General features: G+C 46.1%; 63 protein-coding genes and 2 tRNA genes (2 of these 65 only partly in view). 8 read left to right on the top strand and 57 right to left on the bottom strand.

Annotation, left to right across the window (positions count from 1 at the left end; translation table 11 throughout):
- On the bottom strand, nucleotides 1-144 hold the 5' end (the start) of the coding sequence (locus ICN35_RS07570) for a 2-oxoglutarate dehydrogenase E1 component (RefSeq protein WP_215294724.1). Its footprint begins 2,712 nt before the window's first position; 144 of the gene's 2,856 nt are visible here — the first part of the coding sequence; its start codon is at nucleotides 142-144; its stop codon lies beyond the left edge, outside the window.
- A gap of 299 nt (nucleotides 145-443) precedes the next feature.
- Here ICN35_RS07570 and ICN35_RS07565 point away from each other — a divergent pair, with 299 nt between their 5' ends.
- Entirely contained in the window at nucleotides 444-1,142 is a 699-nt protein-coding gene (locus ICN35_RS07565; protein ID WP_216125954.1) for an excisionase family DNA-binding protein, read from the top strand.
- Between the two features lie 75 nt (nucleotides 1,143-1,217).
- Here the strand turns inward: ICN35_RS07565 and ICN35_RS07560 are convergent, their stop codons facing one another.
- From ICN35_RS07560 to ICN35_RS07485, 16 genes are all read right to left on the bottom strand, one after another.
- Nucleotides 1,218-1,502, bottom strand: coding sequence for an H-NS family nucleoid-associated regulatory protein (locus ICN35_RS07560; RefSeq protein ID WP_215294726.1), 285 nt, complete (start codon nucleotides 1,500-1,502; stop codon nucleotides 1,218-1,220).
- A 168-nt stretch (nucleotides 1,503-1,670) separates the two neighbouring features.
- Entirely contained in the window at nucleotides 1,671-2,090 is a 420-nt protein-coding gene (locus ICN35_RS07555; RefSeq protein ID WP_216125949.1) for a PaaI family thioesterase, read from the bottom strand.
- Nucleotides 2,091-2,121: 31 nt separating this feature from the next.
- A tRNA-Pro gene (locus ICN35_RS07550) sits at nucleotides 2,122-2,198 on the bottom strand.
- A gap of 25 nt (nucleotides 2,199-2,223) precedes the next feature.
- Nucleotides 2,224-2,574: a MerR family transcriptional regulator gene (locus tag ICN35_RS07545; RefSeq protein WP_216125946.1), complete on the bottom strand. Its 351-nt coding sequence runs from the start codon at nucleotides 2,572-2,574 to the stop codon at nucleotides 2,224-2,226.
- On the bottom strand, nucleotides 2,552-2,875 hold the full coding sequence (locus ICN35_RS07540) for an integration host factor subunit alpha (RefSeq protein ID WP_215294729.1): 324 nt from the start codon (nucleotides 2,873-2,875) through the stop codon (nucleotides 2,552-2,554). The genes ICN35_RS07545 and ICN35_RS07540 overlap by 23 nt, the downstream gene beginning before the upstream one ends.
- Before the next feature lie 60 nt (nucleotides 2,876-2,935).
- Nucleotides 2,936-5,392, bottom strand: coding sequence for a phenylalanine--tRNA ligase subunit beta (pheT, locus tag ICN35_RS07535; protein WP_216125944.1), 2,457 nt, complete (start codon nucleotides 5,390-5,392; stop codon nucleotides 2,936-2,938).
- A gap of 23 nt (nucleotides 5,393-5,415) precedes the next feature.
- A complete protein-coding gene (gene pheS, locus ICN35_RS07530; protein WP_216125941.1) occupies nucleotides 5,416-6,462 on the bottom strand; it encodes a phenylalanine--tRNA ligase subunit alpha in 1,047 nt (348 codons plus the stop codon).
- A gap of 27 nt (nucleotides 6,463-6,489) precedes the next feature.
- On the bottom strand, nucleotides 6,490-6,855 hold the full coding sequence (rplT, locus tag ICN35_RS07525) for a 50S ribosomal protein L20 (protein WP_215294733.1): 366 nt from the start codon (nucleotides 6,853-6,855) through the stop codon (nucleotides 6,490-6,492).
- Nucleotides 6,856-6,880: 25 nt separating this feature from the next.
- Entirely contained in the window at nucleotides 6,881-7,078 is a 198-nt protein-coding gene (gene rpmI / locus ICN35_RS07520; protein ID WP_011902674.1) for a 50S ribosomal protein L35, read from the bottom strand.
- Nucleotides 7,079-7,216: 138 nt separating this feature from the next.
- Nucleotides 7,217-7,741: a translation initiation factor IF-3 gene (gene infC / locus ICN35_RS07515; protein ID WP_191904683.1), complete on the bottom strand. Its 525-nt coding sequence runs from the start codon at nucleotides 7,739-7,741 to the stop codon at nucleotides 7,217-7,219.
- 43 nt (nucleotides 7,742-7,784) lie between these two features.
- Complete coding sequence (thrS, locus tag ICN35_RS07510; protein WP_216125939.1) at nucleotides 7,785-9,707, bottom strand: threonine--tRNA ligase; 1,923 nt, start codon at nucleotides 9,705-9,707, stop codon at nucleotides 7,785-7,787.
- Nucleotides 9,708-9,807: 100 nt separating this feature from the next.
- A tRNA-Val gene (locus ICN35_RS07505) sits at nucleotides 9,808-9,884 on the bottom strand.
- Between the two features lie 18 nt (nucleotides 9,885-9,902).
- The gene (locus ICN35_RS07500) at nucleotides 9,903-11,939 is read right to left on the bottom strand and encodes a bifunctional (p)ppGpp synthetase/guanosine-3',5'-bis(diphosphate) 3'-pyrophosphohydrolase (protein WP_216125937.1); all 2,037 of its coding nucleotides are present in this window, start codon (nucleotides 11,937-11,939) and stop codon (nucleotides 9,903-9,905) included.
- 24 nt (nucleotides 11,940-11,963) lie between these two features.
- Nucleotides 11,964-13,826, bottom strand: coding sequence for an alpha/beta fold hydrolase (locus ICN35_RS11480; protein ID WP_216125935.1), 1,863 nt, complete (start codon nucleotides 13,824-13,826; stop codon nucleotides 11,964-11,966).
- 35 nt (nucleotides 13,827-13,861) lie between these two features.
- On the bottom strand, nucleotides 13,862-14,512 hold the full coding sequence (locus tag ICN35_RS07490; protein WP_215294741.1) for a CoA transferase subunit B: 651 nt from the start codon (nucleotides 14,510-14,512) through the stop codon (nucleotides 13,862-13,864).
- Between the two features lie 40 nt (nucleotides 14,513-14,552).
- Complete coding sequence (locus ICN35_RS07485) at nucleotides 14,553-15,254, bottom strand: CoA transferase subunit A (protein ID WP_216125933.1); 702 nt, start codon at nucleotides 15,252-15,254, stop codon at nucleotides 14,553-14,555.
- A gap of 157 nt (nucleotides 15,255-15,411) precedes the next feature.
- Between ICN35_RS07485 and ICN35_RS07480 the strand changes: the two genes are divergently transcribed.
- The 4 genes from ICN35_RS07480 to ICN35_RS07465 are packed head-to-tail and all read left to right on the top strand — an operon-like array spanning nucleotide 15,412 to nucleotide 18,916.
- Nucleotides 15,412-17,082, top strand: coding sequence for an electron transfer flavoprotein-ubiquinone oxidoreductase (locus ICN35_RS07480; protein ID WP_216125931.1), 1,671 nt, complete (start codon nucleotides 15,412-15,414; stop codon nucleotides 17,080-17,082).
- Nucleotides 17,083-17,085: 3 nt separating this feature from the next.
- Nucleotides 17,086-17,472 carry a lactoylglutathione lyase gene (gene gloA / locus ICN35_RS07475; protein WP_216125928.1) on the top strand — a complete coding sequence of 129 codons (387 nt, stop codon included), beginning with the start codon at nucleotides 17,086-17,088 and terminating at the stop codon, nucleotides 17,470-17,472.
- A gap of 2 nt (nucleotides 17,473-17,474) precedes the next feature.
- Complete coding sequence (locus ICN35_RS07470; RefSeq protein ID WP_216125926.1) at nucleotides 17,475-18,647, top strand: GNAT family N-acetyltransferase; 1,173 nt, start codon at nucleotides 17,475-17,477, stop codon at nucleotides 18,645-18,647.
- Entirely contained in the window at nucleotides 18,644-18,916 is a 273-nt protein-coding gene (locus tag ICN35_RS07465; protein WP_216125924.1) for a DUF1289 domain-containing protein, read from the top strand. Before ICN35_RS07470 ends, ICN35_RS07465 begins: the two co-directional genes overlap by 4 nt.
- A gap of 48 nt (nucleotides 18,917-18,964) precedes the next feature.
- Here ICN35_RS07465 and ICN35_RS07460 read toward each other — a convergent pair whose 3' ends face one another.
- Nucleotides 18,965-20,572 (bottom strand): ABC-F family ATPase, encoded by a 1,608-nt coding sequence (locus tag ICN35_RS07460; RefSeq protein ID WP_216125922.1) that lies wholly within the window; start codon nucleotides 20,570-20,572, stop codon nucleotides 18,965-18,967.
- Between the two features lie 110 nt (nucleotides 20,573-20,682).
- Entirely contained in the window at nucleotides 20,683-21,393 is a 711-nt protein-coding gene (locus tag ICN35_RS07455) for a queuosine precursor transporter (RefSeq protein ID WP_216125914.1), read from the bottom strand.
- Nucleotides 21,394-21,488: 95 nt separating this feature from the next.
- Here ICN35_RS07455 and ICN35_RS07450 point away from each other — a divergent pair, with 95 nt between their 5' ends.
- A complete protein-coding gene (locus ICN35_RS07450) occupies nucleotides 21,489-22,667 on the top strand; it encodes an acyl-CoA dehydrogenase (protein ID WP_216125911.1) in 1,179 nt (392 codons plus the stop codon).
- On the opposite strand, the gene mnmH is transcribed toward ICN35_RS07450, so the two are convergent.
- The 17 genes from mnmH to ICN35_RS07365 form a co-directional block, all read right to left on the bottom strand.
- Nucleotides 22,664-23,740, bottom strand: a complete 1,077-nt coding sequence (mnmH, locus tag ICN35_RS07445) for a tRNA 2-selenouridine(34) synthase MnmH (RefSeq protein WP_216125909.1) — start codon at nucleotides 23,738-23,740, stop codon at nucleotides 22,664-22,666. The two genes, ICN35_RS07450 and mnmH, sit on opposite strands and share 4 nt — an antisense overlap.
- Before the next feature lie 9 nt (nucleotides 23,741-23,749).
- A complete protein-coding gene (locus ICN35_RS07440; protein ID WP_216125907.1) occupies nucleotides 23,750-24,169 on the bottom strand; it encodes a thioesterase family protein in 420 nt (139 codons plus the stop codon).
- A 20-nt stretch (nucleotides 24,170-24,189) separates the two neighbouring features.
- The gene (locus ICN35_RS07435; RefSeq protein WP_215294762.1) at nucleotides 24,190-24,534 is read right to left on the bottom strand and encodes a TIGR01244 family sulfur transferase; all 345 of its coding nucleotides are present in this window, start codon (nucleotides 24,532-24,534) and stop codon (nucleotides 24,190-24,192) included.
- A gap of 60 nt (nucleotides 24,535-24,594) precedes the next feature.
- Complete coding sequence (locus tag ICN35_RS07430) at nucleotides 24,595-25,032, bottom strand: DUF6691 family protein (RefSeq protein WP_216125905.1); 438 nt, start codon at nucleotides 25,030-25,032, stop codon at nucleotides 24,595-24,597.
- A gap of 1 nt (nucleotide 25,033) precedes the next feature.
- Nucleotides 25,034-25,471: a YeeE/YedE family protein gene (locus ICN35_RS07425; RefSeq protein ID WP_216125902.1), complete on the bottom strand. Its 438-nt coding sequence runs from the start codon at nucleotides 25,469-25,471 to the stop codon at nucleotides 25,034-25,036.
- Between the two features lie 18 nt (nucleotides 25,472-25,489).
- Nucleotides 25,490-26,611, bottom strand: a complete 1,122-nt coding sequence (locus tag ICN35_RS07420) for a YeeE/YedE family protein (RefSeq protein ID WP_216125900.1) — start codon at nucleotides 26,609-26,611, stop codon at nucleotides 25,490-25,492.
- A gap of 17 nt (nucleotides 26,612-26,628) precedes the next feature.
- A complete protein-coding gene (locus ICN35_RS07415; RefSeq protein ID WP_216125898.1) occupies nucleotides 26,629-26,946 on the bottom strand; it encodes a hypothetical protein in 318 nt (105 codons plus the stop codon).
- Nucleotides 26,947-27,004: 58 nt separating this feature from the next.
- Nucleotides 27,005-27,982, bottom strand: coding sequence for an MBL fold metallo-hydrolase (locus ICN35_RS07410; protein WP_216125896.1), 978 nt, complete (start codon nucleotides 27,980-27,982; stop codon nucleotides 27,005-27,007).
- A gap of 5 nt (nucleotides 27,983-27,987) precedes the next feature.
- Nucleotides 27,988-28,425, bottom strand: coding sequence for a DsrE family protein (locus ICN35_RS07405; RefSeq protein WP_215318048.1), 438 nt, complete (start codon nucleotides 28,423-28,425; stop codon nucleotides 27,988-27,990).
- 23 nt (nucleotides 28,426-28,448) lie between these two features.
- The gene (soxB, locus tag ICN35_RS07400; RefSeq protein WP_216125893.1) at nucleotides 28,449-30,179 is read right to left on the bottom strand and encodes a thiosulfohydrolase SoxB; all 1,731 of its coding nucleotides are present in this window, start codon (nucleotides 30,177-30,179) and stop codon (nucleotides 28,449-28,451) included.
- A 56-nt stretch (nucleotides 30,180-30,235) separates the two neighbouring features.
- Complete coding sequence (gene soxX, locus ICN35_RS07395; RefSeq protein WP_216125891.1) at nucleotides 30,236-30,874, bottom strand: sulfur oxidation c-type cytochrome SoxX; 639 nt, start codon at nucleotides 30,872-30,874, stop codon at nucleotides 30,236-30,238.
- Nucleotides 30,875-30,893: 19 nt separating this feature from the next.
- Entirely contained in the window at nucleotides 30,894-31,706 is an 813-nt protein-coding gene (gene soxA / locus ICN35_RS07390; RefSeq protein ID WP_216125888.1) for a sulfur oxidation c-type cytochrome SoxA, read from the bottom strand.
- Nucleotides 31,707-31,750: 44 nt separating this feature from the next.
- On the bottom strand, nucleotides 31,751-32,059 hold the full coding sequence (gene soxZ / locus ICN35_RS07385; RefSeq protein WP_087909856.1) for a thiosulfate oxidation carrier complex protein SoxZ: 309 nt from the start codon (nucleotides 32,057-32,059) through the stop codon (nucleotides 31,751-31,753).
- Nucleotides 32,060-32,127: 68 nt separating this feature from the next.
- Entirely contained in the window at nucleotides 32,128-32,580 is a 453-nt protein-coding gene (gene soxY, locus ICN35_RS07380) for a thiosulfate oxidation carrier protein SoxY (protein ID WP_215294781.1), read from the bottom strand.
- Nucleotides 32,581-32,647: 67 nt separating this feature from the next.
- Nucleotides 32,648-33,736: a c-type cytochrome gene (locus tag ICN35_RS07375; protein ID WP_216125886.1), complete on the bottom strand. Its 1,089-nt coding sequence runs from the start codon at nucleotides 33,734-33,736 to the stop codon at nucleotides 32,648-32,650.
- Nucleotides 33,720-35,075, bottom strand: a complete 1,356-nt coding sequence (gene soxC, locus ICN35_RS07370; RefSeq protein ID WP_370625667.1) for a sulfite dehydrogenase — start codon at nucleotides 35,073-35,075, stop codon at nucleotides 33,720-33,722. The genes ICN35_RS07375 and soxC overlap by 17 nt, the downstream gene beginning before the upstream one ends.
- A gap of 62 nt (nucleotides 35,076-35,137) precedes the next feature.
- Complete coding sequence (locus ICN35_RS07365; RefSeq protein WP_215318057.1) at nucleotides 35,138-35,473, bottom strand: metalloregulator ArsR/SmtB family transcription factor; 336 nt, start codon at nucleotides 35,471-35,473, stop codon at nucleotides 35,138-35,140.
- Between the two features lie 113 nt (nucleotides 35,474-35,586).
- Between ICN35_RS07365 and modB the strand changes: the two genes are divergently transcribed.
- Nucleotides 35,587-36,234 (top strand): molybdate ABC transporter permease subunit, encoded by a 648-nt coding sequence (gene modB / locus ICN35_RS07360; RefSeq protein ID WP_255535749.1) that lies wholly within the window; start codon nucleotides 35,587-35,589, stop codon nucleotides 36,232-36,234.
- A complete protein-coding gene (locus ICN35_RS07355) occupies nucleotides 36,234-37,340 on the top strand; it encodes an ABC transporter ATP-binding protein (RefSeq protein ID WP_216125877.1) in 1,107 nt (368 codons plus the stop codon). The genes modB and ICN35_RS07355 overlap by 1 nt, the downstream gene beginning before the upstream one ends.
- A gap of 6 nt (nucleotides 37,341-37,346) precedes the next feature.
- On the opposite strand, the gene ICN35_RS07350 is transcribed toward ICN35_RS07355, so the two are convergent.
- The 21 genes from ICN35_RS07350 to sdhA all read right to left on the bottom strand — a co-directional run.
- A complete protein-coding gene (locus ICN35_RS07350; protein ID WP_215294793.1) occupies nucleotides 37,347-37,970 on the bottom strand; it encodes a bifunctional 2-polyprenyl-6-hydroxyphenol methylase/3-demethylubiquinol 3-O-methyltransferase UbiG in 624 nt (207 codons plus the stop codon).
- A 14-nt stretch (nucleotides 37,971-37,984) separates the two neighbouring features.
- Entirely contained in the window at nucleotides 37,985-39,193 is a 1,209-nt protein-coding gene (locus tag ICN35_RS07345) for an O-succinylhomoserine sulfhydrylase (protein ID WP_216125871.1), read from the bottom strand.
- 59 nt (nucleotides 39,194-39,252) lie between these two features.
- Nucleotides 39,253-40,791 (bottom strand): amidophosphoribosyltransferase, encoded by a 1,539-nt coding sequence (gene purF, locus ICN35_RS07340; protein ID WP_216125868.1) that lies wholly within the window; start codon nucleotides 40,789-40,791, stop codon nucleotides 39,253-39,255.
- Nucleotides 40,792-40,795: 4 nt separating this feature from the next.
- Complete coding sequence (locus tag ICN35_RS07335) at nucleotides 40,796-41,362, bottom strand: CvpA family protein (RefSeq protein ID WP_215318074.1); 567 nt, start codon at nucleotides 41,360-41,362, stop codon at nucleotides 40,796-40,798.
- A complete protein-coding gene (locus tag ICN35_RS07330; protein WP_216125866.1) occupies nucleotides 41,362-42,186 on the bottom strand; it encodes an SPOR domain-containing protein in 825 nt (274 codons plus the stop codon). The genes ICN35_RS07335 and ICN35_RS07330 overlap by 1 nt, the downstream gene beginning before the upstream one ends.
- 3 nt (nucleotides 42,187-42,189) lie before the next feature.
- Nucleotides 42,190-43,515 carry a bifunctional tetrahydrofolate synthase/dihydrofolate synthase gene (gene folC / locus ICN35_RS07325; RefSeq protein ID WP_216125863.1) on the bottom strand — a complete coding sequence of 442 codons (1,326 nt, stop codon included), beginning with the start codon at nucleotides 43,513-43,515 and terminating at the stop codon, nucleotides 42,190-42,192.
- A gap of 4 nt (nucleotides 43,516-43,519) precedes the next feature.
- Entirely contained in the window at nucleotides 43,520-44,407 is an 888-nt protein-coding gene (accD, locus tag ICN35_RS07320) for an acetyl-CoA carboxylase, carboxyltransferase subunit beta (RefSeq protein ID WP_216125853.1), read from the bottom strand.
- Nucleotides 44,407-45,210: a tryptophan synthase subunit alpha gene (trpA, locus tag ICN35_RS07315; RefSeq protein WP_215294805.1), complete on the bottom strand. Its 804-nt coding sequence runs from the start codon at nucleotides 45,208-45,210 to the stop codon at nucleotides 44,407-44,409. The genes accD and trpA overlap by 1 nt, the downstream gene beginning before the upstream one ends.
- Before the next feature lie 12 nt (nucleotides 45,211-45,222).
- Nucleotides 45,223-46,416, bottom strand: a complete 1,194-nt coding sequence (gene trpB / locus ICN35_RS07310; protein WP_071465577.1) for a tryptophan synthase subunit beta — start codon at nucleotides 46,414-46,416, stop codon at nucleotides 45,223-45,225.
- Nucleotides 46,417-46,446: 30 nt separating this feature from the next.
- Entirely contained in the window at nucleotides 46,447-47,124 is a 678-nt protein-coding gene (locus tag ICN35_RS07305; RefSeq protein ID WP_216125851.1) for a phosphoribosylanthranilate isomerase, read from the bottom strand.
- A 26-nt stretch (nucleotides 47,125-47,150) separates the two neighbouring features.
- Nucleotides 47,151-47,978, bottom strand: a complete 828-nt coding sequence (gene truA, locus ICN35_RS07300; RefSeq protein WP_216125848.1) for a tRNA pseudouridine(38-40) synthase TruA — start codon at nucleotides 47,976-47,978, stop codon at nucleotides 47,151-47,153.
- Between the two features lie 9 nt (nucleotides 47,979-47,987).
- Nucleotides 47,988-49,319, bottom strand: coding sequence for a FimV/HubP family polar landmark protein (locus ICN35_RS07295; protein ID WP_255535748.1), 1,332 nt, complete (start codon nucleotides 49,317-49,319; stop codon nucleotides 47,988-47,990).
- Between the two features lie 56 nt (nucleotides 49,320-49,375).
- Complete coding sequence (gene asd, locus ICN35_RS07290; protein WP_216125842.1) at nucleotides 49,376-50,533, bottom strand: aspartate-semialdehyde dehydrogenase; 1,158 nt, start codon at nucleotides 50,531-50,533, stop codon at nucleotides 49,376-49,378.
- Between the two features lie 32 nt (nucleotides 50,534-50,565).
- Nucleotides 50,566-51,639: a 3-isopropylmalate dehydrogenase gene (leuB, locus tag ICN35_RS07285; protein WP_216125839.1), complete on the bottom strand. Its 1,074-nt coding sequence runs from the start codon at nucleotides 51,637-51,639 to the stop codon at nucleotides 50,566-50,568.
- A gap of 22 nt (nucleotides 51,640-51,661) precedes the next feature.
- Nucleotides 51,662-52,309 carry a 3-isopropylmalate dehydratase small subunit gene (gene leuD, locus ICN35_RS07280; RefSeq protein ID WP_215294819.1) on the bottom strand — a complete coding sequence of 216 codons (648 nt, stop codon included), beginning with the start codon at nucleotides 52,307-52,309 and terminating at the stop codon, nucleotides 51,662-51,664.
- Between the two features lie 27 nt (nucleotides 52,310-52,336).
- Nucleotides 52,337-52,546: a hypothetical protein gene (locus tag ICN35_RS07275; RefSeq protein WP_215318096.1), complete on the bottom strand. Its 210-nt coding sequence runs from the start codon at nucleotides 52,544-52,546 to the stop codon at nucleotides 52,337-52,339.
- 11 nt (nucleotides 52,547-52,557) lie between these two features.
- On the bottom strand, nucleotides 52,558-53,967 hold the full coding sequence (gene leuC, locus ICN35_RS07270) for a 3-isopropylmalate dehydratase large subunit (protein WP_216125836.1): 1,410 nt from the start codon (nucleotides 53,965-53,967) through the stop codon (nucleotides 52,558-52,560).
- Nucleotides 53,968-53,984: 17 nt separating this feature from the next.
- Entirely contained in the window at nucleotides 53,985-55,298 is a 1,314-nt protein-coding gene (gene gltA, locus ICN35_RS07265) for a citrate synthase (RefSeq protein WP_216125833.1), read from the bottom strand.
- Between the two features lie 86 nt (nucleotides 55,299-55,384).
- Nucleotides 55,385-55,654, bottom strand: coding sequence for a succinate dehydrogenase assembly factor 2 (locus ICN35_RS07260; RefSeq protein ID WP_216125829.1), 270 nt, complete (start codon nucleotides 55,652-55,654; stop codon nucleotides 55,385-55,387).
- Nucleotides 55,651-56,355, bottom strand: a complete 705-nt coding sequence (locus ICN35_RS07255) for a succinate dehydrogenase iron-sulfur subunit (RefSeq protein ID WP_215294049.1) — start codon at nucleotides 56,353-56,355, stop codon at nucleotides 55,651-55,653. Before ICN35_RS07255 ends, ICN35_RS07260 begins: the two co-directional genes overlap by 4 nt.
- Before the next feature lie 16 nt (nucleotides 56,356-56,371).
- Nucleotides 56,372-56,939 carry the 3' portion of a succinate dehydrogenase flavoprotein subunit gene (gene sdhA / locus ICN35_RS07250; protein WP_216125827.1) on the bottom strand. The gene runs 1,211 nt beyond the window's last position, so only the last 568 of its 1,779 coding nucleotides appear in the window; the start codon falls outside the window, past its right edge — the gene reads right to left on this strand; it ends in the stop codon at nucleotides 56,372-56,374.

Genomic DNA, 56,939 nt, shown 5'->3' with positions numbered 1-56,939 from the left:
CGGGACTTGTTTCACGTTATCAAAATAATCTCGCCAATGATCAGCAACAGAAGCTGGATCGTGCAAGTAGGATTCGTAGAGTTCTTCTACATAGGGGGCGTTTCCGCCGAAGAGATAGGAATTATCCCTTTGGTCCTGCATCATGATGCTCACCTTTCATCGGGTTTCCCGATTAAAAACTGTGGTTATAACCTTCCGTTACGCGGCTCTACCGTTTCACGAATTGCTCTGTGCAAATACAGACACTACAGCAGTAATTTAACACGATTGACCATTGCTAGATAAAGGACTTTCCCTGATGAGGAGGATTTCGGGATTCCCCCCCATAAATCAGAAATGAATAAGAACTTTCCTACTCAGCTTTCAATAACTACGGACAGATAGAATTCGAATTGATTTTTATTCTCTAAATCTTCAAGTGAATTAATGAAATTAAGGGGAATATGAAAGCAATTACGCCAGAAATGGAATATCTCAGTACTAGGCAAAGCGCCAAAGTCCTACAGGTCTCTTTAGGAACTGTTCAAAAAATGGTGGAATTAGGCGAATTAATCGCCTGGAAGACCCGTGGCGGCCATCGCCGCATTCTCGCTAGCTCACTTGAGCAGCAACTTCAGAGAAGAAAACGGGCTATGCGGCAGAAAACTACCCAAAACTGCATCGCTATGGGTATTTTTAGGAGGACTGAAAATAGTGAGGAGTTATTGCAATCCATTCAAGATTGGCACCTCAAAGTCCATATGGAGGTGGCGGTAGATAGTTTAGAAGGCTTAATGAAGGCGGTTTCCATAGCACCGGATTTAATCTTCCTGGATGCGCTAATCCCGCCAGTTGAGCAAGTTCATTTAATCCATTATCTTAGTAAAAACAGGGACACACAGCGCATTCCTATACTAGTAGATGAAGGTTTTATTAAGCTTCACCCTGGCGTAGTTGCCTTAGCGGACGAAAACCATGGAAACAGGTCACCACTCTCAGAATCCATTAAAGAAGAGCTTGAAAATGGCTTGATAGACCTAAACCCCCTGATTATTGGCTACCCAGCCACGAATCCTGACCTAGAAGCCTCATTAGCCCAGAGCAGTCGCCATGAGCTGTTGGAACCGCTCTTTCTGGAGGCTTTAGCTAGGAAATGTGCCTAGTAATACAAAAATATAAAAGGCCGCTGAAGCGGCCTTTTTTAATCATTTCAGTAGCTTACTGACTTACCAAGCCACTTAAATGAGGTAATTACTGCGATCTCTACCCTCAATCCACTTGGGAGCCTTACCGCGTCCTGTCCAAGTTTCACCGGTAGATGGGTTGCGATACTTAGGTGCTACCTTGCCGCCAGCACTTTTACCACCTGATTTGCGACTAAATAAATCTGAGGCAGTTAGGTGATATTGCTCAATAATGAGCTTCGCTTTTGCAATTCCGTCGGCTTTTTCACGGTTAATTGCTTCTTTAATTTGCTTATCTAATTGCTCGCGTTGAGCTAAAAGTTCTTTATAAGAAGACATCTATTGATTACTCCAATAACAGGTTATTAGAAATATCTTATTGATAATGTATTTCGTGTCCTAATTATATAGATAAACTTCTTAATGTAGAAATATAAATGGATTATGAATATAGACCCATATTTATCAAGGGTTTATAGTAATAATAGTTATTAATTATGGTGAATATTACCTTCTCAACATGAAAGTCCCACTAGCCTTCGCGGTGATCTCTCCAGCCTCATTCAGAGCAACAGCCTCACAGTAGTTAATGGACTTGCCGGCTTTCAAAAGGCTGCCTTCAACGATGATTTTTCCTAAGCTAGGCCTTAAGAAACTGGTAGTCATGTCAATGGTAATTGCACCTAACTCATGATTTGAAGCGGTTCGAGCGGCAGCCCCCATCGCAAAATCCAAAAGAGTCATGATGAGACCGCCTTGAGCAACATGAAAGCTATTGGTATGTTCTGGCTTCACGGTATAGCTAATTCGGACTTTGCCTGCTTCTGCATATTCAGGCACTACACCCAAATGATCCAAAAAGGGTATGTCCAAGCCAAAGTAAATTGTTCTATTTTGATTTTGCGAGCTGGGGTTTGATGGATTCATATTGGAATGCATTAAAAGACTAAAAAATAAATGGTCGGGGCGAGAGGATTTGAACCTCCGACCACATGCACCCCATGCATGTACGCTACCAGGCTGCGCTACGCCCCGACGAAAGACAAAATTGTATCAGTATCTATTTAGACAGAATTTGCAGAACGGCTTGCAATTCATCACGCAAACGGAGTTCTCCGCGCGCTTCTTCAAGGCGATTTCGAGCGCCGCTGATAGTAAAGCCCTCTTCGTACAACAAGGCACGAATTTTACGAATTAAGACCACTTCATGGTGCTGATAGTAGCGACGATTACCACGACGCTTCTGCGGGCTCAGCTGAGAGAATTCTTGTTCCCAGTAACGGAGAACGTGTGAACGCACGCCGCAGAGGTCAGCTACCTCACCAATAGTAAAGTAGCGCTTGGCTGGAATGGGGGGAAGTTGAGAGCTCGGGAGTGCCGAGCTAGTATCAAACTCGGTTTTCTCGAGCATGCGACTCCACTACATCTTTAAGCTTTTGACTTGCGTGAAAGGTAACTACACGTCTAGCAGCAATTGGAATCATTTGACCTGTCTTTGGATTTCGGCCAGGACGAGCCGATTTATTACGCAACTGAAAATTACCGAAGCCAGAAATCTTTACTTCAGTACCAGCCTCAAGTGATTTACCAATACGATCAAAGAACGCGTCGATCATATCTTTTGCTTCACGTTTGTTTAAGCCCACTTGATCGAAGAGCGCTTCTGAAAGTTCGTTTTTGGTAACGGTATCGCTGGCAAGTAATTCGTTCATTGATAGTCTCTTATGTAGCTTTGTATCTTGATATTTCTCTTGATAACTGTAATAGTAAACCTAGCGCAGACGAGCTGTGCATTTTTTTTCTACTGCACCCAATAATGCAGCCATAACAGCATCAATTTGAGGGTCTTGTAATGTTTCCTGAGGGTTGAGTAAAGTCACTCGAAATGCCAAACTCTTTTCATCATCCGCCATACTGCTTGAGCCTGCCTTTGGCTTAAATTCATCAAAGAGTTCAATAGAGCGCACAAAATTCTGTTTTGTTGAAGTCATTGCATCCAATAAGGACTGAGCAGAAACACTTTGCTTCACTACTAGCGCTAAATCTCGTTGCACTGCGGGAAATTTACTCAACTCCTCTGGTGCAGGCAAACCAAGTTCACGTATAGACTCTAAATCTAGTTCAAATAGCACAGGTGCTTGAGGAAGTTCATATGCCTGCTGTAAACCTGGATGTAACTCACCAATCCAGCCAACCTCAATCGTGTTTTTGCCGATATTAATCAGTACTTTTGCACTGCGCCCCGGATGTAAAGCAGGATGTTGGGCTGATTCAGTTACAAAATGTAATGGGTCTAAAACACGCTCTAGGTCGCCCTTGACATCAAAAAAATCAACTGCTCTCGTCATGCTCGCCCACTGCTCTGGAACGGATGACCCATAAGCTAAACCACCAATCTTTTGGGGCTGATGAAAGCCTGCTACTTTGCCAGAGGCTTCTTGAACCTTGGAATCTCGCTTAAATACGCGACCCGTCTCGAACAGGCGCACTCGCCCTGCTCCCCGATTTAAATTAGATTTGAGGTTAGCCAGTAAACCACCCCAAAGATTGCTCCGCATCACGCCATACTGATTGGCAATAGGATTGAGAACCTGAATCACATCTTGCTCTTGCGCGCCAGCTAGGCGCTGCTCGCTTTCGAGATCAGTAAAACCAAAATTGACTGCTTCTTGATAACCTTGCAACGCTAAGCGCTGACGTAATAAATGAATGCCACGCTTTGCTTCAGCTTTAGCGCTCATCTTGAGTGAAGCTATCGGTGGCTGATCAGGAATATTTTCAAAGCCGTACATCCGAGCAACTTCTTCAATCAAATCTTCTTCAATTTCAATATCAAAGCGATAGCTTGGAGGTGTAACTACAAATACATCCCCTTCTTGCTTAAATTCAAAACCAAGCCGCTGGAATACATCTGCAACTACTTCTTTAGTGAGGGGGATGCCAATCACTTTTTCTGCTCGTGCCAAACGCATTTTGACTGACTTACGCTCGGGCACATTCAGCACTTGATCATCTACAGGGCCAACTTGGCCGCCACAGACTTCCAGAATTAAGGAAGAGAGGTATTCAAGACAATTGACGGTATTTTGCGGGTCTACGCCACGTTCAAAACGATGGGCAGCATCAGTGCTGAAATTGAAGCGACGGGCACGCCCTTGAATGGCTGAAGGCAACCAATATGCTGCCTCTACATAAATGTTTTTGGTGTCATCGCTCACAGCGCAATGATTACCACCCATGATTCCAGCTAAGGCTACTGGACCTTTTTGATCGGCAACCACACCTGCTTCTTGCAGCTTACCTGCAGAGTCGGGGCCAACGAGGGCTACTGTTTGACCGTTGAGTAGTTCAAGTGTTTCGCCAGCTTTAGCCCAGCGCACAGTAATATCACCTTCTAACTTATCGATATCAAACACGTGTGTAGGTTGACCCATCTCTAACATCACGTAGTTAGAGAGATCAACCAATGCAGAAATACTTCTTTGGCCGGCACGTGATAAACGCTGCACAATCCAATCAGGTGTTTTAGCGTGAGGATTGACGCCAGGAATCACGCGACCAGCAAAACGTCCGCAGAGCTCTTTACTCTCTACAGTAACCTTACGCTTGTCATCAGTTGATACTGCTGGCGCATTCCATTTAGGCGCACACAGTGCTGCGCCAGTGATGGCAGATACTTCTCTTGCCATACCCATTAGGGAGAGGCAATCCGCTTTGTTCGGGGTTAACTTAATGACAAAGACTTGATCGTCTAAATCAAGATACTTGCGAATATCTTCACCAATTGGTGCATCTGCTGGCAACTCCAAAATACCTTCGTGATCATCGCCAAGACCAAGCTCACGACCTGAGCACAGCATGCCTTGACTCTCTACGCCACGCAGCTTGCCGACTTTAATCATAAAAGGCTTACCACCTGCTTCTGCTGGAGGTAATTCAGCGCCAACTAAAGCGCATGGAATTTTGATGCCAGCACGAGCGTTTGGTGCGCCACAGACGATTTGTAATTCTTGACCAGTGCCCGCATCTACTTTGCAGACACGCAAACGATCTGCATCAGGATGCTGCTCGGCAGACAAAATCTGGGCAACCACAATCTTCGTAAATGCAGGCGCTACTGAATGCTGTTCTTCAACCTCTAAACCTGCCATGGTCATAGCATGACCCAAGGCATCGCTATCAAGCACTGGATTCACATACTGTCGGAGCCAAGATTCAGAAAATTGCATATGTCTTTATAGGGATTATTTTTTTATGCAGGAAATTGCGCTAAAAAACGTAAATCGTTTTCAAAGAAGAGGCGTAAGTCATCTATACCGTAACGCAACATAGTTAAACGCTCTAAACCAGAACCAAAGGCAAAGCCGGTGTAACGCTCTGGATCAATGCCCATATTGCGCAAAACATTCGGATGAACCTGCCCTGCACCAGAAATCTCTAACCAACGGCCGGCAAGCTTGCCATTACCAAAGGCCATATCAATTTCTGCAGAAGGCTCCGTGAATGGGAAATACGAAGGGCGAAAGCGCACTTGTAATTCGTTTGTTTCAAAGAAGGTTCTCAAGAAATCGGTATAGACGCCCTTAAGATCTGCAAATGAAACACTTTCAGCAATCCATAAACCTTCAACCTGATGAAACATGGGTGAGTGGGTTGCATCACTATCCACTCGATAGGTTCTACCAGGGGCAATCACTTTAATTGGTGGCATCACATCAGCGTTGGCATATTTCTTGACATGCTCACTTGCATAGCGCACTTGAATTGGACTGGTATGGGTACGCAATAGCAAAGGCTTCTCATGAGCATCTTTGCCATCGATATAAAAGGTATCCTGCATTGAACGCGCAGGATGATTTTCTGGGCTGTTGAGTGCTGTGAAGTTAAACCAATCAGTTTCAATTTCAGGACCATCAGCCACATCAAAACCAATGGAGCGAAAGATCTCCTCAACACGCTCCCAAGTCCGCATGACGGGATGTAAGCTACCCACCGCCTGACCGCGTCCTGGTAAGGAGACGTCAATCGATTCAGCAGCTAAACGTTGGAGCAATACGGCATCCGCTAAAGCTTGACGGCGCTCATGTAATGCAGCCTCTACTTGAGTTTTGATTTGATTAATTTGGGCGCCAGCACTCTTACGCTCTTCAGGCGACATTCCACCAAGCGCTTTGAGACGCTCTGTGAGAACACCTGATTTACCGAGATACTTGGCTTTCGCGTCCTCAAGAGCCGCCGAATCGGCAGCTCCAGAGAAATCACGTTTAGCATCCTCGACAATTTGGTCGAGAGAAACCATTGCAGCTTAGTTTTTAGAAACTAAGAATTAAGCTGCAGCGCTTACTACGGATTTGATCCGAGTAACCAAAGCAGCGAAAGCCGCTTTGTCAGCAATGGCCATATCAGAAAGCACCTTGCGGTCGAGTTCGATCGCAGCCTTCTTCATACCATTCATGAATACGCTATAGGTCATGTCATGCTCACGAACTGCCGCGTTGATACGAGCAATCCACAAAGCGCGGAATACACGTTTCTTGTTACGACGGTCACGATAGGCATATTGACCAGCACGCATGACCGCTTGCTTAGCAATCCGGAATACGTTTTTACGACGACCGCGGTAACCTGTTGCGGCATCGGTAATTTTCTTATGACGGGCTCTTGCTGTAACCCCACGTTTGACTCTTGGCATTGAATTCTCCTAATCTAGTCTGAGGTTAAGCGTAAGGAAGCATGGAGCGAATTGACTTAACGTCAGCTTTCGCAACTTCTGTGGAACCACGCAAATGACGCTTGTTCTTTGTGGTCTTCTTGGTGAGGATGTGGCGTTTGAAAGCCTGACCTCGTTTGATCGTTCCGCCTGCGCGAACCGTGAAGCGCTTCTTAGCGCTACTCTTGCTCTTCATCTTGGGCATAAAGCACACCTTCTTCTACTTGTGCAACATAGGTGGTAACCGACGGTTACTCTTCCTGTACCCAGAAGCACTTCTCACTACCAGCACCTTCAGTAATTACAAAAGTGCCTCGCTACATCAGAACCAGGTAGAACCTAGTTACTTAGCCTTACGAATGGGGGCTAATACCATCACCATCTGGCGACCCTCCATTTTTGGAAACTGTTCAACTTGACCAAACTCTTGTAAGTCCAACTTCAAACGTTCCAACATTCTTGCTCCGATTTCTTGGTGGGCCATTTCACGACCCCGAAAGCGCAGCGTAATCTTTGTTTTATCGCCATCTTCCAAAAAGCGGATTAAATTGCGTAGCTTCACACCGTAGTCACCATCATCAGTGCCGGGACGGAATTTAACTTCCTTCACCTGAATCACTTTTTGCTTCAGCTTAGCTTCGTGCATCCGCTTCGCTTCTTGGTACTTGAATTTGCCAAAGTCCATAATCCGGACTACAGGTGGTACAGCTGTTGGAGCAATTTCAACCAAATCGGTCTCTTTCTCTTCTGCTGCTGCCAAGGCTTCACTCAACTTAACTACACCGATGGGCTCTCCATCAATTCCAATCAAACGCACTTCAGGAGCAGTAATTTCCCGATTAATGCGCTGCAATTTTTCAGTAGCGATCTTCTTAATTCCTTTAAAAAAACAATAAAAAACCGCTCTACCCCTAGCTAGGCTCGGGTCCGACTTTTTGGGATATATCCTGCTGGAGTCGGGCAACGAAGGCATCAATAGGCATTACACCCAAATCCACTCCGCCACGGGCACGAACGGCCACCATATTACTTTCAGACTCTTTATCACCAACAACCAGCAAAAATGGGATCTTCTGTAATGCGTACTCACGTATTTTATACGTAATCTTCTCGTTCCGCAAATCCGATTCCACTCTAAACCCTTGTTTTTTCAGCAATTGCTGCACTTGTTGTGCATATGCAGCAGAATTTCCGGAGATATTGAGGACTACAGCCTGGATCGGAGCAAGCCAAACCGGCATATTTCCAGCGTGGTTTTCGATCAAAATACCGATAAAACGCTCTAAAGAACCCACAATTGCCCTATGGAGCATCACTGGGGTCTTACGGCTATTATCTTCGGCCACATATTCAGCCCCAAGACGGGCTGGCATTGAAAAATCCACCTGAATCGTGCCGCATTGCCAAGTTCGGCCAATCGAGTCTTTGAGGTGATATTCGATCTTTGGACCATAAAAAGCACCCTCGCCAGGCAATTCTTCCCATTCTTGACCGGAAGCCTTCAAGGCGCCACGCAAAGCTTCTTCTGCTTTATCCCAGACCGTATCTTCACCAACTCGCTTGGCAGGACGCAAAGCCAACTTCACCGCTACTTCGGTAAAGCCGAAATCTTGGTACACAGCACGCACTGCCTTATCAAAATTAGCCACTTCAGACTGAATCTGATCTTCGGTACAGAAAATATGACCGTCATCTTGCGTAAAACCCCGCACCCGCATCAAACCATGCAAGGCACCAGATGGTTCATTACGATGACATTGCCCAAACTCACCAAAACGTAATGGCAACTCACGATAGCTATGTAAGCCAGAGTTATAAATTTGAACGTGACCAGGACAGTTCATCGGCTTTAAGGCATAAGCGCGATTCTCTGACTCCGTCGTGAACATATTCTCTTTGTAGTTTTCCCAGTGACCGGATTTTTCCCAAAGGGTGCGGTCTAGGATTTGCGGGGCTTTGACTTCTTGATAGCCCTCGTTCTGATAAACGCGACGCATGTATTGCTCAACCTCTTGCCAAATAGACCAGCCTTTTGGGTGCCAGAAAATTAAACCGGGCGCTTCTTCTTGGAAATGGAATAAATCCAGTTGTTTACCGAGGCGACGATGATCACGTTTCTCAGACTCTTCCAGCATATGTAAATAGGCATCTTGATCTTCTTTACGCAACCAAGCGGTACCGTAAATACGCTGTAGCATCTCATTCTTACTATCGCCACGCCAATAAGCACCAGCAAGCTTCATCAGCTTAAATACCTTCAACTTACCAGTGGATGGTACGTGTGGTCCACGACATAAATCAGTGAACTTGCCTTCAGCATAGAGAGATACATCTTCATTTTGCGGAATGCTGGCAATAATTTCAGCTTTGTAATGTTCGCCTTGATCTTTGAAGAATTTCACCGCTTCGTCGCGCGGCAGAACACTGCGCACTACTGGCTCATCTTTTTTAGCGAGCTCAGTCATTTTCTTTTCAAGTGCCGCTAAGTCATCTGGAGTAAACGGGCGGTGATAAGAGAAATCGTAATAGAAGCCGTTATCAACTACTGGGCCTATCGTCACTTGCGCTTCAGGAAAGAGTTCTTTAACAGCATAGGCCAACAAATGAGCCGTAGAGTGACGAACGATTTCTAATGCCTCTGGACTTTTATCCGTGATGATGGCGAGCTGACTATCTTGATTGATCACAAAGCTGGTATCAACCATCTTGCCATCGACGATGCCACCGAGAGCAGCTTTGGCAAGGCCGCTGCCGATGCTTTGGGCAACGTCCGCTACACGAACGGGAGCATCAAACTCACGTTTTGATCCATCGGGCAGAGTAACTACTGGCATGACAACTCCATCTTATTAACTGAACTTCAGCTTCACTACATCATCTTAAAAAGAAAGCGCGGTAGCTTATGGGCAACCGCGCCTCTGGGTCATTATTCGTTGGTAGGCTCGATTGGACTCGAACCAACGACCCCCACCATGTCAAGGTGGTGCTCTAACCAGCTGAGCTACGAGCCTATACAGCCTGAGAGTTTATCACCGGCGACGCACTTGGGTGACCCCTTTAACCTCTTCTAAGCTATTTTGAACTCCCCTCAAGACTTCAGAATCCTTGACTTCAACGGTTAAAAGGATCTGTGCCAAGCCCTTTTTGGCTGATTTGCGTAAATCAATCACATGAACACCATGGCGAGTCAGGATCTCAAACAACTCTCTCATGAGCTCAGGTCGATCCAAGCCGCTCACTACTAAATCTGCTAGGAAGACGCGCTTTTGCTCAGAATTCAACACAGGGTCGGCAGCTGATGCAGTCCAAGCCGTCTGAATAACTCTCTCAGGCGCTCGCTCTAAAAGCCCTCGAAACGTTTTGCAGGAACGTCGATGAATCGACACCCCTCTTCCTTGGGTCACAAATCCTGCAATCAAGTCTGGTGGTACGGGCCTACAGCAACGCGCTAATTGCGTTAATAAAGAATCAACCCCCACCACTAAAACATCACCACTCTGCCCTGTTTTACGACTACTGCTCCGCAGAATAATTTCTGGAGCAGCAGATTTCGGATCAATGGCGATATCAGACTTACTATCGGGAGCTTTTACAATCTGACCGGCCTCTTCATCATCGAGTGCATTAAACCAAGCGCGTACGCGTTGACGCGCTCTTTGAGACCGTATGTAGTGTTTATCTGGACTAATCCAATCGCGCGATGGGCCACCATGCTTGACTGCAATGATTTCAACAGTCTGTCCGTTTTGTAATGCAGTTTCCAGGGGGGGCATGGCACCATCAACACGTGCCCCGCGACAACGATGACCTAAATTGGTATGAACCGCGTAAGCAAAATCAATAGGGGTTGAGCCCTTCTCTAAAGAAATAACTTTACCTAAGGGCGTGAGTACATAAATATGATCATCAATCTCGTGATGCTTGAGCTGATCCCAAGCGTCTTCTTTCCAAGAGATCAGCTGCCTAGCCCAGGCAATCTGTCTTTCATAGGCTACCTCTGCACTATGGGTACCCAGCTGATGATGGATGCTCGGTTTGTTAGGCTTCGGAAGATTGGGTGGTGTAGCCATACCAACATAAGCGCCCTCTTTGTAACGCCAGTGAGCAGCTAGGCCATACTCTGCCTGCTGATGCATCTCATGGGTGCGCACCTGAATTTCAAATGCAGTGCCGTCTTCATTCATCACTACGGTATGCAGCGATTGATAGCCGTTAGGCTTAGGTCTTGCAATGTAGTCATCAAACTCGCGTGGCACAGGTTGCCAGACGTTATGCACAATGCCTAAAACGGCATAACAGGTTTTGACATCATCCACCAATACTCGAAATGCTCTGACGTCATACAGATTAGCAAAGTCAAGAGACTTGCCTTGCATCTTTTTCCAGATACTGTAGATATGTTTTGGCCTACCTAAGACTTCGCCCTGTATATGGGCAGCCTTTAACTCTTCCCTAATTTCACGCACAATGCGTTCAATAAAAGCCTGTCGTTCTATGCGTTTTGCATCCAGCATCTTGGCAATATCGCGGTAGACCAACGGCGATAGAACGCGGAAGGCCAGATCTTCCATCTCCCACTTCATTTGCCAAATACCCAAACGATTTGCCAAAGATGCATCAATACTGAGAATCTCTTGGGCCCAAGCGCCTGGCATTTCCAGTTGTTCTTGTGTAACCCAACGGAGAGTTTGCAAACGCGAGGCGAGATAAATCAGCACTACACGTAAGTCATCACCAAATGCTAAGAGCATCTTGCGTAACATTTCTTCTTGACCAGAGACACTCAGACCGCCATCTTCGCGAACCAGTTTTGCTTGTGCATGTCGCAAACCGCGATAGCCAATCAGGAGTTTGGCCGACTCCTCACCAATCAGTTTGATGAGGGCCTCTTTACCATGAGTGCGAGCAATATTATTTGCTGCAATTAAAGTGGCTTCGTCTAAATTCAGGGACTGCAGAATTTGTGAAACACCATCTGCATGCGACTCTGCAGGTTCACCAAACCAGGCATCCTGAAATAGAGCCACTTTTTCGGTTTTAGCTAGAGAGGCAGGAGGATTTGCCATAGGCAAAAAATGAACTAAAAAAGATTAACTGAAAAATTCTTTTGCTAAAGCAATCTGCTCTGGCTTCACAAATGCGGGGGCATGACCAACATTGGGAATTTCAATACTACGCGCATGTGGATTCACTTTACACATTTCAGCAACCGTTGCTGCAGATAGCAAATCAGAATCGCCACCCCGCACAATCAGCATCGGAATATGAATCTGCTTAAAGGCATGCCACATCGCCATCTCGCCAGCCTTCGCCATGATGGGGTTTACAGCAGCAAATGGCACCGAGATATTCGGGTCATAGTGCATAATCCATACGCCATCACGCTGAATCAACATGGGTCCGTTATAAATCTCCCACTCTTTAGGGCTATGATCGCCAAAAGAAGCGCAGATCTGATTCAAACGAGTTAGAGCATCAGCTCGATTAGCAAAAGCAAATGGCTGACCGACATAAGAGCCTAAACGCTTGATGGCTTCAGGCTCAATTTTGGGTCCGACATCATTAATCAACATTCTCTGAATAGGAGACTGCGGCATCGCGGCATAGACCATACCGATCAAGCCGCCCATTGAAGTACCAAACCAATCGACCTGCGATACACCTAATGTTTTAACAAGCTCAGTAATATCTGCAACATATTGTGGAATGGCGTACAGCATCGGATTACTTAATCGATCTGAATCGCCGCGACCAACGACGTCAGGACAAACTACGTAATAGTCTTTGCACATCGCTTGCGCAAGGGTTTTAAAGTCGCTCCCGCGCCGAGTTAAGCCATGAACACAAAGCAATACCTTAGAGTTATTGGGGTCGCCCCATGCGTGATATGCCATACGATGCTGTGCATCACCACTGGAGCACTGCACAAAGAAAGTATCACCATCATGTAAGACGTTTGTACTCTGAGGTGATTGATGGGATTCAGAAGCGTCGTCATGATCATGTAAGTCACCCACCTCTTCGGGTTGCAAGGTGACATGATCGATCCCATGCTTATCTAAGAGCATGGTGTTAATTCTGACCATAATCTCTGGCCACTCGCGAATATTTGCTATCTCAATGTGGCCTATCAGCGCAGGAAAGCTAGGTGTCATTTCCCATACGTGCAAATCATGTACGGCCAATACACCAGGAATATTCTTTAAATCTTTACCCACTTCTAAATAATCAATATGCAGTGGCACACCTTCCATTAAGAAGTGATAGGACTCATGCAGAATCGAGATCGTTGACTTGAGGATGAGTAATGAGACCAAGATAGAGAGAATCGCATCAATGGGCATCCAACCGGTGAGCTGAATCACAACACCAGCAATCAGTGCTGCGACGGAACCCAATAAGTCACCCATGACATGGACTAATGCTGCACGCGTGTTCACACTCTTCTTATCGCGTGAGAGGACCCAAGCCACTACGATATTCATGACAAGGCCAATGCCAGCCACAACGGTAACCGTTAGTCCATCCACCTTATGGGGATCATAGAAGCGACTAATGGCTTCAAACACAATCCAAGCCACTAAGGCCAGCATCACAATGCTGTTCACAAATGCTGCTAAAGCTTCTGCTCTACCGAAACCAAAGGAATGTTTTGGGGAGGGCGGCCTGCGAGAAATAATTTGCGCCAAGAGTGCCAAGCCTAAGGCAGCTGCATCGGTCACCATATGACCCGCATCTGAGATCAATGCTAAGGAATTTGCAAAGTAAGCCGCTGCACCTTCAACCCCAGAAAAACCTAAGGTCAGAATTAAGGCAATGAAGAGGAGATTTTGATTGGAGACTTCTTTGCTATGAGAATGCTTAGCATCCCCTTTTTTATGCGCATGCAGAGAAGTGTCTGCCCCAGATAAATTCTGCGGTTTTGAGTGGCTGGAATGATGGGAACCCGACATGGTGAACCCATTATTCCATTAAATGATGACGGTAGTTAGAAACCCGTTGTATCAACAGGGGCACCTGTTTTGGCGATCACTTCCTCTTTTGTAACGCCAGGAGCCAATTCGATTAACTTCAAACCCTGAGGGGTGATGTCAAGAACACAAAGATCTGTGATGATCTGACTAATGACGCCTACACCTGTCAAAGGCAAGGTGCACTTTGGCAAAATTTTAAGCTCTTCAGTGCCATCTTTTTTCTTGGCTACATGCTCCATGAGTACTACGACATGTTTCACGCCAGCAACCAAATCCATGGCACCGCCCATACCCTTCACCATTTTTCCTGGAATCATCCAATTCGCAATATCGCCATGCTCACTCACTTGCATGGCACCTAAAAAAGCGATATTGATTTTGCCGCCACGAATCATGCCAAAGGCATCAGCTGATGAAAAAATCGATGAGCCCGGTAAGGTCGTAATAGTCTGCTTACCCGCATTAATTAAATCAGCATCAATCTGATCTTCTGTTGGAAACGGTCCAATACCTAACAAACCATTTTCAGACTGTAGCCAAACTTCCATACCCTCTGGCACATGGTTAGCCACTAGAGTGGGAATACCAATTCCCAAGTTCACGTAAAAACCATCTTTTAATTGTTTAGCGGCTCTTGCCGCCATCTCATCTCTATTCCAAGGCATATTGATCTTCCTAAATTCTTTTGATTGTTCTTTTAGATAACTAGTGAGTCGCTGAAAGTGTGCGCTGTTCTATACGCTTTTCAGGGGTGCTATTGATAACCAAGCGATGCACATAGATGCTTGGAGTATGAATCTCAGCAGGATCCAAGACACCGTTCTCAACAATCTCTTCTACCTCTGCAACCGTGATCTTTCCTGCCATCGCAACTACTGGATTGAAATTACGAGCGGTATGGCGATAGACCAAATTTCCTGAACGGTCCGCTTTCCAAGCTTTCACCAAGGAAATATCAGAAACGATAGAGCGCTCCATAATGTATTTTTCGCCATCAAATTCTTTTACCTCTTTGCCTTCAGCAACTAAGGTGCCAACACCCGTCTTGGTATAGAAGGCAGGAATGCCGCATCCACCAGCGCGCAATTTTTCGGCCAAAGTTCCTTGTGGCGTGAACTCCAGCTCCAACTCACCAGCTAGAAATTGACGTTCAAATTCTTTATTTTCACCAACGTAGGATGCAACCATCTTTTTTACTTGACGTGAATTCAGCAGTATTCCAAGACCAAAACCATCCACCCCTGCATTATTCGATACGGCAGTCAAATTTTGGGCTCCGAGATCTTTCACCGCCTGGATCAGAGCCTCCGGGATTCCGCAAAGACCAAAACCACCAACCGCTAGCTTTTGTCCATCCTTCAAGATATCCCGCAGGGCATCTACTGCCGATGGGTAAGTTTTATTCATAACTTTTGTCCTAATATTGCCAAAAAGGGTAAAAAAGTAATCATAACGCCTCAGGCTTTAAGCATTGATAGTCCTGGCACTAAATTGGTTTTTAGCACTTAGAACTAAACTATCTGGGCTGAAATACCCTATTTTTAAGAAATCTCGGAGAAATTGCATGAACCAGGTGGAGCTACTAGAACAATTCGGGCCCAGAGAATCCATGGATTACGACCTGGTTATTGTTGGAGGTGGTCCAGCCGGTCTTTCAGCGGCAATTAAAGCCAAGCAGCTTGCGAATGCTTCTGGCAATGACATCAGCGTTTGTGTTTTAGAAAAAGGCTCTGAAATCGGTGCTCATATTTTGTCTGGGGCTGTCATGGACCCCAAAGCGTTAAACGAACTTTTTCCCAATTGGAAAGAATTAGGGGCGCCACTCACTACGGAAGTCACGCAAGATCAATTTCTATTTTTAAGTGCAGATCACTCATATCAAGTTCCCAACTGGATCTTGCCCGAATGCTTTAAAAATGAGGGTAACTATATTGTGAGCTTGGCTAACGTAACCCGTTGGCTAGGTGAACAAGCTGAGGCACTTGGTGTAGAAATTTTCCCAGGCTTTCCAGCAGCAGATATCTTGTACAACGAAGAAGGTGCAGTCAGCGGCGTGATCACTGGCTCGATGGGTTTAGATAAAGAAGGTAAGCCTACCGATCAATTTCAGCTAGGTATGGAATTGCGTGGCAAATACACCCTATTCGCTGAAGGTTCTCGGGGCCACCTTGGCAAACAGTTAATTGCTAAGTTCGCCTTAGATAAAGATTCTGATCCTCAAAGTTATGGCATCGGCATTAAAGAACTCTGGGAGGTTGAGTCTTCCAAGAGCAAGCCTGGATTGGTAGTGCATACCGCTGGTTGGCCATTAGAAAGTGACACCTATGGTGGCTCCTTTCTCTATCACTTAGGGGATAACAAGGTTGCAGTTGGTTTGGTAGTTGGCCTCTCCTATAAGAACCCTTACCTCTCACCCTTTGAAGAATTCCAACGCTATAAATTACATCCGAAGATTCGAGACACATTTGAAGGTGGTAAACGAATTGCTTATGGTGCACGGGCGCTTACTGCCGGCGGCTTGAATAGTCTTCCTAAAACCGTATTTCCGGGTGGCGCACTGATTGGTTGCGATGCTGGCTTCTTAAATGCCTCACGCATTAAAGGTAGCCACGCTGCAATTAAGACAGGCATGCTGGCTGCAGAAGCTGCAGTTGCAGCACTTCATGACAATCGTTCTGCCGATATTTTGGCAGGCTATCCAGCTGCTTTCCAAAATAGCTGGTTACATACTGAGCTCAATCAAGCGCGCAACTTCAAAGCTTGGATGTCGAAAGGACTCTACCTAGGAACGCTGATGGTTGGTCTTGAGCAAAAAGTGCTGGGTGGCAATATGCCTTGGACTGTGCATCTCAAACATGCTGATCATGAGTGCTTAGAGCCAGCAGCGCAGCACAAGCCTATAGATTATCCAAAACCTGATGGCAAAATCAGCTTTGATCGTCTCTCCTCAGTATTTATTTCTAATACGAACCATGCTGAGAATCAACCGATACACCTCACCTTAAAAGATGCGGCGATTCCAGTCAGCCTCAATCTCAAAACCTATGCGGGTCCAGAGCAACGCTACTGCCCTGCTGGCGTTTATGAATACATTGAAGCAGATGGTCAACCTCGCTTACAGATTAATTCACAAAACTGCGTCCACTGCAAAACCTGCGATATTAAAGACCCAAGTCAGAACATTGTTTGGATTACCCCCGAAGGTGGTGGCGGCCCTAACTACGGAGCGATGTAAATCATGATGATGCTACACACGATGTTACGCGTTGGCGACCTCCAGCGCTCAATTGATTTTTACACTAAAGTACTCGGCATGAATTTATTGCGCACTACCGAGCGTCCAGAGCAAAAGTACTCCTTGGCATTTGTGGGCTTTGGTAAAGGCAATGCCGATGGGCAGGCTGAGATTGAGTTGACCTTCAACTATGGGGTTCATTCTTATGACTTGGGTACAGCCTATGGTCATATTGCCATCGGTGTTCCTAACGCCTACGCTACTTGCGACAAGATTAAAGCGGCAGGTGCTAACGTCACCCGTGAAGCTGGACCCGTTGCGGGCGGAGATACCATCATTGCTTTTGTGACAGATCCTGATGGTTACAAAATTGAATTCATTCAACGCTAACAGTGTCAGGCTCTGAACAATACTCTTTAGAAATACTAGATCATCTATCTGATGTATCTGTCGCAGATTGGAATTCCCTCCTCGGTGTCGATGCTGGCCCTTTTCTGAGATATGAATTCTTAAGCGCCCTCGAAGAGACCGGTTGCGTTGGCGGCATTACGGGATGGCAAGTAGCCCATCTTGTTTTAAAACAAGCAAGTAAATTAGTTGGTGCAATGCCGCTCTACTTAAAGCGGCATTCCTATGGTGAGTTTGTCTTCGATTGGTCATGGGCGCAGGCTTACGAGCAACAGGGCCTGAACTATTATCCAAAGGTACTTTGCGCCATTCCCTTCACCCCTGTACAGGGCTCACGTATCTTATGTAGAGCTGACTCAAGCGCTACCGAAATTCAGAAGGCGTTGATTGCTGGTCTCAAGTCTTTGTTGACAGACAATGATCTTTCATCGGCGCATATTCTATTTCCAATGCCTAATGAGGCAGCTCATCTAAAAGAGCAAGGCTTCTTATTACGAGATTCAGTACAGTTTCACTGGCATAACCAAGATTTTCAGAACTTTGATCAATTTCTATCAGTGCTCACTATGAAACGCCGTAAAAATATTCGTCGTGAACGTGAGCAAGTCGCAAAAGAGGCTATTACGTTTAGGCATGTGCCCGGAAAAGATTCAAGCGATCTAGATTGGGAATTCTTTTTTGAGTGCTATCAAAATACCTATTTAGAACACCACTCGAGCCCCTACTTAAGCGAATCATTCTTCAAGCTCTGGGTAAAGCAGATGCCAGAGAACTTGCACCTCATACTGGCTGAGCGCAATAGAATTGCGATAGCTGCGTCATTGCTGGTGGTTGATCAACAATCTTCCAAAGCTTATGGCAGATATTGGGGTGCACTAGAACGCATCCCTTGTTTGCACTTTGAGACTGCTTATTACCAGGCGATTGAATACTGCATTAAAGAAGGGATTCAGACATTTGAGGGGGGTGCACAAGGGGAGCATAAAATGGCACGCGGATTTTTACCCACCACCCTGCAATCTGCCCACTTTATTAAAGACCCAAGATTTGCAAAGGCTATTGGACATTTCCTAGATCGTGAGCACCAAGGCATTGGTGCCTATGTCGATGAGCTTGCCGAGCATAGTCCGCTGAAATCGACTAAAGTACTTCAATGAATTCTGGAAGCAACGAACCTAAATCTCCCCAAGCGCAAGATGGATCACACTCCCTATCAACTGGAGATGATGAATCAGATTCACCTTGTATTGGGGTCTGTACGACTCTCTACGATGAGATTTGCCAAGGCTGCGGCCGAACCTTGCATGAGGTGAGTAATTGGGTCTTTTTCTCTGATGCAGAAAAAGCCTCTGTGTGGAAGCGCATCCGTGAGGATGGTACTGCTACCCGCTTTCAGCGACAGGCCAAAGAAAATAAGCCTGCATAATCTTCGCAGGCTTATTATTTTTTAAATCTACATTACTAAGGCGATCACTTAGCCAGTTAACTCCTGGCTACGTAAATATTCTTCGTAAGTGCCCGAGTAATCGACGACCGTACCGTCCATCTTCACTTCCAAAATACGGTTAGCCAAAGCAGAAACAAATTCACGGTCATGAGAAACAAAGATTAAAGTGCCATCGAATTTTTCAAGCGCAATCTGCAAACTTTCAATCGATTCCATATCCATGTGATTGGTTGGCTCATCCATTGCTAGCACGTTATATTTTTGGAGCATGAGTTTGCCCCAAATCATCCTGCCCTTTTCACCACCAGAAAGGACTTTTACTGACTTACCAATATCGTCACCGGAAAATAAGAGGCGCCCCAAAGTGCCACGAATGACTTGATCATCGTCACCAGTGTTGCGCCACTCATTCATCCAATCCATGAGCAGCTCATCTTTAGCAAACATATCCGTATTGTCTTGCGGCATTACGCCGACGCTCGCATTCTCTGCCCACTTCACATCTCCACTATCTGCGCTGATACCATCGAAGCGCTTGCTGAGAATAGTTTTTAGAAGTGTTGTCTTACCTGCTCCGTTTTGACCAATGATGGCAATTTTTTCGCCAGTACGCACACCTAACTTAAAGTTCTTGAAGATCACGCGGTCATAGGCCTTAGTGAGTGCATTGCACTCGACGGCCATGTTATGCAGCTTTTTCTCAGTATCAAAACGAATGAACGGGTTTTGACGCGAGGATGGCTTTACTTCAACAACCTCAATCTTCTCTAACTGACGCTGGCGTGAAGTTGCCTGACGTGCTTTAGAAGCATTTGCTGAGAAGCGGGCTACGAAAGCCGCTAATTCAGCAATTTTTTCTTTGGCTTTCACGTTATTGCTTAACTGTTGTGTTCGTGCCTGAACCGATGCCAGCATGTAGGAGTCGTAGTTTCCTGGATAGACCTTCAAGGTTCCATAGTCCATATCGGCCATATGCGTACAAACTTCATTAAGGAAGTGGCGATCATGGGAAATGATGATGATCGTGCTTTTGATCTCATTCAAAATATCTTCTAACCAATGAATGGAGTGAATATCCAAGTTATTGGTTGGCTCATCTAAGAGCAAGACATCTGGATCTGAGAACAAAGCTTGAGCAAGCAAGACACGCAATTTCCAACCCGGAGCAACGTTGCTCATGGGGCCATCATGTTGCTCAATCGGAATACCAATACCCAATAACAACTCACCCGCTTTTGCTTCCGCGGTATAGCCACCATACTCAGCGTACTTCCCCTCGAGCTCAGCAGCCTTCATGTAGTCTTCGTCAGTAGCCTCTGGGTTGGCGTAGATGGCATCACGCTCAGCGGCAGCTTTCCACATCTCCTCATGACCCATCATCACTACATCGAGTACCCGCACGTCTTCATAAGCAAACTGATCTTGACGCAATTTACCTAAACGAATGCCGGGGTCTAAGCTCACATTACCGCTAGTTGGCTCTAACTCGCCACCCAGAATTTTCATGAAGGTAGACTTACCGCAACCGTTGGCACCAATGAGGCCATAACGATTACCACCGCCAAACTTCACGGAAATATTTTCAAACAAGGGCTTCGCCCCGAACTGCATGGTGATATTAGATGCGGACAACACGGATGTTTTCTAGCTTTCTGAAATTCAATTCAATAGATACCCCCAGTATTGGGAGCAAAGACCGATATTTTAACGGTTTAGAGCGAGGAAAGCCTTAAATCAAGTGCTGATTAGACTTTGACCCTAAATGGGGTGAAATTCGTGTGGATATCGTAATAATCCTCATTCTCTTTGCGCTTAAGGAAATTGACGATCCAATAGGTGAAAGGTGTCGCCAAAACCTCCCAAGCCGTTTTCAGAGCATATTGAGCTAAGGCTACCTGGATAATTTCGTGGGTTGGCCAGATGCCATAAAAAGCCAACATATAAAAGAATGAAGAATCAACCATCTCCCCTACTGCAGTCGAACCAATCGTGCGCATCCATAAAAAACGCCCTTGAGTCCAAATTTTCATCTTGGCTAATACAAAGCTATTGGCAAAACTGCCGCACCAAAATGAGAACATGGAAGCCAGGGCAATGCGCCAAGAGTTGCCAAAGACGGTTTCTAAACCATGCTGATAGTTGACCATGTAAGTCCCTGGTGCCACTGGTAACGCAATCACGATCTGCGCCATGATGGCTGCAAACGCTAAGGCAGCAAATCCCGCCCAAACAGCTCGACGGTCATAAGCGTAACCATAAACTTCCGTGAGGATGTCGCCAAAGAAATAGGCGATCGGGAAAAACAAAATACCGCCGCCAAAGGTCAATTCACCAAAATACGGCAAGTTCACAACAGCCACTTTACCAGCACCAATAAAGTTCGAGCACAGTAGCACGACCACAAAGGCAGCCAAAATCAGGTCGTAATAGCGATGGTGTCGTCTCGGCGAGTCCATAAGTCAAGAAAAATGGATAATAGAAAGAAGAATATCCGCATTCCTGAACTTACGCAGGAAGCGGTCAGAAAACAATCTATAGGACAACTAGAAACATGAGCAAAGCCAGCTTTAATTGGGAAGACCCCCTCTTACTTGATACCCAGTTAACTGAAGAAGAGCGCATGATCCGTGATGCTGCCGCTGAATACGCTCAAGGGCGTCTCATGCCCCGCATTTTGGAGGCTTATCGCAATGAGACTACTGACCCTTCTATCTTTCGTGAGATGGGTGAGCTCGGTCTCTTAGGTATCACCATTCCGGAACAATACGGCGGCGCCAATTTAAATTACGTCTCTTATGGATTGATTGCTCGTGAAATTGAGCGGGTCGATTCTGGTTACCGCTCCATGATGAGCGTGCAATCTTCTTTAGTGATGGTGCCTATCAATGAGTTTGGTAGTGAAGCACAAAAGCAAAAGTACTTACCTAAATTAGCCACGGGCGAATGGATTGGCTGCTTTGGCTTAACTGAACCAAACTATGGGTCAGATGCTGGCGGCATGATTACTCGCGCTAAGAAAGTACCCGGTGGATTTTCTTTGACGGGTTCCAAGATGTGGATCTCCAACTCCCCAATCGCTGATGTATTTGTAGTGTGGGCTAAAAATGATGAAGGCGTTATTCGCGGCTACATCTTAGAAAAAGGGATGAAGGGCTTAAGCGCTCCAAAGATCAGTGGCAAGATGGGTCTTCGCGCTTCTGTTACCGGTGAAATTGTGATGGATGAAGTGTTTGTGCCCGCTGAAAATGAATTCCCAGAAGTTACTGGCCTGAAAGGACCCTTCACCTGCTTAAACTCTGCACGTTACGGTATTTCTTGGGGCTCATTAGGTGCAGCTGAATGGTGCTGGCATGCAGCGCGTCAATACACCTTAGATCGCAAGCAGTTTGGCAAACCCTTAGCTGCCAATCAACTGATTCAAAAGAAATTAGCGGATATGCAAACCGAGATTGCACTCGGATTGCAAGGTTGCTTGCGTTTAGGTCGCATGAAAGACGAAGGTATCGCTGCTCCTGAAATTACCTCCATTATGAAACGCAACTCTTGCGGCAAGTCTCTAGAGATTGCCCGTATGGCACGTGATATGCATGGTGGTAACGGCATCTCGGATGAGTATGGCGTGGTGCGTCACATGATGAACTTGGAGGTCGTGAATACCTACGAAGGTACACATGACATTCACGCTCTCATTTTGGGTCGTGCTCAAACCGGCATTCAAGCTTTTAGCTAATTTAGGTTTAGCTTCGCCACGATGGCCTTTGCTGCTTTAGCAAAGGCCTCATCACTGTCATTCTCAAGTTGTAAAAAATTCTCAATCTTATATTGAGGAAAGTTGCGCACGATCGAGGATTGATAGGAAGGGTCATAGTGCATGACCAACAACTCTTCAACTAAAGATGGAAACTGCTTTGCGTCAATTGCTTCATTCCATTGGGCAATTTGCACTTTTCCATAATGTGCTGTGAGTAGTGCTAATTTACGCTTGAAATTATCGGTATCACTTAAAAAATGATGGTATTCACGAATTAACCATGACACCCGTGTTTGGGTGCTTGATCTCAATTCAATGCAGGCGCCATTACGAATCTTTTCCATCAAGGCATCGGGGATGTGAACACCGCCTACCTTTTTACTTTCTGATTCTACGAGCACGGGCTTAGTTGGGTCTAGTGAGCGTAGTGCATTCCAAAGCGCAGTTTCAAAACCTTTTTGTGAAGGCTGCTCGATATTGGGCTCATTGCCTAAAACCGAGCCACGATGAATCGCGAGGTCTTCTAAATCTAGGATCTGAGCACCATACTGCTGCGCTTCTTGAAGCACTCTTGTTTTACCGCTACCCGTCATGCCACAAATCACTTGAAAAGAGAAATGCTTTGCTGCAGCCTCTAATCTATCGATCACAGTTCTTCTGAATCCTTGATAACCACCTTCTAACTGCATCGCTTTCCAGCCAATCCGATTGAGGATATGAGTAAACGCCCCGCTACGCTCACCACCGCGCCAGCAATAAATCAATGGTCGCCATTCACGGGGCATTTCCAATAAATGGTCTTCTAGATGATGAGCAATATTGCGAGAAACTAAAGCAGCACCCAGCTTCTTTGCTGCAAAAGGAGAAACTTGCTTATACAAAGTACCAATCTTGGCGCGTTCTTCATTATCTAAAACGGGGTAGTTGACAGCGCCTGGAATGTGATCGAGAGCAAACTCAGCGGGTGATCTGACATCAACAATGAGATCAAAACGATCTAACTCTGTCAGAAATTGATCTAACTTTAAAATATGCGGATTGCTAGGTTGCATATCGCAGTGTTAGCTAATCTTCTGCAAAATGTGTTCAGGCCAAGGCGCTGATTTATTGGTAGTGAGATCTACCCAAACCATCGTAGCACCACCAATCGCAGCCTCTTCTTCAGGCGAAGTGGTTAAAGACATGCTGGTATAGACATCGATACTGGTTCTACCGATAGCACCAATCGATGTTTTGAGGATCAATTCACCTGGGTAAGAGAGTTGTTTATAGAAGTTACAAAAACCGTTCATCATCAACATCGACTCACGCCCAGGGGCTACCTGATAACCCATTGAAGTAATCCATTCAACACGCGCTTGCTCCATATACCGAAAGTACACAGTGTTGTTAACATGTCCATAAGTATCCATGTCACCCCAACGAATGGGCATAATCATTTCATGAACAAGCTTTCGCTCCTCTGGGATGGCGATGCGCATTGTGATGCAGTACTGTGGATTTATTTCACTTGCAATGCAAGTTGATATAAATTGGTTGATCGAGCACCTGATCGGCAAAATGCAAGAACTGGACTAGGCATCGTGTTTAACAAACGTGCCATCTCTCTCACTTGCTCAACAGTCATCGCGCTAGGCACCACTGGCAAGTAGGCATAGTGCAAGCCTAATTTTTCTGCTTCAGCTTGAATATCAGCATTCTTTGGCTGATCAGGACCGCCTTCACCGTCAGGGCGATTATTGATGACGCTTTTATAGCCTTGCTGAGCAATTTCAGCAAGATGGCTTGGATCAATTTGACCAAGTGTGCCGAATTGATCGTTATGACAAGTAATAGGAAGACTCATGACACCCTCTTCAATTAAGAATTAACACTATGAATAGGAGTGATTCTAAATCAGGCCGAACTAGACCGCCTGTTTATGGGCGCCAAAGAACCGGTCGCAAAGCGCCATTCCAGCCAACATCGCAAGCACAAATACCAGCGCCTTAAAGTGGCCAGCACCAAGAGCAACGATGGCTGGGCCTGGGCAAAATCCAGCAATCCCCCAGCCTGCCCCAAATATCAGGCTGCCAATGATGAGAGGTTTGCTGATGTCTCGTCTTTGGGGGATATGCAAGGCACCGCCAAAGAAGGCTTCCGTTCTTTTGCTGACGACATAAAAGCCGCCGAGACCCACAATTACTGCACCCGCCATGACAAATATTAAGGATGGATCCCACGTTCCTGCTAAATCCAGAAATCCTAAGATTTTCTGTGGATTGCTCATGCCAGAAATAATCAAGCCCACCCCAAAAAGGACGCCAATGAGATATTGACTCAACAAACCGAAGTGCCTTTTCACATCAGCCTCCGATCACATGACGCAGAACAAAAACAATCAAAAAGCCAGCAGTCATAAACGAGACCGTAGCCACTAAAGAACGGGGTGATAAACGCGAGAGTCCACAAATACCATGGCCACTGGTGCAACCAGAGCCATATTGAGTGCCAAAGCCCACCAAAAGACCGGCAATAACTACCGCAAGCCAATCAGCCTCTACCTCAACAATGGGACGTATTTCAAAAAATAATGCTGCCAATAATGGAGCAGTGAGTAATCCTAAAATCAAAGCCATGCGCCATGCGCGATCGCCTGACTTGGGACGCAAGAGACCAGAAATAATTCCGCTGATACCTAAAATTCGACCATGAAACAATACATAAAGGGCTGCTGCAACACCCAGAATTATTCCCCCTAACAAAGAAGGAATGGGTGTGAATGCGAGCCAATCAATTTGCATGTATTTTGTCTAGTCTGATTAAGCGCAAGGGTTAGGAGCATGGCGCATTTTGAGATAGCAGAGTGCTAAGTAGGCGCCAAAGATAAAACCGGGTAGAGCTAACAAAGAACCGACTGCAAGGGTAGAGATGCCACTTAAGCCCTGACCTACAGTGCAGCCTAAGGCAGTAACACCACCAAACCCCATCAATGCAGCACCCACTAAATGATTGCCAGTATCTTCGGCATCCCGAAAGGATTCAAAGCGAAAAGATTTTGTGGCTAATGAGACAAATGCTGAGCCCAAGATCATCCCCACCACTGCAACAATGCCAACCGTCAATACTTTAGAGGTATCGCTATACATCATGAGCCAGTCTAGAGAATATGCGTATGGCGCTACAAAAGATAAGCTCTCCATGCGACCAGAGTTGGTGACTAAGAACACTTCCTCAAGCGTATTGGGATCCTCAGCAACATATCCTAGATTGCCAGATACCCACCAGACCACACAGATAGCAAGACCTACCGCTACCCCAGCAAATAAATTATTAGCAGTCCAAAAAGCTTTGCTAGCAAGCGCATAAGCAATGAATGCAAAGCCGATCATGAAACCCAAAGCCAGATGAAGATGTGAGCGTGCCATTCCCAATGGAGCGCTCAGAAGACTCGGCAAATCTTGTGGCGTATTAAATGCAATGAAGATGGTATCCAAAGTATTGATCCGAATGACACCCAAAAAGCCACGCATCGTCATATAGGCAGTTAAACCTAAGACCATAAAAACGACTACAGACTTCAAATTACCGCCACCAATCCGCACTAGGGTCTTACTGCCGCAACCAGACGCTAAGACCATTCCAAAGCCAAACAAAATACTGCCTACTATCGTAGAGATCCATAAAAACTTATTGCCGGTATAAAAACTCTTCAGAGGATCAACTAGGCCCAGATAAGACATTAAGGCAAAACCAATCATCGCTACACCAATGGCTAAAAACCACTGCCTTAAGCGTTCCCAGCTAGACATGATGAATACATCAGATACTGCACCCATGCTGCAAAAGCCAGTCTTTTGCATCACTGCACCAAGCAAAAAAGTAATAGCAAAAGTCGCCCAAAGGACTGACTTGCTTAATGAATTGATATCGACAACATCCATAGCGACTATATAAAAAGTTAAGGTTTGAATTTATAAAACTGTTGATTGAGATAGGCAACAACATCAGCCTCATCTTCAGGAAAAAGATCTAGGCGAAGCTCGGTATTACAAAGGCTCACCATCTTCTTCAAATTGGCCATCGACTTCACCTTGCCATCGCTGCGCGTATAAATCATGTCGCCATTACTAAAACCGGATTTCTTGGCATGACAGGCATAGCATTTTTGCTGATCAATGGTTTTACCGTTTGCCAAATCGGGTGCAGCAAATACTGGTGCACTCACTAGTACACTCAGAGCTACTACTGAGAGGGTTTGGATAAAAATCAATTTCATTACAAATCAAGGATTTAGAATTAATCCTCTATTTTAAGGCCCAATAGCCAAAATTGCCCTACTCCGCCTGGATCGACAGATAAACGTTATAGGCATTCATGCGGTTGGCAGCTCTATATAAGGGCATTCCTTCATATTCTGACCAATCCGTCTGTTGATACGCCTCCTCAAAAGGATCCATATTGATAGCGGCCTTAGCCATTGAGTCGCGCAGATACTTCAAATAGTTTTTTGTAAAAGCAATGTCTTCCTTGGGCTTAACTGAAAAGCCGCCATGGCCTGGAATCACAACATTGGGATTGAGTTTAGCAATCTCATCTAAGGCAATTAACCAACCTTTGCTATCAGCATTGCCCACAAATGGAATACGGCCCCGAAAGACGAGATCGCCAGCAAAGAGGACTTTTTCTGAGGGAACATACACCATCAAATCCTCTGGTGCATGCGCCGGACCGACTCGACTAATCAAAAATTCCACCCCACCAATGTTCAATTTAGATTGTTTATCAATCCAAACATCTGCCGATATCAACTGAGTATTTGCATTCACCCAAGGCGCAAAGTCAATCCTGGAGACAATCAAACGCTGCTTCGCTGTCTCAGAAGAGAGATAGTTTCTGCCCTCACCTTGGGCATAGATCTTGGCGCCAATCTTTTTAAATTCTTGCAAGCCATAAATATGGTCGGCATGGTAGTGACTCACAATCACTACCACCACTTTTTGCTTGGTCACTTTCCTAATCTCAGCAATGAGCTTTTGCGCCAAGATCGGCGAGCCCAATGCATCCATCACTACTACACCGCCTGGCGTGACCACAAAGCCCGCATTAGAAATAAAGTTCTGATTGGCACTACTGCCCATTTCCGCAAAACCCTGCACAAAATAAGTATGGGGAGCCACTTGCACCGGCTTCAGTTGGATTGCATCAACAGGATTAGTTGCTTGTGCATAAGCGACACTACTAAAGACGAGAGATCCTATTAGGATCCCTATCAAATGACTTACAAACCGAATATAGCTATTGAAGCTATTCATGATGCTTAAGGCTTGATGTAGGCAAAGCCGTCTTTGTATTGCAGATCAGCTACACGTACCACTCCTGATGGCGTGAAATCCGCGTCAAGGGTGAATTGATCTTTCTTCAGGTTACGATTTTTCAGAGTAATTTCACAAACTTCAAATTTCACACCGCGGGATTTCAATGCACCAACCAATGGGGCATATTCTGTGCCATTCTTTTTATCTTTAGCACCTTCCATCAACAAGTCAACGCCATTAGCATGTGTCACCACAATAATGCTTGTCTGTGGCGATACATCTAAATGGTTGCGAATATTGCGCAAGCCTTTTAAACCTTGAGCTTCAGCATCATCAATGTGATACACCACTTTAGTTGAGCCGGTTGATTGGGCTTGGGCCATTGATGTAAAGCCAATGGAGATCAATGATGCAAAAATCAGGGTAAGAATTTTTTTCATTGCAAAAGCTTTCAAGATTAAATTTAGATCGATGCCATACCGGGGTTATTCGAAACACCCTTAATGACAGGTTCATTGAGCTTCACTGCTTTGATAACTTTCACGTCACGTAAATGACGTTCCATGACATCCCAAATTGGTTCGCCACCAGTATTTTTTGCTTCTTCGCTTACCGGTGCCCAACCAGCAACTTTATAGGTCTTATTGGCTTCGATAGGTTTGCCATGAAGTCGCATATCGGTAATACGCTTACCTGCACTTTGAGCAGGATCAATCGTGTATTGCATGCCGCCAACCCGCACCATATCGCCACCTTGTTGGTAATACGGGTCAGGATTAAATAAATTATCCGCAACATCTTCGAGAATGGTTTTTATAGTCTCACCAGTCATATTAGTGACAGTAGTGTATGGATAAGTAATGGCTGTTTGATCAAGCAAGTTCTCGCGGGTGATCGGCTGGCCTGGCAACAGACTGGTACCCCAACGGAAGCCTGGTGAGAAAGCAATCTCTGCATTCTTCTGCGCCATGAGGCCATCCAAAATCAGCTGGTCAAAGCTACCGTTGAAATTACCGCGACGATATAAAAGACCTTCAGTGGTGGCTAACTTTTCACCTAACTTCGCTTCGAATGGAGCTCTCACTTTAGCGATTAACTTATTCATGGCTGGATCAGCTGAAATCATATTGGAGAAGATAGGCAGCAGCTTGTAACGGAAATCAACTGGCTTGCCACCCTTCACATCAAAATCTAAGACACCCAAGAATTTGCTATTTGAGCCAGCGTTAGTCACTAGAGTGATGCCGCCAGCATTCTTCACCTTGACTGGAATAGGAACGCCATCATGGGTATGGCCACCTAAAATGGCATCCAAGCCCCGCACTCGGGATGCCATCTTCAGGTCCACATCCATACCATTATGGGATAGAAGAACCACAACCTTGGCGCCTTTTGATCTCACTTCATCAATCGTCTTTTGCATATTCTCTTCTTGAATACCAAAGGTCCAATCAGGAGTGAAGTAGCGAGGGTTTGCAATTGGTGTATATGGGAACGCTTGGCCAATGATGGCAACTTGTATTCCATTCTGTACTTTCATGACATAGGGATTAAATACTATGTCGCCAAAGTCCGCTGTCTTGATGTTTTGTGCAATGAAAGAAACCTTACCTTTGAAGTCACCATTGACAATTTCCATCACGCGCTTCTCACCTAAGGTCATCTCCCAATGCGGCGTCATCACATCAACACCCAAGGCAAGGGCAGCATCCACCATATCCTGACCATTCGTCCAGAGTGCAGTACCAGAGCCTTGCCAAGTATCCCCACCATCGAGCAGTAGCGCTCCTGGGCGAGTGGCTTTCATTTGTTTAATCAAGCTAGCCATATGAGCAAAGCCACCCATCTTGCCGTAGTTTTGCGCAGCAGCCACATAATCTAAATAGGTGAACGCATAAGCATCACGAGTACCTGGGGCAATACCATTCGCTTTTAAGAAGTATTCACCAACTAAATGTGGAGTCTTGCCTTCTTGAGTGCCAATACCAAGATTCACATTGGGTTCACGGAAATAGATTGGCAACAACTGCGCATGGCAATCTGTGAAATGCAGAAAATGGACATTACCAAATTTAGGTAGATCGTAAAATTTTTGGGCAGCGGTTTGTGCATTCACAAAATTGGATTGCAAACTCATCCCGCCAGCAGATGCAATCGCCAAAGCTTGCAAAAAATCGCGACGACTTAAAGACATAAAGTTCCCCTTGCAAAAACAGGCCTGTCGGCCTGTTCTTTATTTTTTCTATTGACTTACTGATTGACTGGAGAGGCAGGATCCAGCAGTAAAGCCATCACATCCTGAATTTGCTGCTCATTTAAGAGCTTGAAGTGGGCGAAACGCGGCATATTGCTGCATGCGTTATAGGCCTTAGAGTTATTGATGCGATTCCAGGTATAGGTCACCACTTCAGGTGAGTAGCCACGGAGCTTGCCGTAGTTCCAGAGAGTGGGTCCAATCGTTCCATAAGAAATCTCTTTCTTGTCGATCTGGTGACAGTTGTAGCAACCACCACCGACTGGGGTATCTGCTTTATCTGTCCAAGTTGCGCCACGACCACTCTGGGCAATCGCTTCACCCTTCTTCCAATCACCAATATATTTACCATCAGAAGGCTGCTTAATTGAATCCATGTTCACCTTCTGAATCTTCTCGCGCATTTTTTCGCCTTGCTTGCTGGACAAGAAAACAGGATCAGAACAGAACTTTTGGGTTGCATCTTGATCAATACGATCCAAGCCAGCGATACCATCTGCTCTAAAGCCATCCTTCATCATCTTATTAAATTTAGGATCATTCGCTTGCTGAGCGGTTGCAAAGTCTTGCATGCTGAATGCTGCTACTGCAAAAGTAGTAATAGCTAAGAGGGATTTGATGTTCTTCATATTCATATTCTCTGTCTCTTATCCATTAACGCTTCAAACCAGGAGTTTCAACTGTTCCACCATTGGCGTTCTTTGCCATATACATCGACAAAGCTACAGTCAAATCAGAGCCATAAATCGGGAATGGGAAACGCTGCTGACGATAGCAATCGTTCAAACGCTGTTGCATGGTCCAAAACTGTCCGCTTGAGACGCGATATGCTGGCCAATAGCCCCAACCCAAAGCAGCACCGTTTTGTGTAGTGATGTTAGGCAGGTCTTGCAAGCGAATCCGCTTACCATCCTCACCGTGACAAGACGCGCAGGAAAAATCCATGGGACCACCTTGGAAATAGAATGCACGCTTCCCAAGCTCATACATTTCTTTTTCTTTAGGATGATTCGTGCTCACTTTAATCTTGTCACCCTTAGATAAAGTGACTACGTAAGCCACAATCGCCTCCATATCCTTCTTAGGTCCCTTATGAAAGGGGGCATCAACTATTTCTTGCAGGTCACGGCCCTGTAGCTTTTGCATACACGTCATCAAGCGTGACTCAAGATCTTGAACTTTATTAGTATCTTTGAAGTAGCGTGGTAGTTGTGCTGCTGCGCCTTTCACAACTCCAGGCCCTAGACCTAAATCACACTTCTCAAGTGTGGCGTTTTTAGGACCGGCTGGTTTTTTCCATAACTCTTCACCCGCAGCTTCATACAGCTCGGAAGGATTTCCATCTGCAATCATCTCGCGATACTTTGCAATATCGTCTGTTGCATTTTGCGCATACGATGAAGATGAAATTGACAAGATTGTTGCCAATACTCCTGAGGCTAAGCCTAAGGTGAATTTACGCTGCATTTATTACCCTTTCAAAACTATAAAGGTGGCAAAGATGTTTGGCATTAAGAAGCAGTTGCTTCATCGGTGCGCTTGTCACCTTTGCTATCGACCCAACTCACCACAATCTTGTCGCCTTTGGCGCCTTTGTATTTGAAGTTCAAAAATGGATCCTTAGAAACTGCTGGACCAAATTGACCATTCAATACATCTTTACCATTTGCTTTGACATTAATTGTGCTGATGAACCATGCAGGAATCGTTTTACCGGCAGCATCTTTACGCTGACCAGATTCCATATCGTGCTTCATCAAAATTTTTACATCCACAATTCCACCGTTCTCAGCAGCTCTAACGCGCATTGGATCAGCCATGTTTTCCTCTTGTATCTAGTGATTCGTTAATAGTATTGATTGGGGTTTAGAGTAATTAAGCGCGGCAATTAACCGCCGCAACCACCTAATGTGACTTTTACTTCCTTAACGGCCATGCTCCACTTGCCATCCGCTTTTACCAAAGCATAAACATTGGAGGTTTGACCCATTTTGATACGAGTAGTTACAAACGGCTCAGTACCAGCAGGAATGAAGAATTGCGCAGCCAAGGAGCTTGGGTTTTTTTCAACCAAGATAGCCATTTGCTCTGCCTTGAGAGTAGTTGTAATGCCAACGGGAACTACTGCGCCATTTTCTGCAATATCAGGAGCATTCAAAGTGACGGCAGCAGATTTATCTGGGCTACCTGCGCCTAAGATTTTGAATACATCATCTAAGCTCTTACCTTCAAAAGCGGCTTTATTCCACTCTTGCGCTTGGGCTACGCTGATAAGACCCGCAGAAGCCATCAAGCCAAAAACGGCTGAATATTTCAATAAACTGCGTCGCTGCTGATTCATAAAAACTCCTTAAATAATCTACTCTTAGTATCAAATATAGCGGTATTTCAAAAAACCCTCTGCAAACCTATTGTCCCGTAAGTACCCAGCGCACAAGTATTGCCCTGTCTTCATTGGATAACTGTGGCTGTGGCGGCATCGGAATTGCTCCCCACACGCCTGAACCGCCATTTTTGACTTTAGCCATTAGCTTCTCCTGAGCCCCGTTCTGGTCTTTATATTTTGCTGCAATATCGGCAATCGATGGGCCTACTAACTTCGTATTTGACGCGTGGCAAGCAGAGCAGTTTTCATTCTTAAATAATGCTGCTGGCCCTTTTGTAGATGCAGCATGGGTATCAGCGGCATGGGCCAAGCCCTCACCCGCAGAACCGGGTAACTTGTCCATTGGCGGCTTGGTTGTGTCTGTACCTCGGTATGGACCATAGAGGCGATTTTGCTCTGCAATGTTGCCATGGGCATTTCTGGCAAAGTCAGGGAGCGTAGACCCGATTTGCACAAACTTGATGCAATTACTCATACATGAAGAACCATTCACATCTGGCTTACCATTGACGCTCCAAAAGCCGTGATTTCGAGTCATGCCATTTCGGTTCGGCATCTTTTTCTGTACTTCAGCGATATTGGCATTACTCAGGACAAAATCATCCGGAACAATTTCACCCAAGCTCAAAATAAATGCAACAAGTGCATAGGTTTCATCCGGCGTTAAAGATCTAGGTGCATTCCAAGGCATGGCGCGATAGATGTAATCCCACAAAGTAGAAACGGTGGGAACTTTCATCAAGGTAGTACGCTGTGGTTGCTTACGATCCGCCAAGGACGCAACTTTGCCAGTTTTGATGTCATCTACTGTCGTTCCGCCAGCGATTGGGGTGAAGATCTCATTAGATTCCCCGAAGACGCCATGACAGCTAGCACATTTAGATTCCCAAATTGCCTGCCCTTGTTCTACAGAGCCAGATCCCTTCGGCAAACCCTTAAAGTCAGAACGAACATCAATATCCCATGCAATCACTTCTGCCGGTGTGGCATTACGACCGATGCCTGAATACTGAGTAGCGCCTTTTGAACTTTGCGCATAGGCAAGCTGGGAAGAAAATACCGCAAGGGCTAATAGCGCTAGACGAGCAAATAATTTATCCAACTTGGACATTGCTCACCTCGCCATTGGAGTCTAATTTCCAGGACTGAATTGCATTGTTGTGATAAATCGAGCGATTACCACGTAAATCACGCAGTACTTTTATCGAAGGCTGAATATAGCCAGTATCATCCACCGCTCTAGATTGCAAGATTGCGGGGGATCCATCCCAAACCCAGTCGATATTGAAGCGGGTAATAGATTTTGTGAGGACTGGTGTTTCTAGGCGTGCGGTACGCCAGTTATTACCGCCATCAAATGACACATCAACGCGTTTAATTTTTCCTCGTCCGGACCAAGCCATACCGCTGACGTTGTAAAAACCTTTGTCGAGTAACTGCTGACCGCCAGATGGAGCGGTAATCACAGACTTGCATTCCTGAATTGAGGCATATTGACGATGCATACCATTTGGCATCAATTCAATATAGTGAACCGCTTCATCTTTGGTATTCCAAGGCATGTCCCCTACTTCTAAACGGCGTAACCACTTCACCCAGCTAACGCCCTGCACACCCGGTACCACTAGACGCAATGGGAAGCCATTTTCTGGGCGCAACATTTCGCCATTCATGCTCCAGGCTACGATCGTATCCTCCAAACAGCTCTCTAGATTAATCGTGCGAGTCATGCCAGATCCGTCACCTCCCTCAGCAAGCAGGAACTTTCCTTTTTTCAGATCTGCCCCACATTCCTCAAGCAATACCTTGAGTGGCACACCCGTAAATTCGCAACAAGAAAGCATGCCATGGGTGTACTGCACTGTTGGCACAGCGACGTTGCCCCACTCAAGGCCGGTATTAGCGCCGCACTCAATAAAGTGGGTACGGGAGACTGATGGCAGTCTCATTAAATCATTCATGGTGAACACGCGCGCATTTTTGACCATGCCATTCACCATCAAGCGATGGGTTTCTGGATTCAGGTTGTACCAACCCTGGTGATGGCGCTCAAAGTGCAAACCATTGGGAGTAATGGTTCCAAACAAACCTTGCAGCGGAGTAAATGCTACTGAGGAAGCTGCTACTCGCGTCAAACCAGGTGACTCACGTCGTATTAAATTAGCTTCATAGATTGAAGGCACACCGTAAGGCATGGTGGCAACATTTTTTCCCAAGGTGGTTTGCCACTCTTGCTTTTCCAAAATGGCAGGATCACCTTCGCCGACTGCAAAAGCTATTGGTGCGGTCAAGCCTGCTGCTGCCCCACCGACAGCCGATAGAAGGCCTTTGCGTAAAAAGCCACGACGGGTTTCATCAATACCATTGGCATTGATATCAGCAATTAAGTCCTGAGAGACAAAGTGTTCTGGCGCTTTGACTAAACGAGCTCGATGGGCAGACTTCTCCACTGCAGAGATATCTTCAGGACGCAGTTCAATTTGCTTGTTTGATATAGCATCTTTTTCTGCCATTAATGAATACCTTCAGCAATCTTGGCACACACTGATTGGCACATATCTACGGTTGCGTTATCTGCTATTGAGTAATAGACGGTTACGCCTTCTTTACGCCGGAGCAAAATGCCTGCTTTGTGTAATGCCAAAAGATGTCTTGAAACATTGGCCTGACTTGAACCGCACAATTCGATCACTTCAGAGACCGATTTTTCCCCGCTACAAACTGCATACATGATCCGCAGGCGAGAAGGCTCCGATAGCACGTTGAAATAAGCGGCTACCTTTAAAAATACCGCCTCCATTTGCTTTGGAGTTAGGTTCTTTGTCGCTTTTTGAGCTCTGGCTTTCATGCGGTCTATTAATATGAATATATGCGTATAAAAGCATATTTAACGCTTATATCCGCCCTATTTATATAGTGAGATACCCTAAGAGCGTCTGACGATACAATCCAGCGATGGACATGGAAGCACTCATCCTCTCATTAAAGCTAGCTATTTGGACTTTGGTCCTCATTCTTCCTTTTGGAGTTTGGGTAGCACATCATCTGCAAAGCATGGGCAAGTCCAGGTCATGGATTGAGGCCGCTCTAGCTCTTCCTCTGGTTCTGCCGCCAACCGTTTTAGGCTACTACCTTCTAGTTGGCCTGGGTGGCAAAAGTATCTTGGGTATTCCTCTGGTGTTTTCATTCACTGGAATTTTGATTGCCTCACTGATTGTTAACTTGCCTTTTGCCATTCAACCAATCCAGCGCGCGTTTGAGGCAATTAATCCAGAAATTCGGGAAGCAGCTCAAGTGAGCGGTCTCTCTCAGTGGCAAATCTTTCGCCTCATTGAATTACCTTTAGCTTGGCGCGGCATTACCAGTGCAGCTGTTCTGACTTTTGCCCATACCCTTGGTGAATTCGGTGTCATCCTGATGGTCGGTGGTGCCATTCCAGGAGAAACTAAAACTGTTTCGATTGCCATTTACGACAAAGTCCAAAGTTTTGATACCGTTGGCGCTGGCGCACTCTCATTCATCTTGCTAGCTACTTCGCTAATTGCCATTGCCATTTCATATGGCGTGTTTGGTCGTCACCCCTCGCGTACTAAAGAGTGGAGAAGCTGATGTTCAAAATTAAGCTCTCTCAGACCACGCCTAACCCTTTGCAACTCAGTCTCGAATGCGTCCCCGGAGAACTCCATGCCTTGGTCGGACCATCAGGTAGCGGCAAGACAACCGCCTTAAGAACTATTGCTGGCCTTAATAATGCTGAAACGGGAAAAATCGAATGTGGCGGCGAAATCTGGTTTGAAGCCAATGAAGTGAAGGGCATTACTACCTCACTCAGCCCTGCCCAACGCTCTTGCGGATTCTTATTCCAGCAGTACGCCCTCTTTCCACATTTATCTGCGCTCGAGAATGTCTGCATACCACTATATAACTCGGTGGCTGATGTTACGGAGCGTAAAGTACAAGCACAACGATGGCTGAACCGCATGGGTATTGGTGATTTAGCCATTCGCATGCCCAATCAACTCTCAGGCGGTCAGCAACAACGGGTGGCATTAGCAAGAGCCTTGGCAAGATCACCCAAGATCTTATTATTGGATGAACCTTTTTCTGCGGTAGATGCGCCAACACGCCAAGGTCTCTATAAAACCTTAGCTGAACTGCGTAAAGATTTAAATATTCCGATTCTGTTGGTGACTCATGATCTTCGCGAAGCCGATTTATTAGCAGATCGTATTACTGTCATCGACCAAGGTGTTGGACTGCAGACTGCTCCACCTCAGGTTCTTTTTGAAAGACCTAGAAATTCTCGCGTTGCAGAGCTAGTAGGCATCAATAATAAGTTTGAAGGCGTATTTACTGAAGGCAAACTGACTTGGAGTGGATGTAATCAGATATTTAATGTAGTTGATAAGGGCAAGATCCCCCCGCACACTCCCGTTGCTTGGGTCATCCCTGCAGATGGCATCAGCCTTGATGCAACACTCAGTAAAACAGCAATTGAAGCCAAAGTGGAGCACATCAGTTCATTAGGTCAGATTGCCGTCATTCAACTACGCACACTCGCAGGGAATCATGTCATTACTTGGGAAGCATCTGCTGCTGAGGTAAAACGCTTATCTTTGGAGGCTGGCAATAAGTCTTATATTGAAATTGATGGGGGCAAGATTCACATCATGCCACTGCGCCCAATCAACGACCCAAGGCGCTTCAGTAATTAGTCATTACTAAATGGGCTTCTGAGCCACCAAACCGAGTATGGCAGACATACCAGTATGTCTTGGACCTTCTGATAATGCTTTTTCGTAAGAATGAAGCTCCAGGATATTAAAGTCTTGAGCTAAATCGCGAATCAGCTCTTCTGTATAGAGATGTTCTATCAATGATGGGCCACCCGTTTTATATTCCAACTGCTTAGGTGTGTAACCCTGCAGAATAAAGAGGCTACCTGGCTTCAGAGTCTCGTAAGTCTTTTGAAAGATCCGCTTACGCATTGCCGGATCAGCAAACTGAATAAAGATTCCGATGACAGCATCATAAGTATTAGCATGCCATATAAAGCTATCAGTATCGGAGAATGAATATTCAACTTCTACCTGATTATCTTTAGCAAACTGTTTTGCTTTAGCTAACGCAATATCCGATGCATCAAAGCCAACCACCTGCATACCTTGCTTTGCCAGCCAGACACCATTGCGACCCTCGCCATCAGCAATACAAAGCACCTTGTCACCAGTCTTGAGATACTGATTTGCCTTTTCAACAAGGTACTCATTCGGCTCTTTTCCAAAGATGAACTCTTCTTTATCAAAGCGCTCATTCCAGAACTGGGTTGCGTCAGCAAAGCTCATAAGAATCGAATGCCTTACTTCTTCAAGCCGCCAACAAGATCGCTTTTAAGATCGTTGATATTCTCAAGGCCTACTGCAATACGTACTAAGCCATCTGTAATTCCTGCAACTTTGCGAGCCTCTGGCGTTACACGGCAATGCGTTGTCGTCGCTGGATGAGTAATCGTGGTACGGGTATCGCCTAAGTTAGCTGTAATAGAGCAAAGCTTGGTTTGATTGATTAGGTTGAAAGCCGATTTTTTTCCGCCCTTGAGAACAAAGGAGAGAATAGCCCCACCCGTTTTTTGTTGGCGCATTGCCAAAGCATGTTGCGGATGTGATTTAAGGCCTGGATGGTAGACGCGCTCAACACCAGGCTGTTTCTCGAGCCATTGCGCTAATGCAAGGGCATTCTCGCTCTGCTGCTTCATACGAAGCTCAAGTGTCTCCAGACCTTTGAGAAACACCCAAGCATTAAAAGCAGACAGTGTTGGTCCTGCGGTTCGAACGTATGGGAATACCTTACCCATAACAAAATCTTTGCTGCCCACAATCGCACCGCCAACCACTCTACCCTGACCATCTAAATACTTGGTTGCTGAATGAATCACGACATCAGCACCTAAAGCCAATGGCTTTTGGAGAGCTGGTGTGCAAAAACAGTTATCTACCGCAAATAAGGCTTTTGCTTTATTGGCAATCTTAGAAATCGTTTTGATATCGGCAATCTCAGTCAAAGGGTTTGATGGGGTCTCAAGATAAAACAGTTTGGTGTTTGGCTGGACAGCAGCTTGCCATGACTTGGTATCTGCCAAATCAACATATGTAGTGGTAATTCCAAAGCGGCCGAGGATGTTAGTGAACAACTGAATCGTTGCACCAAAGACAGAACGTGAGCAAACTACATGATCGCCCGCTTGCAAATGCGCCATCGCCATCGTCAAAATGGCAGACATACCAGAAGCAGTTGCAATGCAAGCTTCACCACCTTCTAAAGCGGCCAAGCGATCTTGGAACATACTGACAGTTGGATTGGTAAAGCGTGAATAGATAAAACCTTGGTCCGCATGGGCAAAGCCATCAGCCGCTAACTCAGCACTATCAAAACAGAAACTGGAAGTCAGAAACATAGCCTCTGAATGCTCTTGATATTCAGCCGTGCGACGAGTGCCAGCGCGGACCGCTAAGGTCTCGAGCGCTAGCTTGGAAAAATCAGGTTTTTTGCGGGTAGGTTTACTCTTCATAATGCTATTTTGACACCGAATTGCAGAATTGCCTCGAGTGAGGCAATTCTTGTCGCTTTTTAGTCTTCGGTAGCCAAATGTAGGTGGAGCTGGGAGCGAGCAAAGTCGCTTGAATCACGCTGACGGTCTGCCTGTGCAGCAGAAGAATTACGCTGCGCTTCCAAGGCATCCAAATACGATTCATTAATGTCGCCAGTAATGTAATGCCCATCAAAACAAGAGGCTTCGAAATTATGGAGATTGGGATTGATATCCGTTACCGCCTGTTTCATATCTTCAACGCTTTGATAGATGAGTTGGTCGGCGCCAATCATCTTGTTAATTTCTTCATCAGTGCGACCATAGGCAACTAACTCGCTACGCGTTGGCATATCAATACCGTAGACGTTCGGGAAGCGCACTGGAGGTGCAGCAGAGGCAAAGATCACTTTCTTAGCACCAGACTCGCGTGCCATTTGCACAATCTCAAATGAGGTAGTGCCACGGACAATAGAATCATCCACGATCAAGACAGTCTTATCTTTAAACTCAATCCGCATGGCATTGAGTTTCTGACGAACAGACTTTTTACGCACAGCCTGTCCCGGCATGATGAAGGTACGACCGATATATCGATTCTTAAAGAAGCCTTCGCGATAATCCACGCCTAATTTCTTAGCCACTTGCATTGCTGCAGGACGACTAGAATCCGGAATCGGCATAACTACATCAATTTCATCGACATTAGTCTCTTTGCGAATCTTCTCCGCCAAGTAATCACCCATGCGCATACGCACGTTATAGACCGTGACTCCATCGATGGTGGAGTCTGGACGAGCCATGTAGACGTATTCAAAAATACAAGGCGTCAGAACAGCATTCGGTACGCATTGACGCGCATAGAAGTTGCCGTCTAAATCAATATAGATGGCTTCACCAGGATTAACATCCCGCACAAAGGTAAATCCGAGACCTTCCAGTGCAACGGATTCAGAGGCTACCATCCATTCTGGGCCTTGCGGTGTATCAATCCGCCCAATACAAAGAGGACGAATACCAAATGGATCGCGGAATGCCAGCAAGCCATAGCCAGCAATCAAAGAGACTACGGCGTATGAACCCTTAACGCGACTTGTTACGCCGGTGACAGCATTAAACATCGCGCCCTCATCCAAGGCAGCACTATTTGTTTCTTTTTGGAGTTCATCTGCTAAGACGTTTAGCAATACTTCGGTATCTGAGCTGGTGTTAATGTGACGACGATCTCGATAAGCCATCTCTACACGTAAGCTTGGAGCATTAGTGAGGTTGCCGTTATGAGCCAAAATAATGCCATAAGGCGCACTGACATAAAACGGTTGCGCTTCTTCTTCGCTACTTGCTGAGCCAGCGGTGGGGTAACGTACTTGGCCAATACCAGCATTACCCACTAAGCTGCGCATATTACGAGTTCTAAACACGTCTCGCACTAAGCCATTGGCTTTATGCATCGTGAACGAATTACCGTTCATTGTCGCAATGCCGGCAGCATCTTGTCCGCGATGCTGCAAGAGCAACAAAGCATCATAGAGAAGTTGGTTGACTGGGGAGTGGGAAACAGTTCCGACGACGCCGCACATATCTCTAATTTCCTATTGTTAATGTAGGAGTAATGGTTGGGGTGATTTTAGGCATTGTATTACTCAATTGCTTTGCCCAATCGGTTGGCAACCAACCTTTAATTAATCCAGTAGCCATATCAACGGTCGGCCTGGTAAGTGCGTTTTTCCATGCCACACTCTGTGGAATAGGAGTCAAGGCTGCCAAGGTGGCAAGTACCACCACAATCAAGCCACCGCGTAATAAACCAAACGCCAAGCCTAAAAAACGGTCAGTCAAACTTAAGCCTGCTGACAAAATAATCTTTTGCACTAAGCCGCCGAACAATCCACAGATAATCAAAGTCAACACAAACAGAATGAACCAACTCAAACCAAGGCTGAGCAATTCGTCTAGATGAAAGGTTGAAAGCCATTCGGTAGAAAGATAGTTACTGTAGTGATAAGCCACCCAAGCAGCGACGAACCAAGAAGCAAGCGCCAGAACTTCTTTAAATAATCCGCGTGAGATACCCACTAGGGCAGACACCAAAAGTACCACTAGGGTGAAATAATCCACCGATGTTAGCTTTAAGGTGGATAAGTATTCCATTACTGCTTACCAGTCTCAACAAGTCTTGGTGAAAGACCCATTGCCTTGGTTTTCTTTTCTGCTGCTTCTGCAGAATCTTTATCTGTGAATGGACCAGCTCGCAAAACATAGAGCTTAGTCCCATCACTACCTGTTTTATTAAACACGTAGTTTGGAATCTTTTGATCTTTCAGTTTAGCAACCCAGCCTTTAGTGCGATCTTCAGATGCAAATGCGCCAAGTTGAATGATGAACTTGCCAGAGCCATTGGCCGCACTCGCACCATTAGCACTACTGACATTGTCTTTGGTCGCATCATCCGTCTTTGCTTTAGCACTAGAGGCAGAAACTACCTCTTCTCCTGTTGCCAATCCTAGACCAGCAGCCTTACCAGGAGCAGGCTTTGTTTCTGACTTAGGTTCTGACTTAGGTTCTGTCCTTGCTTCAGACTTTACTTCGGGAGCAGCTGCGGATTCTTTAGCAGACTCCACTGGGGCGTCTACTTTTACTCTTTCTTCAGTTCTGGCTTCCGGCTTTGCTTCAATACCAGGAATTGGCAAACTCGTAACGATATTGACTGCAATATCGTTAGGCGCAGACTTTGGCCGACTATCGAGAATGCGAGGTAAACCAACAACGGCAATCAGAACCAATACTGCCGCGCCAATCAATCGATGGCGCGCTCTTTGTTGTTCTGGATCTTCTGTGAGGGCAAGCTCTTCAGCTTCAAGGGCTCGTTGGAAACTACGGGGAGCGGTCCGCTGAGCAGAACGACGCCTTGCTGAACCCAATTCAAGGTCATCAGCCTGAGTTTTTCGCTTAAAAAAGCTCGGTAAACGAATCATGGATCAATGCGCCTGGTTGTTTCGATAAGCCATTACGCCTGCAACAGTATAGAAAGATCCGAAGGTCACAATTCTATCACCCTCACCAGCCTGAGATAGCGCTTTTTGATACGCTGAAGCTGGATTTTCGAAGATTTCGATACCACCATCAGCCCCATTTTTTGGCTTTACTCCCAGAGCCTCAAGTTGCTGGGCTAAGGTTTTTGCCAACGCTGCCCGAGGGGTTGGCAAATCCGTACAAAACCAGAAATCCACGATGTCCAGCAACGGCTTTATCACGCCTTCGATATCTTTATCAGCCATAGCGCCAAAAATGGCATAGGTATAGGGGTGATAGCCCATTTTGTCTAAGCCCTGAGCTAGAGTGGCGGCAGCATGGGGGTTATGAGCAACATCCAAGACCACCGTCGGTTGACCTGGTAGAACCTGAAAACGACCCGGTAACTCGACCATGGCAAAACCATTGCGAATATCCTGCGCGCTGACTGGCAAACGTTGATGCAAAGCCATTAAGGCAGCAATCACGGCAGCAGCATTCAGAATCTGATTAGCACCGCGCAGTGCTGGGTAACCAAGCCCACTAAAGCGTTTATTCCGGCCAGCCCAACCCCATTGCTGTTTATCACCCTGGAAGTTATAGTCCCGACCCTGCAACCAAAGATCACAACCCAACTTTTCTGCATAGTCAATTAAAGATTGTGGCGGCACGGGGTCACCGCAGACAGCAATGTGGCCAGAGCGAAAGATCCCGGCTTTTTCCAAAGCAATTGCCTCACGCGTATCACCCAAAAAATCCGCATGATCAATATCAATACTTGTCACGATGGCGCAATCTGCATCCACAATATTGACGGCATCTAAACGACCACCCATGCCCACCTCAAGTACCACGGCATCTAAATTTGCTTTAGCAAACAAATGCATGATCGCCAGAGTGGTGAACTCAAAATAGGTCAGCGTTGGTGCATCGACCAGACTCACACGGGCTTGTTCGACCGCTACAAAGTGTTCTAACAAAAGAGCATCTTTCACTTCTTCGCCGTTAAGGCGAGCCCGCTCATTAAAACTGAGTAAATGGGGTGAAGTGTGACAACCCACTCGATAGCCAGAAGCCAGCAGGATACTTTCTAGATAGGCACAGGTAGAACCTTTGCCGTTCGTACCGGCGACAGTAATAACTGGACAATCAAAGTGAAGGTCTAGTGCAGCCTTAACGCGATTAATACGCTCAAGACCCATATCGATACCAACGGGATGAGCGGTTTCGAGGTGACTCAGCCAAGCCTCGAGGCTGGTGAAAAGAATTGGGGCTTGGTGTGCTGTGCTCAAGCGCTTAGACAGCTGCGCTACCCGCGATCGCAGGCTCAGGAAGTTTCTGCAAGAGTGCTAAGAGTCGCGCAATCTCACCACGCATTTGACGGCGATCCACAATCATGTCGATGCCCCCTTTTTGCATTAAGAACTCAGAGCGCTGGAAACCTTCTGGCAATTTTTCCCGAACGGTTTGCTCAATCACGCGCGGGCCAGCAAAACCAATCAAGGCTTTTGGCTCCGCCATTACCACATCACCCATAAAAGCAAAACTAGCGGAGATGCCACCCATGGTTGGGTCGGTCAATACACTGATATAAGGCAAACCTTTTTTAGACAACAAGGTCAACATCGAATTAGTCTTCGCCATCTGAAACAAGGACAGCAAGCTCTCTTGCATACGAGCGCCGCCAGTAGCGGTTACGCAAATGAAAGCACATTTTTTATTGATAGCTTCTTGCACACCGCGTGCAAAACGCTCACCTACCACGGAGCCCATAGAGCCACCCATGTATTGGAACTCAAAACAAGCTGCGACTACTGGAATGGCTTCAATTTTTCCACCCATCACAATCAGAGCTTCCGTTTCGCCAGAAGCGTCATTTGCTTCTTTAATCCGATCTGGATACTTTTTAGAATCTTTAAATTTCAGGGGATCAGTTGGATAGATATCAGCACCGATTTCGTAACGACCTTTTGGATCGAGTAAATTCTCCAGACGCTGACGTGCGCCGATGCGCATGTGATGACTACATTTTGGACAGACTGAAAGATTGGCTTCGATATCCGTGCTGTAGAGAACCGTTTCGCAACTAGGGCACTTTACCCACAATCCCTCTGGTACTGATTTGCGATTCGCAGGATCAGTATGTTGAATTTGGGGAGGGAGTAATTTATCTATCCAGCTCATTAGTTTTGACTATCCAATGCGTCTCGAATCTCACGAATGAAGGTTTCCAGTGATTGTACCGCCTGCCCTGGGGGCGCATCCTCCAAAAGACGAATAATCCGACTACCAATGACCACCGCATCAGCGCTAGCAGATACTGCCTTAGCGCTCGCAGCATCGCTAATTCCAAAGCCCACCGCAATGGGAATATCAGTCTCTTCGCGGATTTTAGGAATGATGCTAGCGACATCTTGGGTATTCAGATGTGAGGCCCCAGTTACTCCGCGCATAGATACATAGTAAATGTATCCAGAGGCGATCTTGGCAGCATCTTTAATACGTTCGTGTGATGAAGTTGGTGCCAATAGGAAAATGGGATCGATTCCCGCAACGCGCATACGTGCTGCAAAGTCAACGCACTCTTCTGGCGGGTAATCCACCACCAAGACACCATCCACACCCGCTGCTTTAGCTTCGGTTGCAAAACGTTCTGTACCCATTTGCTCAACCGGATTGGCATAGCCCATGAGTACCACTGGAGTAGTCGCATCTTTTTTACGGAACTCTTTGACCATCTCTAAACAAGAATGCAAAGTGACGCCATGCGTTAATGCACGCTCAGATGATCTTTGAATGACAGGGCCATCAGCCATTGGATCAGAGAATGGCACACCCAATTCAATGACGCTGGAGCCACCGCGCACTAATGCGTGCATGAGTTCAACCGTCATTCCAGGATCGGGATCACCAGCCGTAATAAACGGAATCAAGCCTTTTTTACCCGTTGCTTTTAACTCTTTAAAGAGTGCAGTAATTTTTGACATGCTATTTTTTAATTAACCTTCTGATCCTGTTGCTTGTGCAACGGTGTGCATGTCCTTATCGCCACGGCCTGAGAGATTGACCAAGATGGTTTTATCTTTTGGCAAAGTCTTAGCAAGCTTGCAGGCATAAGCAATCGCATGGGAAGACTCTAGCGCAGGAATGATGCCCTCAATTTGGCAACAGTCATGGAAAGCCTTGAGTGCTTCTTCATCCGTAATAGCCACATAGTCAGCACGACCAGAATCTTTCAACCAAGCATGCTCAGGACCAACCCCTGGATAGTCCATGCCAGCAGAAACAGAATGCGTTTCTGAGATCTGACCATTCTCATCCTGAAGCAAGTAAGTGCGATTACCGTGCAACACACCTGGCTTACCAACACACAGTGCTGCTGAATGTAAACCACTACCCAGACCATGGCCTGCAGCCTCTACACCAACCAATTTTACTTCTGGAAAATCAATATAGGGATAGAAAATACCCATAGCATTTGAGCCACCGCCAACGCAAGCTAATACAAAGTCTGGTTGACGACCAGTCATCTCTGGCATTTGTACTTTGCACTCTTCACCAATCACGCTTTGGAAATCACGCACCATCATCGGATAAGGATGCGGACCTGCAACGGTACCGATGATGTAAAAAGTGTTATCTACATTGGTCACCCAATCGCGCATCGCTTCATTCAGTGCATCTTTTAAGGTTTTGGTTCCAGACTCAACGGGAACTACCTTGGCACCTAGTAACTTCATCCGAAATACGTTTTGTGCTTGACGCGCTACATCTACAGAACCTTGATACACAGTACAGTCCAGACCAAAGCGCGCGCAAATCGTGGCAGTAGCAACACCGTGTTGCCCTGCTCCTGTCTCGGCGATGATGCGTGGCTTACCCATGCGCTTGGCGAGCATCGCTTGACCAATGACATTATTAATCTTATGGGCACCAGTGTGGTTTAAGTCTTCACGCTTGAGATAGATCTGTGCGCCGCCGAGCATTTCGCTCCAACGCTTCGCATGATAGACCGGTGAAGGCCTACCGACAAAGTGTTTCAGTTCGTAGTGGAACTCTTCAATGAACTCAGGATCATGTTGATATTTTGCATAGGCTTCTTTGAGCTCATCTAATGCATACATCAATGTCTCAGAAACAAACACGCCGCCATAAGGACCGAAGTGTCCTCGTGCATCTGGCTTGTCGTACATAGCTACCTCTTTTGATTTATTTACAGCAAATTATTGGGATGATGCTTTCGCATCTGCTGCGCGCACTGCTTTTACAAAATCAGCCATGAGCCCAGGATCTTTGACACCCCTGCTGCTTTCTACGCCACTAGAGACGTCAACTGCGCAAGGATGCAGGCGTGCAATTGCCTCGCCCACGTTGTGCGTGTTCAATCCACCACTCAAAACGACCCGAGGCGCGTTTTCGCTTACCCATGTTTGTGGAATTCCTTGCCAATCAAAAGGAACGCCTCCGCCACCATAACCCTCAACGAGAGCATCCAGCAGAAAAGCGTTTGCATCCCTATATTGTAGGGAAAAATCATCAAAAGCGAACTGGGCTCCTACACGCGCCGCCTTTATCCAAGGCTGGCCTTGTGCCAACTGCACGCATCTTTGCGGGGTCTCATCCCCATGAAACTGCCATAAAGTGATTGCAGCCGCAGCGCGGATAGCGGCAAACTCCTCATCTGAAGCATTAACTACCAATCCGACTGCGTCTACCCCCGCTGGGAGCCTAGAAATCAGTTGGGCGGCAATATTGGGGCTTACGGCTCGGACACTGGGAGGGTAAAAGACAAATCCAACGGCATCTACTCCAGCCAAAACGGCGGCATCAATATCCGCTGAGGTCTTTAAACCACAGATTTTGACCCGGGTTCCCCCCGGCGAGTATGTCAATAAGCCCATAGATCAATGATAAGGCTTTCGGGAGCCTATTTTCCGGTGACCTGATCTGGCAACCAAGAGTTTTTTAGCCAAGGGGCAGGAATCTCAAATTCCGGTGGATAAGCAATTTTGCTTAAATATAGGCCATCCGGCATAAAGGTAGGCGCAGCAAGATGGCGGTCTTTTGCGGCCAACAATTGCGCCATCCATTCTGGCTTTTGCTTACCCCGCCCTATTTGCAAAAAACTACCGACCAGATTACGTACCATGTGATGCAAGAAGGCATTCCCACGAATCACAAAATACAACCAAGGTTCTGCAGAAATGATGTCAATCGCATACATCGTTTTGACTGGGGTCTTGCTTTGACACTCGGAAGATCTAAATGATGTGAAGTCATGTTCGCCAATGAGACATAGGGCTGCTTCTTTCATGGCATCTATATCGAACCATTGATTGGGTGGCAGCATCACATAACCTGCACGCGCATCGATCATAGGAGAACGGCAAGGGCCTGCATGCAATGCATAAATATAGGTTCGCTTATATGCTGAGAAGCGGGCACTAAACTCTTCGGGGACGACCTTAGCCCAGTTCACCACAATAGATCCGGGCAAAAAAGAATTCACCCCCCTCACCCAAGAAAAATCTTCACGCTCAACCTGAGCATCAAAATGAACTACCTGTCCGAGAGCATGAACTCCAGCATCTGTTCTACCGGCAGTAATGGTTTGTACCGGAAAGCCTTTGGCCTCTTCACCAATAAAAGCCGTAATTGCTTTTTCTAGTTCTGCTTGTACGGTATTTTGATTGTGCTGAACTTGCCATCCAGCATAAGGACTACCATCATATTGGAGACCGAGCGCTATACGCATCGCTCACACCTAAGTCTGACGATGTGAAAGCTCTGACAATAAGCCTTGCGCTTCAATCGTAATGGCTGGATCTACCGAGCTGCTAGAACGAATAATGTCCTCTAAAGACTTCTTCGCTGCCGAGAAATCTTCAATCGTGATGTAAGCGCGAGCCAGATTCAGTTTGACACGCAAGGTATCCGCCAAAGGATTATTGTCTGGCGCAACTTCGGGATGCGACTCTTTCGGTGGCTTAGAAAGATCAAGATCGATTCCTGAAAATAATGTCTTGGCACGCTCAGGCATTTCAAAATGGGGTGCAGGGGTAGGCTTCTGGGGGTCTAGATCTTTCTCCTCAAATGAAGCCGATTCTGAGCTACGGGCGTTACGCGCCAAAACCCAAAGTAAAAGTCCCGTGAATGCAATTAAGCCAATCGCCAAAGCGGCTGGCCCAAAACCACCCAAGCCATAATTATTTTCAGCTGATTTTTTTCCTTTGGATTTTTCCAAGAGGCGCTGTAAGTCAGCAATATTCTTTTGCAGTTCTGCAACACGTGCTTTAGCTTGCTCTAGTTCTTTTTCTTGTGCGACTAAGTCTTCTGTGTAACGACGCTCCTCAGCACTGCCTTCTGCACTGGAGCCAATTTTCAAGCGATCTTTTGCAGCATTCTCAGCAGCTTTATTTTTTCCACCCTTACTAGAACCATCTACACCTTTATCGCCTTTACCACCCTTCTCAGAGCGCCACTGCTCATTAGCATCAGCCACGAACTGATTGGCCTCAACAGGACTAATGGAGCGCAAGAGTGCTTGACTTGGTTTATTAAGCTCGGCTCCAGCAATTAATCTATTCACACTACCGCTGGCAAACGCATCAGGATTTGCTTTATATAAAGCCAGCATGGTCTGATCTAAGCTAGCGCCCTCTAGGCGTGGTGCCATGATGGTGGCAATTTCAGAAAGACTTTGACCGGGTTTTACAGTCACCTTCTGCGTATCACCTAAGAGGAAGGTATATGTTTTAGTGAGACTTCCACTTGACCAATTCATCTTCACCAAGACATCTAGGAATGGATCATCAGTGATTGGTACAGGATTTACGGTTTCTACTAAAACCATCAACTGCTCTTGACGATTTCGATAAATCATTACTTGCGGATTCAAATCCAGAATTTTTTGCGAGATCCCCAGTTTTTCGAAGACCGTCTTACCTGGAAGTTCAACAGCAAGGGATGGCAATGCATCCTTTTCGTCCACTCCACTTCTAATGGGAATTTCTACGCGTAAGGGCTCACCAGGTACTGACTGTAATTTAGGAACGCCCAAATGAATCGCACTGGCCGCACAGGACCAACTGAGCAAAGTAAAGCAAATTACTTTGAGCAATCTCGATTGGCCAAGACCTAGCATCTATGTAATTACCTCTCCAGTAAGATTCTGAGCATGCGGCGCAAGGGCTCAGCTGCTCCCCATAATAGCTGATCGCCGACGGTAAATGCACCTAAATACTCTGGACCCATCGCCAATTTATGCAAACGTCCGATAGGTACTGTTAAGGTACCGCTAACGGCTGCTGGCGATAAATCACACTCAGTTATTTCACGATCATTAGGCACGACTTTTACCCACTGACTATCGTTTGCCAAGATCGCTTCAATCTCCTGGAGGGGAACATCTTTCTTCAACTTCACTGTCAAGCCCTGGGAATGGCAGCGCATCGCTCCAACCCGCACACATATCCCATCAACTGGAATGCTGCCAGGAGTCCGAAATGCAGGGCGACCTAAGATCTTATTGAACTCAGCGCCACCCTTCCACTCTTCTTTGGTTTGCCCATGCTCGAGAGGTACGTCGATCCACGGAATCAAACTTCCAGCTAAAGCAGTATTACGAAAATTCTGTTTCGGAAAATCGGGTGAACGTAAGGTTTCAGTCACTTTGCGATCAATATCCAAAATCCACGAAGATGGGTCTGCCAATTCTGTAGCCACGCTGTCACGCAAAGCACCCATTTGCAATAGTAACTCGCGCATATTTTGAGCGCCTGCACCAGAAGCTGCTTGATAAGTCATGGCACTAATCCACTCAACCATGTCAGCTTTCACTAAACCACCCATAGCCATCATCATTAAACTTACTGTGCAGTTACTACCGATCCAATTTTTTCCACCCGCAGCTAATGCCTTATCAATCACAGGGCGATTGACAGGATCGAGAATCAATACAGCATCATCTTTCATACGCAATGCGCTAGCAGCATCAATCCAATGACCACTCCAACCAGCCGCACGCAGCTTGGGGAAGATCTCATTGGTGTAATCACCACCCTGGCAAGTCAAAATGATGTCACAACGGGACAACGCCTTGATGTCAGTGGCATCTTGCAAAGTACTTTCACTCTTGGTGACTTTTTTACCATTGAGCAAGGGAACTTCGCCGCCTACTTGGCTCGTGCTAAAGAAAACCGGCTCGATCAAATCAAAATCTTTCTCGGCGAGCATGCGCTCCATCAGAACACTGCCAACCATTCCGCGCCAGCCAACTAAACCTACCAACGGTGTTTTTGTATTTGCCATGATTTAACTACCTAGTGAAAATATTGACTTATTTATCCAGCGAGTGCCGCAACCACTGCATCACCCATTTGCACAGTAGATACCTTTTGGGTGCCTTCTGTATAAATATCAGCAGTACGTAAGCCTTGTGCCAACACTTTTTGTACTGCTTTTTCAATCCGGTCGGCTTCTGCAGGCATACCCAAGGAATAACGCAACATCATGGCTGCAGACAAAATCGTTGCCAAAGGATTAGCAATCCCTTGACCAGCAATATCAGGCGCAGAGCCGTGGCTTGGCTCATACAAGCCTTTGTTGTGCTTATCTAATGACGCAGAAGGCAACATGCCAATCGAGCCTGTGAGCATCGCTGCTTCGTCAGACAGAATGTCACCGAACAGATTACCGGTCACGACTACATCAAATGCTTTAGGCGCCTTCACCAATTGCATTGCTGCGTTATCGACATACATGTGGGATAACTCAACATCAGGATAGTCTTTAGAAACCCGAATCATGACTTCGCGCCACAACTGTGAAGTCTCTAATACGTTCGCTTTATCTACGCTGCACACTTTTTTACCGCGCTTGCGTGCCGCTTCAAATGCAACGCGACCAATCCGCTCTACTTCTGGCTCGCTGTAATGCATGGTGTCATAACCTTCACGAGCACCTTTAAATAATGGCAACTCTGAGCTACGAATACCGCGAGGTTGACCAAAGTAAATATCGCCATTGAGTTCACGCACAATCAAAATATCCAAGCCACCAATAATTTCTGGTTTGAGGCTGGATGCTGCTGTGAGTTCTGGATAGCAAATCGCTGGCCTAAAGTTAGCAAACAATTCTAAGTGTTTACGTAATCCTAAGATGGCCTGCTCTGGGCGAAGTTCACGAGCAAGCGTGTCGTATTTCCAATCACCGACTGCGCCAAACAAAATAGCGTCAGCTTTTTTTGCCAACTCTAAAGTCGCTGGCGGCAAAGGATGTCCAGCCACGTCATAGGCAGCGCCACCCACAGGAGCTTCCTCTAGATCAAACTTTGGGCCTAACGCTTGAAGAACGCGAACGGCTTGAGCAACAATTTCCGGGCCGATCCCATCGCCCGGGAGAACTGCAATTTTCATGAAAGGCCTTTAAATCAACGAATTACGGCAATTGTGTTGCAAGCCAAGGCATCTTGAGGATGCGCTCAGCTTCATAAGCCTTGATTTTATCTGCATGACGCAGAGTTAAGCCAATATCGTCCAAACCGTTGAGGAGGCAATACTTCCTAAAGGGGGCTACCTCAAAGCTATAGGCGCTGCCGTCAGGGGCGATAACCTGTTGAGCGTCTAGGTCAATTGTCAGTTGATAACCACTAAAAGCCATCGTCTCGTTAAAGAGGTGATCTACCTGCATTTCGGTCAAAACGATGGGTAAAACACCATTTTTGAAGCAGTTGTTATAGAAAATATCGGCAAAGCTAGGGGCAATCACGGCCCTGAAGCCAAATTGGTCTAAAGCCCATGGCGCATGTTCACGTGAACTACCGCAACCAAAGTTCTTGCGAGCCAAGAGAATACCGGCGCCTTTGTAGCGCGGCTGATTGAGCACAAAGTCAGGATTAATTGGACGAGTACTGCAATCTTGACCAGGTTCGCCATGGTCTAAATAACGCCATTCATCGAATAAGTTCTGACCAAAGCCCGTTTTCTTGATGGACTTTAAAAACTGCTTCGGAATGATGGCATCGGTATCCACGTTCTCACGATTCAGTGGAGCAACTAAACCTTTGTATACCGTAAATTTTTCCATGACTCTGACTCTATCTATATTTTTTGTTTACTTCACAGGGGTAATGACAACGTCCTTACCCTTAGTTTGAGATTGATTCTGCTGAGTAGAATTTGCACCGGATCCGCCCATGGCGCTACCCATGGTTTGCAAATCTTTGCCCATGCCTTCCATGGTATTACTGCAAGCAGAAATAATCACACCTGCAATACCAACAATGGCTAATCTAGAAATCAATGAGACTGAAGAAAATTTCATCTGGATTACCTTTATGAAATCTTACGAACATCAACAAAATGGCCCTCAATCGCCGCAGCAGCAGCCATTGCCGGACTGACTAAATGGGTGCGACCGCCATTACCTTGACGACCTTCGAAGTTACGATTCGATGTAGAGGCACAACGCTCACCAGGCTCTAAGCGATCAGCATTCATGGCTAAACACATAGAGCAACCGGGCTCGCGCCATTCAAAGCCAGCAGCTTTAAAAATTCGATCTAAGCCTTCCCGCTCTGCTTGGGCTTTCACCAAACCAGAGCCAGGAACTACCAATGCCAGCTTCACATTAGCAGCCACTTTCTTGCCAATGCGATCCACCACTTTTGCAGCAGCCCGAATATCTTCAATGCGGCTATTAGTGCAGGAACCAATAAATACTTTATCCACAGAGATACTGCTCAGTGGCGTATTCGGTATGAGATTCATATATTCCAAAGCACGCTCCATCGCAGAGCGCTTGTTTGGATCACGCTCTTTTTCCGGATCAGGAACACGGTCGCTGATAGCAAGCACCATCTCAGGAGAGGTGCCCCAGGTGACTTGTGGAGCGATTTCTTCAGCACGCAATTCCACTACCGCATCAAACTGGGCATCTGCATCCGAATGCAATGTTCTCCAATGCTGCATTGCTTGCAATAGGACTTGACCTTGAGGAGCATAAGGGCGACCTTGAATGTATTCAATCGTAGTTTCATCCACAGCCACCAAACCAGATCTTGCGCCACCTTCAATCGCCATATTGCAGAGGGTCATACGACCTTCCATAGACAAATCCCGAATCGCTTCACCAGCAAACTCGATACAGTAACCAGTGCCACCTGCAGTGCCAATCTTACCGATCACCGCCAAGACGATATCTTTAGCTGTAGAACCGGGTTGCAAACGGCCATCTACCCGCACCAACATGTTCTTACTCTTTTTCATGAGCAAGGTTTGAGTGGCCAAGACGTGCTCCACTTCCGATGTACCAATACCAAATGCCAAGGCACCAAATGCGCCATGCGTGCTGGTATGTGAATCACCGCAGACAACAGTCATGCCAGGTAAGGTTGCACCCTGTTCTGGTCCAATCACGTGAACAATCCCTTGGCGAGCATCATTCATCTTGTATTGGGTAATACCAAATGCATCACAGTTTTGATCTAAGGTGTCGACTTGCAGCTTAGATATGGGATCTGCAATTCCTGCCGAGCGGTCTGTGGTTGGAACGTTGTGATCCGAAACAGCCAAGTTGGCGGAGATGCGCCATACCGGACGACCAGCCAGATTCAAGCCTTCAAATGCCTGAGGGCTGGTTACCTCATGGAGCAACTGACGGTCAATATAGATCGTGGCTGTGCCATCCTCTTCCGAGTAAACAACGTGGTCATCCCACAATTTGTCATAAAGCGTACGAGACATGAGTGCCCTTAAAACCTTTATTTACGAACGGAAATGTTAGGAACCTTACGCGAAGTTTCACCAACATATAACTGACGTGGACGTCCAATCTTGTACTCGGAATCCGTAATCATTTCTTCCCACTGAGCAATCCAGCCAACTGTTCTTGCTAGCGCAAAAATACAAGTGAACATATCCGTTGGGATACCCAGTGCGCGCTGCACAATACCTGAGTAGAAGTCCACGTTTGGATAGAGCTTGCGGCTCACAAAATACTCGTCTTCCAAGGCAATCTTCTCCAGGGTCATCGCCAGCTTGAATAATGGATCGTCTTGTAGGCCGAGTTCATTTAAAACTTCATAGCAAGTCTCACGCATTAGTTTAGCGCGTGGATCGAAGTTTTTGTAAACGCGGTGACCAAAGCCCATCAAACGTACGCTCGAGTTCTTGTCTTTCACCTGAGCGATGAACTCATGAATCTTATCCACGCCGCCTTGTGCTTGAATATCATTCAACATTTGCAAGCAAGCTTCGTTAGCACCACCGTGGGCTGGGCCCCAAAGACAAGCAATACCGGCAGAAATGGCAGCAAACGGGTTCGTACCTGAAGAACCGCACAAACGAACGGTTGAGGTGGAGGCATTTTGCTCATGATCTGCATGCAAGATAAAGATGCGATCCAAAGCGCGTACTAAAACTGGGTTTACTTTGTACTCTTCACACGGCGTAGCAAACATCATGCGCATGAAGTTTGCGGTGTATGACAAAGAGTTATCTGGATAGATAAAAGGTTGTCCTACGGAGTACTTGTACGACATTGCCACTAAGGTTGGCATCTTCGCAATCAAACGAATCTGCGCCACTTCACGTGCATAGGAATCGCTGTAATCAATCTCATCATGGTAGAACGCAGCCATGGCACCAACCAAACCAGTTAACACTGACATGGGATGGGCATCGCGACGGAAACCGCGCAAGAAGAATTGCATTTGCTCGTGGACCATGGTGTGGTGAATCACCATTTGATCGAAATCTTTTTTCTCGGTCGCGTTGGGCAATTGGCCATTAATCAAAAGGTAGCAAACCTCTAAGAAGTCGCAGTTTGCAGCCAAATCATCAATCGGGTAACCACGATAGAGCAACTCGCCTTTGTCACCATCGATGTAAGTAATTTTGCTATTACAGGATGCAGTAGATAGAAAGCCTGAGTCGTAAGTGAACTTACCAGTTTGACCATAGAGCTTGCGAATATCGATGACATCAGGACCAACCGTGCCTTTATAAATTGGCAGATCAAAATCTGGTGTTCCATCCGAAAACGAGAGTTTTGCCTTGATGTCCGATTCAATCATTTCTAATCCTTAGTCATTCAAAATTATGATTAATACACTATTTATTCGATCACACGCTTGCACTACTACTGCACCAAAAGACTGAATTACTTCTCTCTCAGCTTTTGTAAAACTGTTTTAAAGGAGTCAGACTGCATCTCCTGCTCCAGTCCAGCCACCGAATCTTTACGACCGATTAATAAATCCATCAGGTCATTGTCATCTAAGGCCAACAACTGGCTCAATACTTTGCCATCTTCCACGCTTAACTGAGCGCTGTAACGCTCAAAGAAACGCTGCAGAATTAAATCGTTCTCTAGCAAGCCCCTGCGAGCATCACTTTTTAAGCGATATAACTCTGCATTACCGAGGGTCATACTGCCCTACGAACCATCAACTCCTTGATCTTACCAATCGCCTTGGTTGGATTCAAATGCTTAGGACATACATCCACGCAATTCATAATAGTGTGGCAACGGAATAAGCGGTATGGATCTTCCAAGTTATCCAAGCGCTGACTGGTCTCTTCATCCCGACTATCAGCAATAAAGCGATAGGCCTGCAACAAACCTGCAGGGCCCACAAACTTATCAGGATTCCACCAGAAAGAGGGGCATGAGGTTGAGCAAGATGCGCACAAAATACACTCATACAAGCCGTTCAACTCTTCGCGCTCTTCAGGGCTCTGCAAACGCTCTTTCTCTGGCGGTGGATTGTCGTTTACCAAATAAGGCTTGATAGACAAATACTGTTTGAAGAACAAAGTCATGTCGACGATCAAATCACGTACGACTGGCAAGCCAGGTAATGGACGCAATGTGATGACCTTAGGCAAAGTCAACATATTGGTCAAGCAAGCCAAACCATTTTTACCGTTGATGTTCATTGCATCTGAACCGCATACACCCTCACGGCATGAGCGGCGATACGAGATGGTTTCATCTTGTTTCTTCAAAGAGATCAAGGCGTCCAACAACATACGCTCACCAGTAAGCTCTAACTCATAGCGCTGCATGCGTGGTGCTGCATCGACATCTGGATCGTAGCGGTAAATTTCAAATATACGGATATCACTCATCTTCTATCTCTCTTACTTAGAAAGTACGTTCTTTTGGAGGAACTGAATCAACAGTCAATGGTTTCAATTGGACTGGCTTATAGTCCAAGCGATTACCTTCGCTATACCAAAGAGTGTGTTTCATCCAGTTGTCATCATCGCGATACTGGTGATCGTCATGCGAATGTGCGCCACGACTTTCTTTGCGAGCTGCCGCAGAAATCATGGTTGCGTTTGCTGTCTCAACCAAGTTAGCCACTTCCAAAGCTTCAATACGGGCGGTATTAAAAATCTCAGACTTATCTTTAACCCACAAGTTTTTTGCACGCTCGGTGAGTTTCGCCATTTGACGAACACCTTCATCCATCAGCTCTTGGTTACGGAATACACCGGCGTATTTCTGCATCGTTTTACGAATATCGTTAGCGACATCTTGTGCATACTCGCCAGAATGAGAGTTATCCAACTTCGCAATACGCTCCAAGGTTTGCTGACCCGCATTCGCAGGTAATTTCTTGAACTCACGATTCTTAAGATTCAAGCCAACGATGTGGTTACCTGCTGCACGACCGAATACCAAGAGGTCGAGTAATGAATTAGTACCT

It is taken from the genome of Polynucleobacter sp. es-GGE-1 (genome assembly GCF_018882005.1).
Classification (GTDB): domain Bacteria; phylum Pseudomonadota; class Gammaproteobacteria; order Burkholderiales; family Burkholderiaceae; genus Polynucleobacter.
This window is presented reverse-complemented; position numbering and strand designations above follow the sequence as displayed.

Excerpts from the sequence above, each read along its gene's own strand:
- ICN35_RS07415 (WP_216125898.1), bottom strand. The coding sequence starts at position 26,946 with ATGAAATTGATTTTTATCCAAACCCTCTCAGTAGTAGCTCTGAGTGTA.
- pheT (WP_216125944.1), bottom strand. The coding sequence starts at position 5,392 with ATGCAATTTTCTGAATCTTGGCTCCGACAGTATGTGAATCCAGTGCTT.
- leuB (WP_216125839.1), bottom strand. The coding sequence starts at position 51,639 with ATGAAAATTGCAGTTCTCCCGGGCGATGGGATCGGCCCGGAAATTGTT.
- pheS (WP_216125941.1), bottom strand. The coding sequence starts at position 6,462 with ATGGTTTCTCTCGACCAAATTGTCGAGGATGCTAAACGTGATTTCTCT.
- soxA (WP_216125888.1), bottom strand. The coding sequence starts at position 31,706 with ATGCAGCGTAAATTCACCTTAGGCTTAGCCTCAGGAGTATTGGCAACA.
- ICN35_RS07410 (WP_216125896.1), bottom strand. The coding sequence starts at position 27,982 with ATGAATAGCTTCAATAGCTATATTCGGTTTGTAAGTCATTTGATAGGG.
- soxY (WP_215294781.1), bottom strand. The coding sequence starts at position 32,580 with ATGAATCAGCAGCGACGCAGTTTATTGAAATATTCAGCCGTTTTTGGC.
- ICN35_RS07465 (WP_216125924.1), top strand. The coding sequence starts at position 18,644 with ATGAATTCTGGAAGCAACGAACCTAAATCTCCCCAAGCGCAAGATGGA.
- accD (WP_216125853.1), bottom strand. The coding sequence starts at position 44,407 with ATGAGCTGGATAGATAAATTACTCCCTCCCCAAATTCAACATACTGAT.
- ICN35_RS07500 (WP_216125937.1), bottom strand. The coding sequence starts at position 11,939 with ATGGCAAATCCTCCTGCCTCTCTAGCTAAAACCGAAAAAGTGGCTCTA.
- ICN35_RS07260 (WP_216125829.1), bottom strand. The coding sequence starts at position 55,654 with ATGACCCTCGGTAATGCAGAGTTATATCGCTTAAAAAGTGATGCTCGC.
- ICN35_RS07480 (WP_216125931.1), top strand. The coding sequence starts at position 15,412 with ATGAACCAGGTGGAGCTACTAGAACAATTCGGGCCCAGAGAATCCATG.
- ICN35_RS07365 (WP_215318057.1), bottom strand. The coding sequence starts at position 35,473 with ATGAAAGCCAGAGCTCAAAAAGCGACAAAGAACCTAACTCCAAAGCAA.
- ICN35_RS07490 (WP_215294741.1), bottom strand. The coding sequence starts at position 14,512 with ATGCCTTGGAATAGAGATGAGATGGCGGCAAGAGCCGCTAAACAATTA.
- rpmI (WP_011902674.1), bottom strand. The coding sequence starts at position 7,078 with ATGCCCAAGATGAAGAGCAAGAGTAGCGCTAAGAAGCGCTTCACGGTT.
- ICN35_RS07455 (WP_216125914.1), bottom strand. The coding sequence starts at position 21,393 with ATGGACTCGCCGAGACGACACCATCGCTATTACGACCTGATTTTGGCT.
- ICN35_RS07350 (WP_215294793.1), bottom strand. The coding sequence starts at position 37,970 with ATGAGCTTTGCTGACGCAACCCAGTTCTGGAATGAGCGCTTTGATAAA.
- ICN35_RS07450 (WP_216125911.1), top strand. The coding sequence starts at position 21,489 with ATGAGCAAAGCCAGCTTTAATTGGGAAGACCCCCTCTTACTTGATACC.
- mnmH (WP_216125909.1), bottom strand. The coding sequence starts at position 23,740 with ATGCAACCTAGCAATCCGCATATTTTAAAGTTAGATCAATTTCTGACA.
- ICN35_RS07345 (WP_216125871.1), bottom strand. The coding sequence starts at position 39,193 with ATGAAGAGTAAACCTACCCGCAAAAAACCTGATTTTTCCAAGCTAGCG.
- ICN35_RS07565 (WP_216125954.1), top strand. The coding sequence starts at position 444 with ATGAAAGCAATTACGCCAGAAATGGAATATCTCAGTACTAGGCAAAGC.
- ICN35_RS07420 (WP_216125900.1), bottom strand. The coding sequence starts at position 26,611 with ATGGATGTTGTCGATATCAATTCATTAAGCAAGTCAGTCCTTTGGGCG.
- ICN35_RS07435 (WP_215294762.1), bottom strand. The coding sequence starts at position 24,534 with ATGAGTCTTCCTATTACTTGTCATAACGATCAATTCGGCACACTTGGT.
- ICN35_RS11480 (WP_216125935.1), bottom strand. The coding sequence starts at position 13,826 with ATGTCGGGTTCCCATCATTCCAGCCACTCAAAACCGCAGAATTTATCT.
- ICN35_RS07255 (WP_215294049.1), bottom strand. The coding sequence starts at position 56,355 with ATGAGTGATATCCGTATATTTGAAATTTACCGCTACGATCCAGATGTC.
- asd (WP_216125842.1), bottom strand. The coding sequence starts at position 50,533 with ATGGCAAATACAAAAACACCGTTGGTAGGTTTAGTTGGCTGGCGCGGA.
- ICN35_RS07440 (WP_216125907.1), bottom strand. The coding sequence starts at position 24,169 with ATGCGCATCGCCATCCCAGAGGAGCGAAAGCTTGTTCATGAAATGATT.
- ICN35_RS07545 (WP_216125946.1), bottom strand. The coding sequence starts at position 2,574 with ATGCTCGAGAAAACCGAGTTTGATACTAGCTCGGCACTCCCGAGCTCT.
- thrS (WP_216125939.1), bottom strand. The coding sequence starts at position 9,707 with ATGCCAGTAGTTACTCTGCCCGATGGATCAAAACGTGAGTTTGATGCT.
- ICN35_RS07330 (WP_216125866.1), bottom strand. The coding sequence starts at position 42,186 with ATGATTCGTTTACCGAGCTTTTTTAAGCGAAAAACTCAGGCTGATGAC.
- soxZ (WP_087909856.1), bottom strand. The coding sequence starts at position 32,059 with ATGGCTGATCCAATGCGCGTTAGAGCTGCTGAGAACGGTGGAATTGTG.
- ICN35_RS07560 (WP_215294726.1), bottom strand. The coding sequence starts at position 1,502 with ATGTCTTCTTATAAAGAACTTTTAGCTCAACGCGAGCAATTAGATAAG.
- ICN35_RS07305 (WP_216125851.1), bottom strand. The coding sequence starts at position 47,124 with ATGGGCTTATTGACATACTCGCCGGGGGGAACCCGGGTCAAAATCTGT.
- trpB (WP_071465577.1), bottom strand. The coding sequence starts at position 46,416 with ATGTACGACAAGCCAGATGCACGAGGACACTTCGGTCCTTATGGCGGC.
- rplT (WP_215294733.1), bottom strand. The coding sequence starts at position 6,855 with ATGCCAAGAGTCAAACGTGGGGTTACAGCAAGAGCCCGTCATAAGAAA.
- ICN35_RS07335 (WP_215318074.1), bottom strand. The coding sequence starts at position 41,362 with ATGGAATACTTATCCACCTTAAAGCTAACATCGGTGGATTATTTCACC.
- ICN35_RS07405 (WP_215318048.1), bottom strand. The coding sequence starts at position 28,425 with ATGAAAAAAATTCTTACCCTGATTTTTGCATCATTGATCTCCATTGGC.
- soxB (WP_216125893.1), bottom strand. The coding sequence starts at position 30,179 with ATGTCTTTAAGTCGTCGCGATTTTTTGCAAGCTTTGGCGATTGCATCT.
- truA (WP_216125848.1), bottom strand. The coding sequence starts at position 47,978 with ATGCGTATAGCGCTCGGTCTCCAATATGATGGTAGTCCTTATGCTGGA.
- ICN35_RS07375 (WP_216125886.1), bottom strand. The coding sequence starts at position 33,736 with ATGTCCAAGTTGGATAAATTATTTGCTCGTCTAGCGCTATTAGCCCTT.
- ICN35_RS07355 (WP_216125877.1), top strand. The coding sequence starts at position 36,234 with ATGTTCAAAATTAAGCTCTCTCAGACCACGCCTAACCCTTTGCAACTC.
- purF (WP_216125868.1), bottom strand. The coding sequence starts at position 40,791 with ATGTGCGGCGTCGTCGGAACTGTTTCCCACTCCCCAGTCAACCAACTT.
- soxX (WP_216125891.1), bottom strand. The coding sequence starts at position 30,874 with ATGAATATGAAGAACATCAAATCCCTCTTAGCTATTACTACTTTTGCA.
- ICN35_RS07485 (WP_216125933.1), bottom strand. The coding sequence starts at position 15,254 with ATGAATAAAACTTACCCATCGGCAGTAGATGCCCTGCGGGATATCTTG.
- modB (WP_255535749.1), top strand. The coding sequence starts at position 35,587 with ATGGAAGCACTCATCCTCTCATTAAAGCTAGCTATTTGGACTTTGGTC.
- gloA (WP_216125928.1), top strand. The coding sequence starts at position 17,086 with ATGATGATGCTACACACGATGTTACGCGTTGGCGACCTCCAGCGCTCA.
- leuD (WP_215294819.1), bottom strand. The coding sequence starts at position 52,309 with ATGGAAAAATTTACGGTATACAAAGGTTTAGTTGCTCCACTGAATCGT.
- gltA (WP_216125833.1), bottom strand. The coding sequence starts at position 55,298 with ATGATTGAATCGGACATCAAGGCAAAACTCTCGTTTTCGGATGGAACA.
- ICN35_RS07275 (WP_215318096.1), bottom strand. The coding sequence starts at position 52,546 with ATGAAATTTTCTTCAGTCTCATTGATTTCTAGATTAGCCATTGTTGGT.
- ICN35_RS07540 (WP_215294729.1), bottom strand. The coding sequence starts at position 2,875 with ATGAACGAATTACTTGCCAGCGATACCGTTACCAAAAACGAACTTTCA.
- ICN35_RS07425 (WP_216125902.1), bottom strand. The coding sequence starts at position 25,471 with ATGCAAATTGATTGGCTCGCATTCACACCCATTCCTTCTTTGTTAGGG.
- leuC (WP_216125836.1), bottom strand. The coding sequence starts at position 53,967 with ATGTCTCGTACGCTTTATGACAAATTGTGGGATGACCACGTTGTTTAC.
- trpA (WP_215294805.1), bottom strand. The coding sequence starts at position 45,210 with ATGTCAAAAATTACTGCACTCTTTAAAGAGTTAAAAGCAACGGGTAAA.
- ICN35_RS07555 (WP_216125949.1), bottom strand. The coding sequence starts at position 2,090 with ATGAATCCATCAAACCCCAGCTCGCAAAATCAAAATAGAACAATTTAC.